This window comes from Methylobacterium sp. HJ2, assembly GCF_056431005.1.
The window spans coordinates 54,070-108,967 of the sequence record NZ_JBWJYM010000013.1 but is presented as its reverse complement, the minus strand read 5'-3'; the positions used below and the strand labels follow the sequence as shown (position 1 = coordinate 108,967).

Genomic DNA, 54,898 nt, shown 5'->3' with positions numbered 1-54,898 from the left:
AGGCGAACGTCGCTGCAGCGCTTGCAGCGGCCGGACTGCCGCTCTGCATCGTCAACCCGCGCCAGATCCGCGACTTCGCCAGAGCCATGGGCAGGCTGGCCAAGACCGACGCGCTCGACGCTGAGGTGATCGCTCTCTTCGCCGAACGCATGAGACCGCCGGCCAGACCTCTGCCCGAGCCGAAGAGAAGCCACTTCGCCGAGCTCGTGAGCCGGCGGCGGCAGATCATCGGGATGATCAAGATGGAGACCAACCGCCGCGACCAAGCCGTGGACAAGCAGCTGACCCGGCGGCTTAGCCGCCACATTGCCTTCCTGGAGGAGGAGCTCGCAGAGCTCGACGGGGTATCGGCCAAGCCATCAAGGCCTCTCCCGTCTGGTGCGAGACTGAGGCGTTGCTCAAGTCCGTTCCCGGGGTCGGCGACGTCACCGCGCGCACGCTTCTGGCTCAGCTGCCTGAACTCGGCACCATCGGGCGCCACCAGCTCGCGGCTCTCGTCGGCATCGCGCCGATCAACCGCGATTCCGGTCTGATGCGGGGCCGGCGATCCATCGCGGGTGGGCGAACATCTGTGCGGGGCGTGCTGTACATGGCTGCGCTGACCGCGATCCGGCGAGGTTCTCCCTTCCGGCCCTTCTACGAGCGGCTCACCCAGCGCGGCCGACCGAGAAAGGTTGCCCTTGTGGCGGTGATGCGAAAGCTCCTGGTGACGCTCAACGCTATGGTCCGCGACCGCACACCCTGGCGGCCCCTCACGGATTGACCTTCAACACAGCCGCTCAGTCGTCGTGGCGCTGCCGTGGAGAACCTGTCCCATAGCGCGTCCCTCTATGCGGCATCAGTCGTACCACCACACAGTGGGACCGAACATCAGATGGCCCTTGGGTGCGTCTCCGAAGCGGACATCGGTCAAGCCGGCGGCCACGACAGTGGGGTCAGCCGTCCGCCCGACCGAAAGCCCCGACGCCCTCCCGGACTAGGGTTGAGCGCCACCTCTGCGTCGCCGCGCCAGTGCACCCGGAAGTCCTTGCCGGCGAGCTGGTTGTCGTGGCCGAAGAACGCCTCGACCTCGTCGAGCAGGCCGGGTCGCAGGTCGGACAGGGTATGGACGTGCGCATGCGTGCGGGCTTTCACCGCTACACCGATCAAGCGGTCATTGCGCTCCCAGGCGCCGTCGCGCTCTCGCTGCGCGGCCTCGATGACGCCGACCAGCCGCGCCTCCAGCACGCAGCCCGGGAAGGCGGCCGCATCGAGCAACAGCAGGATGTCGAGCGGGTAGCCGTCGGCGCCCTTGGTCGAGGGGATCATGCCGGAGCCGTAAGGGAAGGTCGTGCCCTCCGGCTGGACCAACTTGAACAGGAAGGCACCGAGCGCTTCCGCGTAGGCGTACTTGCTCGGGCTGGCCTTGGGCGTCTCGACGACGATGTGGACGTGGCCTGCCTCGCCGAATGTCGGGAGGCGGCCAAGCGGCGGGGGGACGGGGACAAGACGGCGCTTCAGCGCCGCGCCCGGGATGGCGCCATAGGTTGGGGAACCCGGGAGGGGGCCCCGGGTCCTCGGGAGCGCCCGTGCGGGTAGCCGGGCGAGACCGTACGACCTGTAGTGATTGGGCTAGCCATTCCGGCGCCGGTACTTGCTCGCGTCGGTCGGTCCCGAGGTGGATTCGGACACAGTCGCGCGCTCCACGACGATGCGCTGTCGCTCGGGCGGAACCGGCTGGATCACCTCTGATGCCAGACATCGTGATCCCACAAGGGGCGGCGGCCGCCCATCATCCGCGCGGGCGGGGGCATGGGCGCTCCGAGCATCCGCACGCAACCGTACGATACTGCCGGGTTATCCTTGACCGCAGCGTCCTCAGGCTTAGAACCGCGGATTCTACTTCCGAACCCTCCTCACCCTTGCGTTCGGCAGGAAGGACGGTCGAACGCGAGTGAACTGTCCATGGCGCTGGTGAAGAGGACGCGGCTCGCGCCGCAGGAAAAATCCGCCGATGCCGGCGCGAGTGTTCCGAACCCTTCCCCGGTCACGCCTATTCCAGCCGGACGCTCGCGCGAGCGGTCCCGTGCGAGGCGGGAGAAGGCCGCCGAGCGGCTCGCCGCCGCGACGGAGGAACTCGCGGCGGGGATGACCGAGGCGTCGTCGGCCGCCGAGGAACTGCGCCGGTCGATGGAGCAGATCGCCTCCGGCGCCGAGGAAGCCGCCGGGGCTGCGCAGGAGTCCATCGGCGCCATCGAGGGCATCGCCGCCCGTCTGTCAGAGGCCCGGGAACGGGCGGACGCCTCGCGTCAGTCGACCACGGCGTTCCAGACGCAGCTGGCGGAGAACGGCGTTCAAATCACCACGTCGGTCGCAGCCGTGCAGGCCAATTCCCGCCGACAGTCCGCCACGGTCACTTTGATCGAGGAGCTCGACCGTGGGGCCGCCAGCATCGGTGAGATCACCGGTACGGTCGAGCACATCTCCGACCAGACTAACTTGCTCGCCCTGAACGCCGCCATCGAGGCGGCTCGTGCCGGCGAGCACGGGCGCGGCTTCGCGGTCGTCGCCGACGAGGTGCGGGCGCTCGCCGAGACGTCCGAAACGAGCGCCGGCGAGGTCCGAACGCTCGCCGAGGCGATCCGCACCATGGTCCGCGGTGTCGGCGACATCATACGCGCCGCGGCCCGGACTGCGACGGCTGAAGCGGAGGCCGGCAGCCGCGTAACCGAGAGATTGGAGGCGGTCCGGTCGGAACTCGGCACGTTGTCGGAGGGCGCGCAGGGCATCCTGGCCGCCGCGGTCGAGGCCGAGACGGCCATCCGAGAGGCGCAACGCGGCGCGGAGCAGATTGCCTCCGCGGCAGAGGAGCAGGCCGCCGCCGCAGGGCAGGCCCAGCAGGCCGTGGCGCAGCAGACGCAATCCCTCGACCAGGCTCAAACGACCGCGCAGGCGTTGGCGGGTCTCGCCGACGACCTGACCGGCAGCGGCTCGGTCCGGGATCGAGCCGAAGAGGTCGCCTCGGCGGCCGAGGAACTCTCGGCCACGGTCCAGGAATTGGCCGGGGCGGCCGGCGAGATCCTCGCCGCCATCGACCAGATCAGCCGCGGGACCGCCATCCAGAGCGCCGCCGCGCAGCAGTCCAGCGCCGCGATGGCCCAGGTCGAGCGTAGCGCCGCGGTATTCAGCTCGAATGCGACGGCCGCCCGAGAGAGCGTCGCCGGCATCGGGGCGACCATGCGGGACGTGCGCTCGGCGGTCGGCTTTCTCGCCGACGGCGTCGAGCGCTCCCTCGGCGAGACCCGCGCCTGCCTCGCCCGCATCGGCGAATTGGAAGGCAGCAATCGCCGCATCGAGAAGACCGTCGGCTCTATCGCCCTGGTCGCCGTGCAGGTGAACATGCTCGCGGTCAGCGGGGCCATCGAGGCGGCCCGCGCCGGCGAGGGGGGGCAGGGTTTCGCCGTGGTGTCGAACGACATCCGCGCGCTGGCCCGCGACGCGGCGGCGAACGCGGACCGCATCCTCGACACCGTGCGCGCCATACAAGATGGTGTCGCCGCCGTTCGACGCGCGCTTGAGATGGTCGTCGCTGCGTCCGAGACGGAGGCGCAGCGCAATCGGGCTCTGGTCGTAAACCTGGCCGGCGTCGAGGAAGACATCGCCCGACTGGAGGCTGGCAATGCCGACGTCCTGACCGGGGCGGGCGCCATCGTCGTCGCCGCCCGCGAGGGCCTGAAGGGCGCGCAGCAGATCGCGGCCGCGGCCGAGCAGGCTGACCGCGCCTCCAGTGAGGCCGCAACTGCGGCGCGCCAGCAGTCGAAGGGTGCCGAGGATCTCGCGGCGAGCGTCGAGGAAATCGCGTCGCTCGCCGACGAGTTGCAGGCCGCGGATGCCTGAGACCGACGGCACGGGCGACCGACGCTACCTCGTCTTCACGCTGGGCTCGGACGACTTCGCCCTCGATGCGGGCATCGTCCGCGAGCTTCTCCGGCCGCCCAGACTGACGCGGGTGCCCGGCGCACCGGCCGCGCTGGCCGGGCTCACCAACCTTCGCGGTACGGCCCTACCGGTGCTCGACTTGCGCCGCGTCGTGCGTCCGGGATTCGAGCCCGCCACGGAACCGACTCGTGTCGTCGTGGCAGAGGCGGCCGAGGCGGTCGGGCTGTTGGTCGACCGCGTCGTCGCGTTCTCGGCAGGTGCGGAATCGTTCGAGGAAGAAGGCCCATCGAAAGTCCGGCGTCTCACCACCACGGCGGGGTCGGGGCAGGTTCGCGTGCTCGATCTCCCGGCCTTGGTCGCGGAAGCGTTTCCCCGTGGGCGTGCCGGCGCGTCCGCGTCCGCAGGCGTCCGGCATGGACGGGATGAGGTTGCCGGCGCGGCGGATGCGGAGCGCGTCGCGCTGGTTTCCTTCACGGCCGCTGGGCGATCCTACGCCTTGCCGCTGGAGCGGGTCGCGGAAGTGCTCGCGCTGCCGCCGGACGTCGTGCCGGTGCCGCGGGCCGGGACCGCCGCCCTGGGCGTCGTCGCGCTGCGGGGCCGGGTGCTTCCGCTGCTGAACTTGCCGGCGCTGCTCGGCCTCGCCGCGCCACTGCCGGGGGCGGAAGCGCGCATCGTCGTCGCGCGCCTCGGAGGAACGGAGACCGGCCTCGTCGTCGATGCCCTGGGTCCGATCCTGCGGCTCGCCCCTGATGCCGTCGATCCGGTGCCGTCGGCGTTGAGCCGGGGCGGCGCGACCGCCGTCGACGCGATCTGCCGGGTCGATGCAGCCGGGACGCTCGTCTCCGTGCTGTCCCCCGACCGCCTGTTGGAAGGGACGTCCGTGACCACCTCGACCGTACGCTCCGATAACGCCAAGACCTTGGATGTCATGGCCAGAGATGCGACCGAGCAGGTCGTGGTCTTTGACGTCGGGGGCGAAAGCTACGGCGTAGCGGTCGGCGCGGTGCGGGAGGTTCTCCGCGTCCCGGAGACCATGGCGCGCCTGCCCCGGTCGCCGGACCTGATCGTCGGAGCCATAGACGTGCGGGGTACCGTGCTGGCCGTGGTGGACCAACGACGACGCTTCGGCCTGCCGCCCGGCCAGGCCGGCCCGCGCCGGCGCATCGTCGTGCTCGAAGCCGGTGGCAGCGTCGCCGGCCTGCTCGTCGACGGTGTCTCGCGCATGCTGCGCCTCGACGCGGCCGCGATCCGGCCGACGCCCGACTACTCCGGGGACGCGGAGAACGCCATCGACCGGGTCGCAACCCTCGACGATGGCAGCCTCCTGCCTATCGTCGACGCCTCGGTACTCCTCGCCGGCACGGACCGCAGCGTGCGCGCTTCGACGAAGCGGTTGCGGCGGCAGGACGCCGGCGCGGAACCCGCGGCATGATCCGCCTCCTGGTCGTCGATGACTCGGCGCTGATGCGCAAGCTCCTCGGCGGCGTGTTCGCGCAGGAACCGGACTTCGAGCTGGCCTTCGCGCGGGATGGCGATCAGGCGCTGGCCGAGCATGCCCGGTTCCGCCCGGACGTGATCACCCTCGACGTCAATATGCCGGGCCTCGACGGCCTCGCATGCCTCGACCGCATCATGCTGGATCGTCCGACGCCGGTGGTGATGGTGTCGTCCCTGACCGCGGATGGCGCGGAGGTCACGCTCGACGCGATGGAGCGCGGCGCCGTCGACTTCGTCGCCAAGCCCGGCGGCGCCGTCTCCCTGGAGATCGACCGCCTCGGTCCGCTGATCGTGCAGAAGGTCCGGGCGGCCGCCCGCGCCCGCCTGCGTCCGACCCTGCGCCTGGCAGAGCGCATCCGTGCCAGGAGCGCCTCCTCGGCCCGCGCCGCGGAGGGATGGCCACCGCGACGAGCGACCGTGCCTTCGACTGCGACACCGCCCACGTCGTCGCCAGCGCCCGGGCCGGTCGAGGGCGTTGTGCTGGTCGGGACATCCACGGGCGGACCGCCGGCGCTTGATGCCTTGCTGTCGCGATTGCCGGCGGATTTTCCGTGGCCGGTCGTAGTTGCACAGCACATGCCCGGCAGCTTCACCGGGCCCCTGGCACGCCGGCTCGACGGCCTGTGCGCCCTGCGGGTGCAGGAAGCCACGCGGCCGATGCCGCTGGCTTCGGGCAACGTCTACGTGGGGAGAGGGGACGCGGATGTGACTCTCGCGCGCCGCCCCTCCGGACTGGTCGTGCAACCGGTGCCGGTTCATGCCGAGTACCTTTGGCACCCGAGCGTCGACCGCCTCGTCGCGAGCGCCCTCGAACTGGTCCAACCCTCACGCCTGATCGGCGTGCTGATGACCGGCATGGGCCGCGACGGCGCCGCGACGATGGCAGAGTTGCAAGCGAAGGGCGGCCGCACCATCGCAGAGAGCGAGCAGACGGCTGTGGTGTGGGGCATGCCGGGAGAGCTGGTCCGGGCGGGAGGCGCCACCGTAGTCTCGCCACTCGACGACATCGCCGACGCGCTGCTGGACATGGTGCCCTGATGCCGCTCGTACGCCGCGATCCGCCCCGTCCGCCCGAAAGCACGGGCGTGTCTGCAGCCGTCGCCGCCCCACGCGACCTCACTTGCCGCACCGGGGCGGCGGACGATCTGGGGAATGCCCTTGAAGCGGAGACGGACCCGCGCGCTCGTGAAGCTGTTCTCGCGGCGCTGCTGGCCATAGCGGATCCATCCGCCGCCGCCGCGCTCGCCCGGCACCTGCGCTCGGAAGACGCGTCGCTGCGCAACGCCTGCATCGAGGCGCTCCAGGCGATGCCCGCCGCGGCTTCCTCGGTGCTGCCCAGCCTGCTCGCCGACGCCGACGCCGACGTCCGGCTGCTCGCCACCGAGATCGTGCGGACGCAGCCGACCGAGGCCGCAAATGGCATGCTCGCGCGCCTGCTTGAGCGCGAGACCCACCCGAACGTCTGCGGTGCAGCTGTGGAGGTGCTGGCGGAGGTCGGGACGTCCGATGCGGTGCCGTCGTTGCGTGCCGCCCGGAGCCGGTTTTCATCGGAGGCCTTCCTGCCCCAGGCCATCGACACCGTGCTCGCGCGCCTCGGATCGGGGCGTTGAGCGCGTGTCCGAACCCACATCGCCGGTTACCGATGCCGACTTCGCGCGCTTCTGCGAATTCCTGTACCGGCGCACCGGCATCCTGTTCACGCCGGCCAAGCGCTATTTCGTCGACCGGCGCCTCGCCGAACGCATGCAGGCCACCGCGTCTCGCTCGTTCGCGATCTACCTCGCCCGCCTGCGCGCCGACACGGACGGCGAGGTCGAGAAGCTCATCAACGCCTTCACCATCAACGAGACCTATTTTTACCGTGAGGACCACCAGCTCCGCTGCCTGACCTCCGCGCTTCTGCCTGAGCGCGTCACCGGCAAGCCGTCAGGGGCAACCGTGCGGATCTGGTCGATGCCCTGCTCGACCGGCGAAGAGCCTTATTCGGTGGCGATCTGGCTCCTGGAGAATTGGCCGGAGGTCGACCGCTACGATATCGAGATCGTCGGCTCGGACATCGACACCCGCGCGCTCGCCGCCGCGGAGGAAGGCCGGTATGGTGAGCGCGCGCTGATGCGGCTGAGCCCGGATCTCGTCGCCCGCTATTTCGTGCGCGAGGAGACGCGCCTCGGCCCGGCCTGGCGCATCCTTGCGGACCTGCGCGGCTCAGTGCGTTTCACCCCCTGCAACCTCACGGAGGCGGCAGCGATGGCCACGCAGGGTCGATTCGACGTCATACTCTGCCGCAACGTCCTGATCTACTTCGACGACGCCTCTCGACGCGTCGCGGCGGACAACATCTTCGATGCCCTCGTCCCAGGCGGGTTCGTCTGCCTCGGCCACACCGAGAGCATGAGCCGGATCTCCCCTTTGTTCAGGGTCTGCCGCTACGATGACGCCATCGTCTATAGGCGGCCGCGCGAGGGCGAGCATGGCTGAGACCGCGACCGCACCCGTCGAGCCCCCCCGCGTGCTCGTCGTCGACGACGCGAGCCTGGTGCGGATGTACTATCGGGGTGTCCTGGAGAAGGCGGGCTTCGTCGTCGACGAGGCGCTCAACGGCATAGAGGGGCTGGAACGGGTACTGGGCACGACCTACGACCTTCTCGTCGTGGACGTGAACATGCCGAAGATGGACGGCTTCAGCTTCCTCCGCGCCCTGCGGGGTCGCGAGTTCCCGATCCGGTCCATCCCCGCCCTTATGACCAGCACCGAGGCCGGCGACGGCGACCGGGAGGCGGCGCGAGCCGCGGGCGCGAACTTCTATCTGGTCAAGCCGCTCTCCGAGGACGCGCTTGCCGCGCATGCCCTGACGCTCGCGGGACGGCGCCCGTGAACGAGCTTCTCGAACAATTCCTCGCCGAGACGCGCGAGCTCGTCCAATCGGCCACGGAGGACCTGCTCGCGCTTGAGGCGGCACCGGGCGACGCAGAGGCGGTGAACCGGGTGTTCCGCGCCTTCCACACGCTCAAGGGCTCCGTCGGCCTGTTCGATTACCCGCCGTGGTTCGCGCTCCTGCACGCCGCCGAGGATGGCCTCTCCGCTGCGCGGGTTGGGACCCTCGCGGTGGATGCCAAGCTGATCGACCTCTCGCTGGAGACCCTCGATGCCACGGCGCGATGGGCCAATGCGGTGGAGGCGACGGAGCGGTTGCCGGCCACCGCCGCGACCGAGGCGGCCGATCTGGCCGAGCGGTACCGTTCGCTCATCGGGCGCAAAACGAAGGTCCTGGCGGCTGATGCGGCAGCGTTACCGGGATGGGCCATCCGTCTCGCCGACCCCGCCGACGTCAGCGGCAAAGCGCTGACCGCGGTGCGATACCTGCCCCGGAACGACTGCTTCTTCTCAGGGGACGACCCGCTCGCGCTGGTCCGGAAGGTACCCGGCCTGCGGGCTGTCTCGGTCGAACCGGCCACGCCGTGGGAACCGGGCGAGGAATTCGACGCCTATGCCTGCAACCTCGTCATCACCCTGCTGACCGAGGCCCCGCGCCCGGAGGTTGAAACGGCCTTCCGGCTCGTCGGCGACCAGATCACGGTCATTGATATGCCCGTGGCCGGCGCACGGACCGTGGTCCGCGAGGTTCAGACCGGGGTCGCGCCTACGTTGCCGCCGGTCGTCGCCGCAATCCTCACGGAACAGGTCCGCGTGCTGGCCGCCGAGGGCGATGGGGTCACCGACGCGGGCCGTTCGGAAGCCTGCGCGCGAGCGGCGGCGAACGCACTCCGGTCGGTTGGCCGTTCCGTCGACGCGGAGCAGTGCGCGCGGGCGCTCGAACGCGGGCTGGATGCCCTCCGGGCGGCCATCGATGCCGTCCTGACCGGCCGGCCGGACACCACTTCCCTGACCGGTGCCGAGGAGGATAGGGGCGCGACCGAGTTCCCCAGTGGAGACGCGGCCCGTACCCTGCGGGTCGACGCCTCCCGGGTCGACGGCCTCGTCGCGCTGGTCGGCGAGCTCGTCGTGGCCCGCAACACCCTTGGCCATCTCGCCGCCCGGGCCGAGGCCGGCGAGGATTCGGGCACGCTGGCCCGCGCGATCCGCGAGGCCGACGCGAATATCGGGCGCCTCGCGACGACGTTGCATCGGAGCGCCGTCTCGCTCCGGCTCACGCCGCTCTCAGGGGTGTTCCGCCGCTTCACGCGTCCGGTGCGCGAGGCCGCACGCGGCCTCGGCAAGGAGGTCGTCCTCGACGTCGAAGGCGAGGACACGGAGGCGGACAGGAGCATCGTCGAGAACCTGTTCGAGCCACTGCTGCACGTCGTGCGCAATGCGGTCGACCACGGCCTGGAGGATGCGGCAACGCGGCGACGAGACGGCAAGCCCGGAGCCGGGCGCATTCGCATGGCAGCCGGGCAGGACGACAACGGCATCGTCGTGTCGGTCTCCGACGACGGGCGCGGGATCGACCCGGCCTTCATCCGCCGCCGGGCATTCGAGCGCGGCTTATGCTCGGCCGAGGCGGCCGCGACACTCGATGACGAAGCTGTCATCGACCTGATCTTCGCGCCGGGTTTTTCGACGGCGGAGAGCGTCAGCGCCCTGTCGGGTCGGGGCGTCGGCATGGACGTGGTGCGTGCGGCGGCGGTGCGCATGGGCGGCCGCGTCTCGGTCGAGAGCCAAGTCGGCCTTGGCACCATGATCCACCTGCACCTGCCCCGGACCGTCGCCCTGGCTCGCATCATGGTGGTCGAAGCGGGCGGGGAATCGTACGGCATCGCGATGGACGCCGTCGTGGAGGTCGTTCGTAGGCCGCGGACGGCCATCCATGCCGTCGCCGGCGGGCGCGCGACGGTCCTGCGGGACCGAACCGTTCCGGTGTTTCGGCTCGTCGATCTGTCGGGGCATGGGCACGTTTCCATCGCGGCCCCGGAGGCCTTGCTCCTGGCCATCCGGGTGGGTCCGGAGACTGCCGCCCTGGAAGTCGACCGCGTCGAGGACCGCATCGAAGCGGTGGTCCGGCCGCCATCCGGCCTCGTGGCGGCCCTGCCGGGGGTGGCAGGCACGACCCTTCTCGGCGACGGCCGCGTGTTGCTCGTGCTCGACCCTGCCTCCCTGCTCGCGGCCGAGCCGACGGTGGACCAGATGGCTCGGGAGCAAAGGTGATGGCCGTTGTACGCCGGACTGACGCCGGGTCGGGAGCGCCCATACGCCTGGAAGGGGTCTGCCCGGTCGAGGACGCCGAGACGCTCGCCCTGCTCATCCTCGAAGACCGCGCCGCCTCGGTGGACTGGACCGCCTGCACCCGCATGCACACCGCGGTGTATCAAGTCCTGCTCCGGCTGCGGCCCAGCGTGCTAGGAACTTGCGGCGACCCGTTCGTCGACCGTTGGCTGACCCCGTTCCGGCCAGGATAAAGTGGCGTCGCTGACACTTACGGCTTTGCCCAGCGACGACCCAAGCGCATAAAGGATTTTCCCGCCACGCATCCGAGCGTATCGCGCGCAATCCAACCAGCATCGCTTTCCATGCCGACTATCGTCCTCATCGTCGACGACAGCAAGCTCGCGCGCCTCGTGGTCGCCAAGCTCCTGCGCCAGCTCAGGCCGGACTGGGAGGTGGTGGAGGCGGCCAACGCCGACCTGGCGATGTCCGTCATGGGGGACCGTCAGGTCGACGTGGCGCTGCTCGACTTCAACATGCCCGGAAAGGACGGCCTCGAACTCGCCGCGGACCTACGCGCAGCGAAACCCAACATGCCCATCGCCGTCGTTTCGGCCAACATCCAGGACGAGATCATCGCGCGCGCCCGCAGCGTCGACGCCACCTTCCTTGCGAAGCCGCTCACCGAGGAGGCGCTCGCCGGCTTCCTGTCGGGTGCCGCGCTCAGGCTGCGCAGGGCGGCCTCGTGACGTCAGCCACAGTCGATCTCACCGAACTGCAGCGCGACGCCTTCACCGAGCTCGTCAACATCGGCGTCAGCAAGGCCGCCGCCAGCCTACGCAAGATGATCGGCGTTCAGGTGCTGCTGTCGGTGCCGGCCGTGGAGATCGTGTCCCGGGCCGAGGCTGCGCGCATGATCGGGGAGCGGGAGGCGTCCGAGCTCGTCGTCATTCAGCAGGATTTCACCGGCGCCTTCGCCGGCCGCGCCCTCCTGATCTTCCCGCAGGAAAACGGGCGCGAGCTCGTCCGGGCAGTGGCCGGCGAGGAACTGTCCGCGGACGAGGTGGCGGAGCTGGAGGACGAGGCGCTCACCGAGACCGGAAACGTCATCCTGAACGGCTGCCTCGCGACGATGGCTAACCTGCTGCAGCGGACCCTGACGATGTCGCTGCCGGAGGTCATGAGGGGCGACGGTCCGCGGATCTTCCGGCCGACCGGCGAAGAGGAAGCCGATTCTCTGGTTTTGTTCCTGTACATCAACTTCGCGGTGCGCGAGCGCGACATCCGAGGGTACATCGCCATGCTGATGGACCTGCCGTCGCTGGAAAGCCTGAAGGTCCTGATCGATGAGTTCGTCGAGCGGGCCATCGGTGAGACCGAGTCGTGACCCATCCGACCGACGACGAGGTTCGCGGGCCGGGACGTACGTCCGCTTCCCTGAGCGGAGCGGCGGAGGAGATGCGCGGCACAGCGGGGCCATTCATCGCCGCGTTCGAACGCACCCCCCAGCCTATGGTCGTGACCGATCCGCGCCTCCCCGATAACCCCATCGTCTTCGCCAATCCAGCCTTCCTCGCCTTGACCGGCTACTCGGCCGGCGAGGTGCTCGGGCGCAACTGCCGGTTCCTCCAAGGCCCCGATACCGACCCTGCCGCCCTGGCCCAGGTCCGGGGCGCGATGGCCGGTCGGAAGGAGGTGAAGGTTCAACTCCTCAACTACCGCAAGGACGGCTCGACATTCTGGAACGAGCTCTACCTCAGCCCGGTCTTCGATGAGGCCGGCGAACTCTTGAACTTTTTCGCCTCTCAGGTCGACGTCACGCTCGCGCGTCAGGGACAGGTCGCGGCGGAACGTCAGGCCGGCATCGAGCGGCGTCTCGCCGACGCCCAGCGGCAATTAAAGATCACCCTCACGGCCGCGGGGGTCGCAGGGACCTGGGATTGGGACATCCCGGGCAAGCGGCTCCACGTCGACGACCGCTTCGCGCTCCTCAACGGCATCGAGCAGGACGTCGGCGCAGTCGGAGTGCCAACCGGCGCCTTCTTCAATCGCGTCCACCCACAGGACCGGACGCGTGTGCGACTGGCGGTTAGCGGCATCCTGAACGGCGCCGAGATATTCGACCGAGAATATCGTCTGCAGGCGTCGGATGGCGCGATCCGTTGGGTCCATGCCCGGGGCCGCTGCGCATACGGCGCGGACGGCAGCCCGTTGCGCTTCACCGGGGTCCTGGTCGAGATCACCGAGCAGAAGCGCGTCGAGGAGCGGCTGCGCATCGCTCAGACCGCCGGCCGGATCGGCACTTTCGAGTACGTACCGGGCTTTGCCACCGTCGCGGTGTCGCCCCAGTTCTGCAGCCTGCTCGGCATCGTACCGGCCGAGACCTTGGCGGTAAGCGCGGTGAACGCCCTCGTCTGCGAGGGCGGCCCCTTGCTCGACCCGAGCTTGGGGGGGTCCGGTGAGCTTCTCTATGCGGAAATGTACGTTCGGATGGCGGACACCGGTGAGATGCGCTGGCTCGCCAGGCGCGGCGAGGCTGTGCGCGACGACGCCTCGGCGGAGATGCGTCACGTCGGCGTGGTCTACGACATCACGGCCACCAAGGCGTCCGAGGTCGCCCTGCGCGAGATGAACGATACGCTGGAGGCCCGCGTCCGCGAGGCCATCGCGGAACGCGAGCAGGCCGAGGAGCAGCTGCGCCAATCCCAGAAGATGGAGGCCGTCGGGCAACTCACCGGCGGCATTGCGCACGATTTCAACAACCTGCTCACCGGCATCGTTGGATCGCTCGACCTGATGCAGACCCGCATCAACGAGGGGCGGACCGAGAACCTGACCCGATACGCCGGCCTCGCCATGGCCTCGGCACAGCGTGCGGCGGCGCTCACCCATCGCCTGCTGGCGTTCTCGCGCCAGCAGCCGCTGGAGGCGAAGGCCGTGGACGTGAACCGGCTGGTGGGCTCGATGGACGACCTGCTGCGCCGCACGCTGGGCGAGCGCGTCCGCTTGGAAGTGGTCGTGGCGGGTGGCCTTTGGCTGACGCTGTGCGACCCGAACCAGTTGGAGAACGCCATACTCAATCTCGCCATCAACGCGCGCGACGCGATGCCGGATGGAGGGCGGCTCATCATCGAGACGGCTAACTCATTCCTAGACGACGCCTACGTTGCTCGCGAGGTCGGGGTGCGGGCTGGGCAGTATGTCTGCGTCTGCGTCACCGACACCGGCAGCGGGATGCCGCCGGAGGTTATTGCGCGAGCGTTTGACCCGTTCTTCACGACGAAGCCGATTGGCCAGGGCACCGGGCTTGGCCTGAGCATGATCTACGGCTTCGCCAAGCAGTCCGAGGGCAACGTTAAGATCTATTCCGAGACCGGCAAGGGCACCTCGGTGAAGCTCTACCTCCCCCGCTATTACGGCGAGGTGGAGGAACCCGGCGCGACCGGGCGCGAGACGCCGCGTGCTGAACATGGCGAGACGGTCCTCGTGGTCGAGGACGACGATACCGTGCGCACCCTGGTCGTCGAGGTCCTGGCCGAACTCGGCTACGCCACGCGGGAGGCGCCCGACGGTCCGTCTGGCCTGCGCATCCTGCAGTCGGACGCACGGATCGACCTCCTCGTCACGGACGTCGGGCTGCCCGGCCTGAACGGGCGCCAGCTCGCCGATCAGGCCCGCATCGGCCGGCCCGGTCTCAAGGTGTTGTTCATGACCGGCTACGCGGAGAACGCCGCCTTCGGGGCCGGCCATCTCGAACCGGGTATGCAGATGATCACCAAGCCCTTTCCGGTGGAGGTATTGGCCAGCAAGATCCGCTCGATCATAGAAGCTTGATCGTCTGTCTGTGCACGGGCCGAGTAGCACAGAAGCCTAATGCTAACGGGCCATGACATGCTGATGTCATGGCGGCCGCTTTCAGGTCTGCTTCGCCTTCCAAGCGGACATCCGAATCCGCCGGGCGGAAGATCCGCAACGAGTCGCATTGAGACGAGGGCACGGGCGGCAACAATGGTCTGCTTCTTCGTCTTGAACGCCGGACGCGGACGGACCGGTTTCGGCCAGCATCTGCCGCAACGGATCCTTCGCCTGAACGTCTAAGATGGTTGATTCTCTGCCGGTCCGCCTCTAGGCGGTGATATGGAAAAGTAGACTCCCCAGCTGCGCTGTTCTCGGCAGCGGGCGATCGTCCACAAGGTCTGATGTTCTCGATGACGGACGACCCCGAAGCTTGGACCTGACCACAGGTAGGGCCAAACGGTGAGGGAGATGTGGCGTGGATCTTCTCACAAATGTCGGAGAAGTTGCTACTCTGAGAGCACGTCCTTGATGCGGACGGCCAGGGCGTCCATGGCGAAAGGCTTGGTGACGACGGCCATACCGGGATCGAGATGGCCATGCCCAATGGCGGCGTTCTCGGCGTAGCCGGTGATGAAGATGACCTTGAGCGCGGGCCGCAGCATCCGAGCGGCATCGGCGATCTGGCGGCCGTTCATACCATTCGGTAGGCCGACATCCGTCATCAACAGGTCGATGCTGATATCCGACTCCAGGATGCGCATAGCGGTCGGGCCGTCGACGGCTTCAAGCGCGTTGTAGCCGAGGTCGCCCAAGACTTCGATGATGAGCATGCGGACGGCCGCTTCGTCATCGACGATCAGGACGGTTTCACCCTTGTCGGCGCGCGGCGGTGGGATGCTGACAGCGTCCTCGTTTTCAGTGTTTTTCCCGTAATGACGGGGCAGGTAGAGGCATATCATGGCCCCCTGCCCAGCTTCGGAGTAGATGCGAACCTGCCCGCCCGACTGCCGCGCGAAGCCGTAGATCATCGACAGGCCGAGGCCGGTTCCTTGGCCAGTGGGTTTGGTCGTAAAGAAAGGCTCGAAGGCGCGAGCGATCACGTCGGGCGGCATGCCCGTGCCGGTGTCGCTGACGCACAGGGAAACATATTGGCCTTCCGGCAAATCGCGCTCGCGGGCGGCGCGCTTGTCGAGCCAGCGGTTGCCGGTCTCGATCGTGAGACTGCCGCCGTCCGGCATCGCGTCGCGGGCGTTGATGCAGAGGTTTAGCAGGGCGTTTTCGAGCTGGTGCGGATCGACGAGCGTGGTCCAGAGGCCGCCGGCCGCAACAACCTCGACTGTTATGGCCGGGCCGACTGTGCGCCGGATCAGCTCGTCCATGCCCTTCACGAGCTGGTTGACCTCGGTCGGCTTGGGGTCGAGCGTCTGGCGGCGGGAGAAGGCAAGCAGACGGTGTGTCAGGGACGAGGCTCGCTTGGCGGCTGTCTGCGCGGCGGAGGCGAACTTGGCGATGTCGTTGAGCCGTCCCTGCAAGATCCGCAGCTCCAGCAGTTCGAGGCTGCCGGAGATCACGGCCAGCAGGTTGTTGAAGTCGTGCGCAAGGCCCCCAGTCAATTGCCCGACCGCCTCCATCTTCTGCGCCTGCCGGAGAGCGTCCTGCGTGACGGCAAGCTCTGCTTCCGACCGCAGCCGGCTGGAAATATCCTTGGCGAAGTGGAACGCGCCGATGATTTCGCCTTCGGAGTTGCGCAGCGGCGAATAGGTGACCTCCCAAGCGGGTTTGGCTAGATCGGGATCGCCGAACTCTTCCGTGATCGTATAGCTCTCGCCCGTCAGCGCCCGCGCCATGAACCCCCGCATGATCGGTGCCTGGTCCGGGGGAAACAGGTCGGGAAACACCTCACCCAACTGAACGCGGTGGCCGAAAATCCGGTAAAATTCGTCGCTATGGGCCTGGTTGAAGGCGATCAGCCGGTAGCTCGTATCAAACGCACAGATGGGCGCGGCGCTCGACTGGACGATATCGCCATAGAGCCGCATTTCGGCGGTGCGCTTGGCGACTTCGCGTTCAAGCCCCGCATTCAACTCCTTCAGCTCGGCCTCGCTACGCAGCAGTCTTGACTCGGTCTCCTTACGCGCGGTGACGTCGATGGCGGTGCCGATGGCCCGGATGCAGCGGCCGGATCGGTCGAAGATGCCTTTGCCCTTGGCCGCGACCCAGCGGACGATACTGTCCTCCCGCCCGATGGTGCGGTATTCGACGTCGTAGGTGGACCGCTTGTCGGGGTCGAGCGCCGTCGCGAATGCCTCGGCGGTGGCGTCGTAGTCGTCCGGATGCAGGCCGTCATAGAAGTCCTGCATGCTGCACGGCACATCCGGCGAAATGCCGAACATGGCCTTGGTGCGCGGCGGCCAAGTGAGCACGCCGGTCGTGAGGTCGAGGTCCCAGGTTCCGATTTCGGCGGCCTCGGTCGCCAGGCGCAAGGCTTCCTCGCTCAAATTGAGCCGGAGCTGGTTGGCCTCGCGCTCGGCGGTCAAGAAGGCGTTTTCGCCTTCGAGGGCGGCGAGGCGTTCCCGCTCCAGGGTCACGTCGAGCTGGCTCGCGAAGAAATAGGCGAGGTCGCCTTTGGCGTCCCGGACCGGTGCCATCAGCAGCCGGTTCCAGAACGGCGTGCCGTCCTTCTTGTGATTGCGGATTTCGATTTCAATCGCGCGTGGCGCGGCGACGGCTTCGCGGATTAGCGTCACGGTCGCCGGATCGGTTTCCGGCCCTTGCAGGAAGCGGCAGTTGCGGCCGACGATTTCCTGGTGGTCGTAGCCGGTCAACCGACAGAACGAGTTGTTGGCGAAGACAATGGGATTGTCGGGCTGGTTCGGGTCCGTGACGATCATCGGCATGCGGGTCGCCCGCACGGCGGCGGCGAACGGATCGATGCCCCCGTCCGTGCCGGCTATCTCGGACTTGATGCGCGCGCGGTCACGCTCGACTTTGGTATGCGACGCGTCTTCGCCTTCCTGCTGATTTTGCTCGTCCATGCCCTCAACCTTAGAAAGAAGCCCCGGCCCCTCTCCTTGCAGTTATGTGGTGAGCGATCCGATGGTGCAGAGGCCAGAGTGCCTGTACCGGCCGCTCCTAACCGGAAAAGCGAACGCGCGCCACGCGACCAACTGAGCTTGGCCGGACTACTGACGAATGGCCGCTTTCGGGAAGCGGCAATGGCGACCTGAGCGGCCGGGTCGGGGGAAGGCCGTCCGCTTTTCGCTTTGTCGCACTCCAAAGCGGACGAGCCGTTTTCGGCCAGACTACGCCACGCCGGTTCGCCAGCGCGCATAGAACCGGACGTTCGGCTTGGCGCTCCATTTCGGCCGTTCAGCGACCTTCGGCGGTATCTCGGAAGCGGACGCCGGCTCGCCATGAGCGCCCGGCCGGAATGCGGCCATTTCGGCCGCTCAGCTACAGCTCGCGGCTTCTCAGAAGGGGACTTGCGTCAGCGCAGCTTCCTGCGCTTGCTCCTTCCACTTCTGGACCTTGGACACGCCACCGATGTGCCCTCATGCGATCGGTATGGGATCACCCTCGGTGAACTCGCGCCAGAGTAGGACCAAAGCCGCCATAACAGCAGGCCCGAGGAAGAGCCCAAGCAGGCCAAGCGTTTCGACGCCGCCCAAGATACCGAGGAGCACCAGCAGGAAGGGGAGGCGCGTCGTCCCGCCAATCAGCGCCGGGCGCACGAAATGGTCGGCCACGAAGGTCACGACGAAGCCTACAGCGATGACTATTGCGCCAGCCACCGCCGAGCCTTGCGCGAACAGGATCAGCCCAGCGGCTCCGAAGACCACGGGCGCGGCAAACGGGATCATTGCGGCAATGGCTGTGAGCGCCCCTAGCAGAATGGGGTGGGGCACACCAGCAAAGTAGTAAACCAACCCTAGAAGGAAGCCCTCCCCAATGCCCACCAGCACCAGACCGTCGACGGTCCCGTGCACGGAGGCGACCATCTGACGAGCCACACGCTCGCCGCGAGGCCCGAACAGCTTGTTGCAGGCTGTCAAGCTCTGCTCACGCACCGTGCGCCCGTCGCGGAACAGGAAGAACAACGTCACGAGCGTGAAGCCGAAGAGGATTAGCCGGTGGAGCACCTGCCCGGCAGCTGTGCGGCCCAGTTCGCGCACCGATGAGGTGTTGAACCGCTCCAGGAGCGCGTGAGACCAGCCCGCATGGGCAAGGTTGTCGTTCCACCAGTTCGTAACTGCTCCTGCTCCGTAGGGCAGGCGTGAGACGATCTCGGGCACGGGGATGCCAGACTGCTCGACGCTGCGGCTGTACTCCAGCAGCGCGTGCGCCTCGTGCGCGGCTTCGACTGCCAGCACGAGGAAGGGGATCAGGAACACCAGAGCCACCAGCACTGTGAAGAGGGCTGGCAGCAGCAAGTTGTGACGGCTGGGTGGGAAGCGCTGCTCGGCTCGGCGGTAAAGCGGCCAGAGCGCGATGACCAAGATGGCTCCCCAGATCAGTGCTGGCAGAAAGCGGTGGAGGACGTAGAGGCCCAGCGATGAAAGGGTAAGCACGAGCGCGATACGGGCCACGCGCTGCGATGTGGGGCTCGGCGGCTCGCGAGAGGGTCCTGGCAGCGGGCGGGCCGGTCCGGCCTCGAACCGCCAGACGTTGTTCTCTGGTCTATCCATGTTCGGACCACCTTCACCCTATCAATGCGCTGCGGGTGAACGTGCTGACGCCGCCTCCGGGTTCCCCGCCTCGGCTGGACGCGCCCACGGTGTTGGCCATCCGCGCCTGCCGTGCACCGCACGGCTTCTGGCTGCCGACCGCGGTGTCTCGTGCGGTCTGGTGCTCCATCAAGGCACAAGTTCGGACCCGAGCACCACAACCGTCTTGGACAGCCAGATCCTGGTCATGAAGCCGATGGGCGCTCCCAGCGTGCACTCGGACGCGCTGAAGCGCTGACTCAGTCGCATCGGAGAGATTCAGGCGGCTCACGGTTGCGGCCTCAGTTCGTCTTCGGTTAGTTCTCGCTCACGCTTAACAGCCCGATACAGATCGAACAGGGCGCCATACCGGGCCGGGTTCACCCAATTCAGGCAGTCGATGCCGGCTGTGGCTGCGCGAAGTCGATCTAGATTGATGCGCGGCCGGATGGCCCGGCCTTCAGCGGCCAACTGCCAGAGCGCCTCAACTCTGGCAGCGGCAAATAGGCGGCTCTCAGGCGAATGGCTGGCGTCCTCGGCATAGGCGGCCAAGTCCTCGGCAGCCGCCATCGCGTACACCTCATCGATCTCGGGCTTCACCACGGTCTCGATACGCTCTTGCGGTTGAAGGCCGTGGATCTTCACGCCGCGGTGGAAGCCAACAACTGGCATGGGGACATTGCTGTTCATTGAAAGCCTCCACGCGCCGCCATCAACGCCAGGGCTCGTCGTGTCAGCGGATCGTCCTCCAACACTGTGTCATCAGCCGGCTGAGGGGCTGGCACGGGAAGGAGCCGACCGGAGTTCTGCAGCAGCACCCGGCAGGCCGCGATACGAGCGGCGGCAGGCGCCGTTTGGTCGATCGCCAGTCCTGCCAGGATCCGTAGAGGATCGATCCAATCTGGATTCACACCGCAGATCATCGCTCTGCGCCGGAGGGTCTCGGCGCGCGTGGGGCGACCACCCTTGGATTTCGCGATTGGAGGGTTTTCAGGGGTTTTCTGACTTCGAGATTTGGACATTTTTACTGCTCCGAATATGCAACTGCGGAGTGAAACTGACGCTGATCGGCTATGTGAAGCCCTGGAGTTTTTCTTCTTGGCGCGCGCGCGAGTCCTATGAACGGGACCATGTGCGGTGGACGCCCGGCGAATGCCTGAAGTTTTGCCCGCCCCCTCCCTTCGTGAAATCCCAGCCTTAAGCAGGCATGCTCCGCTGCATCCTCTGAAGCACTCCGTTGCCGCCCTCTGCGAAAGGTTGGTAGGCTGATCGCACCTAGCGAGAGGGGCAGATTTGGATCCGCTTTTCACACCGGGATGCGACCACGTTGCCTGGATTGGAAAGGGCTTTGTGTGGAGCTTGGAAATGGTCCCTGTCGCCTTCATTGCGGGTGACCATGCTTGGTCTATGGAGGCGAGCAATTGGCTGGGCTGTGTCGACCTATTGACTTGCATGGACAGGAACGGCCGTCCGGTTGCCTGGAGCTCCTCAGCTCGGGTCACCGCTCGAGGAATCTCCAGTTGGCCGATGGCTCCGATGAGGCCGGTGACACCTGGCAGACCCATGCGGCCGCTGACACCACGGAGACCTTTGATGCCTATGACGCCAACTGGAGGCTGGTCGCATCTCAGCTTCGAAGAGTGGCTGAACTCGTAGCCTAACACTGAGAGGGGCTCTGCTTCGTAGACCTCAGTGGCGCCTCGGCGTTGCGACTCGCCAGCCAAAGGACGGCTGCTTCGATGTCGCCGAACGTTCCGGCCGGATCGCCATTTGGCAAGCGACGGAACACGACACCGGGACCAGATCGAATAAGTGACCCGAGGTGAATTCTGAGCGAATAGATTTCAAAGGGGCATGGCACACTAAAACTCCACACAGCGCACAGTCAGGATAGCACATAAATTGTGGTCCGTCCCATGGCTCTCCGATTGGACTCCATTGGCGCCTGAGACCTTCGACAAATCTAATTGGATGAGCTTCGATTAATTCAGGACGCTCGCTCGGATTGACGAGCGAGCGCTAATTCGAGGTGAGCCGTCAGTGCAGGGAAGCCACGTAAGGGGCGATCGCTTGGAACCCGTAGACGTAGGCCGTCGGATATGCGTCTCCGAAGCCCGCTCCCTCGCCGTAGAGGTGGCTCCAGTAATCAGCGAAGGTCATAGGCCTGGGCTGCTTAGGTGTGCCGAACTCAGTACGTCGCATTCGGCGGGCTAATTCAAGCGGTCCGCGGTACGCAGCGACCGACAGGGCTGAGAGTTCGGCTCGGCTGGTGATCTCGTGGAAAGCCCGGAGCGCCTCGATCTCGGCGACAGCCCATTCCTGTTCTGGGCTGCCGTCTGAGTTCCAAGGCCTTCGAGGATCATGAGCTGATCGGATCTTCATCATCGCTCAGGCTCCCTGGATCAGGCGACGCTTGGCGCGGCGCTCAACAACGACGGGTGGACGGCGCATGGGCTCTCGGACAGGCTCAGGCTCCGTAATGGGGGCAGTTGCCGGGACGGCAATGGATGCCGTGGCGACGTCATCGGTCTCCGGCGGCAGAGCCGATGCCACCTGTACGAAGACGCTGAATTCCTGCTTGTAGATCTCAGCCAGGACGCGGGCCTGAGCCTCCGCTTCTGCGAAGCTGCCGTGCTCGAAGGGCTTGCTTCCCACCTTGATCAGCATGCCGGTTTTCGGATCCCGACAGGCGATCATGAAGCCGCCCCGGATGGTCTGCGGCGGTCTCTCGGCCATGCCGGGGTATTCCCGCAGGCGCCGCTTCAATTTCGTCATGGTGCTACCTCGAATTGGAAATTGCGGTTCAGCGGAGCGCCAGGCGGCTGCCGAGCTGGTCGAGGCGATCAAGCCGCGTGAGATCGTCGGCGATCCGCTGCAGCAGCGAGGCGCGGAGCTCTTGGAATGCCGCTCTGTCCGGATCCGCGGCCCGCATGGCGGCGATCGTGAGAGTGACCGGTCCCGCTTGCGCATGAGCGTGCGGGGCTGCCTGAGCCGTGCTATTCGTGTCCATGCTGGATTTCCTCTGCGGGGGTTCGGTTAGGCCCGGGGGCGCTGGCCGGCGCTGACCCGGGCCGTTTTGCTTCAAGCGTGCTGGGCGCCGCCGAATTGATCCGCGACCTTGCTGAGCGCTATGGCGAGCGTGGAAATCCGCTGAGCGTGCGCCGAAGTCTGTGCCATTGCGGGGTCCGATGGCGAGCTTGCGGAAGCAAGAGCGGTCGCCTGACCGAGAGCCGACTGCAGGTGAAGCGCTGTCGCCACCATGAGCGCAGCGACTCGCAGGGTAATTCCGTGCTCGCGCCAATCCTCTTTGGCCGCGGTCGAGTTGAATTAATCCTAGAATTCTTCCGCAGTGATCGCGTCGACGCGGGCTGCATAGAGGCGATGGGCCATGTGTGCCGTAAGTGCGACGGCGGGATGCACCACGCCGCTCGCCACACGGTGCAGGCCGTCATTTTCATTTTCAGACATAGTTCGTCCTCCTCCGGATTGCGCCGGGCCGCACAGCCGCCACTTGGCGGTTGATCTCGGTATGTCGGAGAGGCCGCCTCCGTGTCCGTCGCGCTGTCCACGGCACGCAGGGGGGCCAAGATATTTAGAGTCCCCACAGTTTAGGGGTGGAGATTTGGCCTGTTTCCACCGCTAGATTAGGGGTGGTGGATGGCCTTTTCGCTTCGGATTTAGGGGTGGAAGCACTTCGGATTTAGGGGTGGGCAAAAATCCTGCAGCCTGCTCACCGAACAGCGATTTTCCGTCTGGCCTTTCCCGTTCCGGACACTTGCTCGCGGGTGAGTTCGCGGTTTTCCTCGACTGTCCGGCGCGCCGTAGCGGCCACCTTCCTCGCATCTGCAAGAGACGTGAATCGTCGCCAGCTTTCGACAGGCGGTTCGCCGTCATGCGTTGGAAGCCAACAGAGCCGGTATCGAGCTGGGCGTCCCTTGTGGCTGCCAAATGCCTTGTGGCCTGGATCTGTGCGCTGGATCAGGCCAACAGCGATGGCTTCCTCAAGCGCGGGCAAAACCGAAGCTGATCCGATCCCATAGGCTTCGAAGTCCGCCCATGTAACCGGAAGGTCGCCGTTCTGTGAGCCGCCATGTGCCATATGCTCGAGCGCGATCCGGCAAACTACCCTTTGCCCCGCTCCTGATAGGGCTCGCCAAGCGGGGCTTTCGAGGATGGCTTGAGTCAGCCAAATCCATGCTTCATTGGGAGGAGGAGAGTTCATCTTGCGGAATTTCGAGTCCGCAAGCTTTCCAGTCGATCTGCCAGTGGCATCGGCTCTTCGCCGCGTCAGGTGCTCGGTCACGCGGCACCGCCATCTGCCAGCAGCAGCGTCCAGCAAGCCGCCCTAATGTGACCCTCAACGGCCGTGAGTTCGGCCGAGATGAGCTCCGGCACCACTCCGCGGCGCTGGAGCGTTTCCCGCTGTATCTGAAGCTGACGCTGCAGGTGCGCCTCGGCCTTCGCTGCAGTGGAGGCAGTCGCCATATGGCTTGCATGCCGGCGGATGAACCGGCGATCCCGTGAGCGAGGGAATGGGAGGACAATGGCGCTCATGCCGCGCTCTCCTGCCGCTCGATCCAAGCCATGATTGTGCTGCGCCGAGCATGCACGCGACCGCCAAGCCGAAAGGTCGGGAGCTCCTTTTTCGAGATGGCGTGATAGATGCGTCGGATATTGCCCTCGCGGCGACCCTCAACATCGCCATAGATCGCCACCGCGATGTTCTCGGCGCCCACAATTACCGGGTCTTCAGGCAAGGCGGTATCGTTCGCGCCGGACAGGCGCGCTTCATCTTTGATCATTGGATGCTCCTTGCTACTTAGCTAAAACGTTTGCGACAGCCGTTATGGTATTGTCTGTAATAACCGTCCGAACTTTTCGGTCTATTACACCTTTAAGCGGTTTATTATCGCCGTAAAAAAACGCTACGGATGAAAACATATCTTCCGCTTCGCTTGCACCTTTGTCTGCGCCGACGAAAATCGAAGCAGAGATGATCGGTTTGTCAAACTGCACAAACACCCTGATTTTCTTTTTCTTATTCCCTACACGAAAATAGGAGATGCCCTTGTGATCAGGGATTGCAGCGTCGACCAATTTTGCTAGTGCATCTCCGAATTGTTTTTGGTCCTTCAGCTGACCTGCAACAAGTGCGACTTCCGCAGACGCGTTTTTAAAGTCCGTCACCACGGTCTGCCTCAAGCATCCGAAGTCCCTAATGCTTTTAACGGCATCTTTCGCAAGAGAGGCCCCGTTTACTGCTATCAGTAATGCAGATGCATCGTTCGAAGACATCTTGGCCGCACCTGCGCCAGTCGACTCCTGTGCAATGCGACCTTCTTCTCGCACATAGCGAGCGATAAGTTTTACGCTACTCTCATCGAGCCCGGATACTTCCGCAACAACTCTGACGAGCTGACCTATCGACGCCATGAACCTTGCCTCGTCGTGTGTTATAGACACGACGGGTTGCGCTGTAAATCCCGTCGTGCGAAAAAAACACGACGCTTGAGCGCGATCGTGCTCAGCGCATTCTAGCGCAGAGAGTGAAATGGCCACGATAAGAAAGAGAATGCTGCCAAGCGGCAAAGCCGTTTGGCTGGCGAGCTACACCGATGGCGGAGGCGCCAGACGGTTCAAGCAGTTCCCGACTAAGCGCGAAGCTGATGCGTTCATGGTTCGCGTGCGTAGTGAGGTAGCAGCGGGCAGTCACGTGCCAGACAGGGCTGCAAGCACAGTCGATCAAGCCTATGGTTTGCTGATCAGCGCGCTGGAGGCGGACCAAGCTGCTGGTGCTACGCTCCACAATTATCGGGTTTATTATCGAGGGCACGTGAAACCTTTTCTCGGCTCGCGTTTGTTGCCGAAGGTGCATCCGGCGGACGTGGGTGAGTGGCTGGAACGGCTCAAGGCTGAAGGCCGCACAGAGGATACCTGCCGCCGCGCGCGGATCGTCCTGGGCGTCATCTTCGATGAGGCGATTCGGCGCCGCCTCGCCTACAGCAATCCGGTCCGCTCGCTCCGCAACCGCCGGAAGACGCGGCGAGCGGACATCCGGCAAGCGGAAGAGATGGTCCGGATCCCAGAGCGTGAGGCCGTGCGCGCCATGCTCGGCACTGCCGCGGACACGGGGGCCTTGTTTCTGGTCGCGCGCGAGAAGACGCCGCTGGGCAGCCGCACGGTGGAGGTCCGCCGAGTCAGTGCGGAGCACCCCATCAGCGCGTTGAGGTCGTTCCGGGCTGAGCATGTAGGCAGGCAGGTCGAAGCGTACCGGCCCACCACGTGGCTGCGGCCCATGCTGGCTACGATGGCGCTCGCCGGCTTGCGAATTGGAGAGGCTCGTGGGCTGGATTGGCAGCGCGTGCGAGCTGATGCCTTGCACGTGCGCGAGGCCGTTGACCGCTACAACGTTCGGGACAGCGTGAAGACGGTTGCGGCTCTGCGGGTCGTGCCGATCGGCCCTCAGCTGGGCGCTATCCTGGCTAACTGGCGAGCCATAAGTGGGCGCACCACGGGCCTCGTCTTCCCTTCGGAGAGCGGTACGCCCCTCGGCTATCCCAACATCGTGAACCGCCAGCTTGGCCCGCTACAGATCGCCCTCGGCATTGTGGCCGAGGATGGCTCACCACGCTGGACGGCACACAGCTTCCGGCACTTTGCCGTCTCGCTGTGGATCGATGAGGGTGCCGCGCTCAAGCAGGTATCCGAATGGGCTGGGCACGAGGCTCCGGAGTTCACGCAACGGGTCTACGGGCACTTGTTCGATGCCGGCCGGACGGATCGGCGGGCCATTACCGCAGGTGAGCTTTCGGTGCTCGGCGCAGCCGACGCAGCAACGCCAGCGCAACACGGCAACGACAACTCGACAGAAAACGCAGTACCTGCAACGGCTTGAGAATCCCCATAGGCCGCCTTCTAAGCGGCAGGTCGTAGGTTCGAGCCCTACCGGGGTCGCCAGCCGCTCTCCCTTGGGAATGAGGCATTTGGGATGGGGCTCGATAGCCCCAGACTTGCCTCCCGAGGCCCGTGGTTGCAGCGTGGTCGCAAGCCGGGTTGGGAACGGGCAAGGGTCTTGGATCCTGCCACGCAGGAGGAGCCGGAACGCGCCATGAACGGACATTGACTGAATGCCCGGTCGCGGACATTCAGTTTCAGGTGACCGCATGTCCGGTGTCGACTCTTCTTGGGCTTTCGGAAGGTCTGCTTATCGGCAGTCTAAACGGACCCGAATGATCGAGCGTGGCCGAAAGTATCTTATCCGCTTCGGTACTTGGAACGGGAGCAAGCGGACTTCTGGCGCGCTATGGCGGGAAGGACGTGCGTCGGCATCGCACCAGCCCCTCGACGCCCTCCCAGGTGCGGTTGTGTATCCACATCTCGGTTGCCTGCCATTAAATCCGCATACAACATCCATCCGCATGGTGAGGGAACGATCGTACGCTAGGGTTCCCATCCATGCTCAACGTCATTGGTTGCCTCGTCGAGGTGCATGACTTTCGCCTCGTCGCGCTAGCCGCTGGCATCTGTGCTCTCTCCGCCCTGACGACGATCTGCCTCATCAGCCACGCGCGCCGAGCCAGCGGATGGGCCCAGGCGAGCTGGCTTACGGTCGCGGGCATCGCCGGTGGTTCCGGCATCTGGGCCACGCACTTCATCGCCATGCTCGCCTTCGCGCCCGGCGTTCCGAGCGGATACGACGTCGCGTTGACCGGTCTATCCCTCGCCATTGCCGTCTCCCTGGTCGGCTCTGGTCTCTCCGTCGCCGTCATGGTCGGCGGCCAAGCCGCGTCCTGGGCTGGCGGTGCCGTCCTCGGACTCGGCATTGCGGCGATGCACTACACCGGCATGGCAGCCTACGACGTTGCCGGCCACAAGGCATGGAATCCCGCGATCGTCGCCGTCTCACTCGCGCTCGGCAGCGCCCTGGGCGGCGCTGCGCTGGCTGCACAGGTCAACGCGCGTGGCATGGTCCATCAGTTGCCGGCAGCCCTCTTGCTCCTGCTCGCCATCTGCAGTCACCACTTTACCGCCATGGGTGCCGTCACCATCACCCCCGACCCGACGCTCGCCGTCTCGGAAACCGCACTCCCGAACGCTTGGCTCGCCGTCGCAGTGGCGCTCGCCAGCTTCGCCATCCTTCTCCTCGCCGGGGCCGCCCTGGCCCTCGACGTCCGCGACCGCCGGCATTCCAAGCTTGAGGCGGAGCGCCTGCACAGCCTCGCCAACGCCGCTGTCGAGGGCCTCGTTGTCTGCACCGGCAACACGGTCGTCAGCGCCAACCGCAGCTTCGCCAAGCTCGTCGGCCTGCCGCAGGACGCCCTCGTGGGAACGGCCCTCTCATCGTACCTGCCGGACGACGCGGTCCGGTTGACGCTCGCCAGCCAGCCCGAACGCCCGGTCGAGGCCGAGCTGCTCCAGGCCAACGGCTCGCTGGTGCCGGTCGAAGTCATCCTGCAGGCGGTCGAACATGCTGGCCGGCCGCACTACGCCGTTGCCGTGCGCGACTTGCGGGCCCGCCGCCAGGCCGAGAGCCAGATCCAATTCCTCGCCCACCACGACGCCCTCACCGGGCTCGCCAACCGCGCCAGCTTCGGCAAGCGCCTCGAACAGGAGATGCGGGCAGCGCATGGCGGCGGCCGCAAGCTCGCGGTGCTCTGCCTCGACCTGGATCGCTTCAAGGAGGTCAACGACCTGTTCGGCCACGCCGCTGGAGACGCCATGCTGGAGAGCGTCGCCGGCATCGTCTCGGCCGAGCTCGACGACACCCAGATGATGGCTCGTCTCGGCGGTGACGAGTTCGCAGTGCTGGTGCCGTGCGAGCACGCCTCCGCCGCCGGGCGGCTCGCCGAGCGCATCCTGGAGGCGTTGCGCTCCGGCAAAGGCGATGCCGGCGGACCGCAGATCGCCACCAGCATCGGCATCGCCCTCTTCCCCGACGATGCCGACGAGCGCGCGGCGCTTCTGAGCTACGCCGATACCGCCCTCTACCGCGCCAAGTCCGAAGGGCGCGGCACCTACCGCTTCTTCGAGGCCAAGATGGGGGCCGAAGTACGGGAGCGCCGCCTTCTGGAGCACGACCTGCGCCACGCGGTTGCGCGCGGCGAGATGCAGCTTGTCTACCAGCCACAGACCGACGTCGGCACGGGTGCCGTCATCGGCTTCGAGGCTCTGCTGCGTTGGAAGCACCCGGAGCGCGGGTTCGTCTCGCCCGCAATGTTCATCCCCATAGCCGAGGAGAGCGACGCCATCCTGCAGATCGGCGAATGGGTGCTGCGCGAGGCGTGCCGCGAGGCCGCGACATGGCCGCGGCCCCTGTCCATCGCGGTCAACGTCTCGGCGGTGCAGATCCACAGCCCCCACTTCGTCGGCCTCGTCCACGAGGTGCTGCTCAAGACCGGGCTGGCGCCACACCGGCTGGAGGTCGAGGTGACCGAGACCGCGCTCATCAGCGACCCGAACCGGGCCCTCCTGACGCTCAGACAGTTGAAAGCGCTTGGACTGAACATCGCCATGGACGACTTCGGCACGGGCTACTCGTCCTTATCGAACTTGCGCTCGTTCCCATTCGACAAGATCAAGATCGACGGCTCGTTCGTGCGCGCGGTCGATAGCAACGAGCAGACGGCGGCCATCGTGCGCTCCGTGCTCGGCCTGGGGCGCGGCCTCGGCCTACCGGTCCTGGCCGAAGGCGTCGAGACAAAAGCGGAATTGGGCTTCCTGGCCGCCGAGCAGTGCCACGCCGCCCAAGGCTACCTCATGGGCCGCCCGTCGCCCATCGCGCAGTTCACCCAACACACCCATGGCACGACGCCGTTCATCGTCGACGAACGACAACAAGCCTGAGCGCACCGGCGAGGGGCAAGCGTCAACCTCACCCGCTTGTCCGCCGTCAGACGACTTGAGACATTTCGGTCTGATCGGGAACGGATGGTTTGATCCATCGACGTGGAGCGGTCTCCGGTCGTTATGCGGGCGGCGACTGCGCGTGCACCGAGAACCGGTCTCGGCCGAGCCGCGCCCGCTTCGAAGGCGGGCCGGCCTGCCACGAGCGGCCGGCAATCCACCCCGAGGCCGCGGCGTATCCCTCGCTCACGCCGGTGAGCCTCGTCGGCGGTGAGATCGTCCGGAAGCGCCGACCGGTGGGGCTAGGCCAGTCGTTCCACGCTCGGCGCCGTCGGCCCGTCCGCGAACATCGCCGCGGCAAAGGCGGGTCTTCAGGTCGAGGGGTGTTGGCGCCTACTCCGGCGGCCGGATGTTCGGCGGCCCGAGATGCTGAAGGAAATCCGGCTTGCCGAGGTTCACCCCGGCACTGCGCAGGATCGCGTAGGCGGTGGTGACGTGGAAGAAGAAGTTCGGAAGCGCGAAGCCGGTGAGATAGGCCTGCCCCGTGAAGCGGTAGCCCATGCCGTTGGGGAACTTCAGCTCAACCTCGCGCTCCGCGCCCGAGGCCAGCGCGGCCGGATCGACGCTGTCGACGAAGGCGATCGTCTTGGCGCAGCGCTCCCTGAGCTCGGCGAAACTGGCCTCGACATCCGGCATCGCGGGCGCCTCGATCCCGGCGAGCCGCGCCACGGCGTTCTTCGCGCTGTCGGATGCCATCTGGTACTGGGCCGGCAAGGGGCGCATGTCCGGGGCGAGACGGCCGAGGAGCAACTCGGCCTCGGGCTTTTCCGATGCCGCCTTATCGAGCCAAGCGCTCATGTTGCGAAGAGCGTTTCCGAAGATGGGAACGCTCACGTCGTGGATGCCGATGCTCATGCCCACTGCCTAGGGCACCTCTGCCCCTCGAGGCAATGCCGATGCACGTCGAGACGGAATTGCCCCGGCACCAAAGTCCTGCTCGGGAACCTGTCATCCGGCCTGACGTAGTCTGGCCGCTTGCAGGCGGTCCGCTTCTGGCCAGGACACCAGAGAAGCGGACGTCGTTCCGGGGCCGCTCCCGCCCCTACGAAGCCATTCGATACGTCATCAGCGAAGGGCCGGTGACGAGCTTGGAGCGGGATTGTCCGAGAGCCCGCGGACAGCGGCGGCTGATCGGCTTGGCTATTCCGATGATGCCCGGAGCCTGAAGTCACTGGTGGAACACAAGGACGCTTCAGCAAATTCCCAACAACATACAATAATTTCGCACCATCGACGTGCATATATGCTGTAGAACGCCGCAGATGCGACGATGTCAATGCCGGAAAAGACTCGTCTTTATGCAGGTGCGGCCAGAATAGATCGTACGCTCGGCGATATCATCGGTCCCACATCTAGCGCATGGGCACGTTGGCCGCCGCTTCTCGAAGCAGCTTTCCACCTGAGCCTGGCCGACCATGAGCACGGCCAGGCCGAAGCCGACTGCATCCCGGTTCCAATGCGGCACTATCCGCACGCCGATTCCCTCAGTTGTGCCGACCGTGTCCGCTAGAATCACGGTCGCGAATTCGCCTCTTCCGCCAGGAACCAAGCAATAGGCTCCAGTTCGAGGACATAAGATCTTCTTGTTTGCGACGATTGCTGCATGCTCTGTGTTGATATACAAAGAATTATAATGATAAACTGCGGTTGTCGTCCCTAGAAAATTTCCTGCTGCCATCGATCGCACGATCTTGTGCGCGATCAGTGGTAGCAATTGACAATTGATCTGAAAATAGGGGTAGCATCTAAACCATGCGCCGGTTGGAGAAAACGGCTTGGAGACGCTCGATGGCATGGTCGCCGTTCCGAACCAGATTGTTTCCGTCGGCCAGCGATCGCGAGCAGAAGGAGATCGGTGAGACGCAGCCGGAGCCGCCGAGAGCTGTGTCTTTGGGCGTCACCGACAAGAGAGCTGCGAAGGTTGAGGCGACTGCGTCGCGTGATCCGCTCGATGCGATCGGGCAGCGTGACGAAGTGGTGCGCATGCGCGTCAGCGAGATGATCGGTCGACTCGAAGACTTGAAGACGCTTCGGGACGATTTCTCCGCTGTCCTGGAACCGCTCGTTGCGATCTCCGACGAGCTGCCGCGCGCCACGATGCGGCTGGCCGAGGTCGAGGCTCTGTTCGCCACGGAGCAGCAAACCGGTGCGTCCGCTCGGCGCGAGGTCGGCGAACTGACCGTCAAGACCGCCGCCTTGGCAAATGACCTCGCGGCCATGACCGCTGAGGTTGTCCGTCTGGAGAGCGACATCCACACGCGTGACATCGAGCTGGAGCACCTGCGCGTCACGGGGCGTGACAGGGCGCTGGCCGCCGACAATTTCGAGCGCCAACTCGCTGCCGAAGCGGATCAGAGGAAGGCGCTCGCAAGCGAGAACAAGGCGCTTCGCCTCGAAGCCCAGGCCGTCGATCAAGCGCTCTCGCGATCCGAGCATGACCTCGCGGAAGCGCGCGAGCGTTTCGCGATCGTCGATCAGGATAACCGCCGTCTTCAGCTGCTGTGCGAGGAACAGGAGGCGCGCCTGGCCGACACGGTGGCACGCTATGCCGCGCTGAGGGACGAAGCCGAGAACGAGCGGGAGCGGCTGCTTGCCTTGGAAGCCGAACTCGCCTCCGAGATTGCGGCCCGGCAGAAGTACGCTGCGCAGCACGAGGCCGAGATCGGTGCCTCGCGGACAGAGCGCGCCAGCTTGACGATGAAGCTCGAAGCCGCTGCGAACCGGGGATCAGCGACCGAGCAGCTTCTTGCGCAACTCCGTGGCCAGCTCCGGGAGAAGGACGAGGCCCTCCGGGTCGCGGAGCGGACGGCCAAAGAGGCGGCCATCGAGCGGTCGACGTCGGATCGTCGGGTCGACGCGATGCAGGCCGATTTGACGCGGCAGACCGAGCGACTCCTGGAAGCGCAGCGACTCCGGTCCGAATTGGACAATCGGTGCGACATGCTCACCAAAGCGTTGGCGGCCAAAGACGTCGCCATCGAACAGGCGACGTCTCGCGCGGCTATGCTGTCCGAGCGCATCGACCAACTCAGCCGACGCCGCGAGGCCGAGATCCACGAGTTTGAGACAGCCAATCGCCGCCTCGTCGAAGATCTGCAATCGGAGCGTTCCGAGCGGGCGTTGGCGCAAGGCGCGCTCGACATCGCTCGCGAAAGCCGCGTCACGCTGCAGAAGCAGTACGAGTCTCTGAAGCGGAATACCCGAGGCTTTCGTGGATTCGACGAGATGGAGCCGCTGCCCAATCCGGAACAGGCCTCGGTCAAGTCTGCGAGCGACCTGGACGTGGAAAGCAATGTGCGCCCCTTCATGCCTCCTGAACGAACAAGCTAGCATCTGAAGTCGGGAGGCTTTTCACGTGTTGCGTATGGAGAAACAAATGGCAGACCAGGCGCTCAGAGATTCGAATGCCTCCACGGCGGAACAGTGGTTCATGCGAGGGATCAAGGCCGAGGGACTGAAATCCGTGACACAGGACGCAGCTCCGGTCCCGCTACCGGCCACGCAGTCTCGCAGCGTGCCGGAGCCTCAAGCAAATCCGGTCCCTTCGCGGGACTGGTCCTCGGCGCTCGATCTGATCCAAGAGGCGACAGAGGCTATCAGCATAAGCGAAGAGCGTGCTGCCGATCTGGAGGCTCAGCTCCAGCAGGTCACGACGAACGCGAACGAGGAGATCCGTCAACTCAGCGCCAAGGTCGCAGCCTCGGAGCGGCGTGCGCAGAAAGCCGAGGAACGGGCCCGTTCAGCGGAAGCTCGAGCGAGCGAGGCCGAAACTTGGCTGGTGCGAATGCATGACGCGGTTCTGAACGGTTTCGGCCGCAAGTCTCGCGCCGCAACGCAGCGGATCGAGGACGGGGATCGAGTTGCGAGCGCGAGCGAAAGTGCGTCCGAAGCTTGATCTCCCCGATTCTGTAGGAGCATGCGCTTGCGTCCCCCGCAGCCGTCCATCGTGATCGAGGCACACCGGCTGGAATTGACCAGACCCGATCAGCATTGCGCTATCGGTCGTCGGCTCACCGATCCGGCCAGCACGCTGCAGATGATTGAGGAGGCCATCGAGCGACAGCGCTTCATCGAGGATAAGGCGGATCTGATTGCCGAGCGTGCGCAGAACTTGCTTGGTCACATAGAGGCTGAGAGAGCGCGTCTGCATGCCCAGATCGAGAGGCTGCAATCTGATCTGGCCGGCCAGCGGAGCGACTTACGACTGACCCGTGAAAGGCTCGCCGAGGCGGACGATCGGGCAACGCTTGCTGAGCGGCGAGCGGAAAAGGCGGAGACCCGCAACGGGGAACTGACGAGCTTCTGCGTTCAGATGATCGACGCGATGGCGCCTTTCCTTGGCGAGACGTCGGGTCTTGCGGACAGGGAGGCTCTCCTGGCGTTCCTCCATGTCGTGGACTCCGACGCGTAAGGGCTGACGCGTCCGCGATTGGTGCGATGGCGGGGCTGTAGAGATGTCCCGCGAGCCTTGTGTGATCATACCCACCCATCACTGAACGAAAGCAGAACACACCGGCGCTTGGTGGCGGGTCAGCTCAGCGGACAACGCCTGGGGATGCTTCAGACAGTGCGTGCACCACGGCTTGGTGCGAAAGGGGTCTGAGATGGCGCTCAACCAGGACTCGGCTGTCGAGACGGAAGCCGAGACTCTCGGCCTGGCCTTTGCCCGGATCGACGAGAACGAGGGCATGCCAACCGACATCCGCGTCGATCAGCTCAGGTAGGTCGGTCGGCGCCTGACTCTTCGCGCCGGTCAACAACCGGTCCAGAGCGGCGGTTTGGGCCCCCGTGGGCCGAAGGCCGGCTCCTGGCGCAACTGAGATTCACGATCGAACCTGATGGAGCTTCCGCTTTTGGAGAAGCCGGGAGCGTCGCCTGAGCGGCCGAGATGGGCGCAAAGCCGAAGGTCCGCTTGTAGGCGTCGACCCAATTTCCGCTGTCCACCCGTGACAGAGCTTCGCAAGGTCTGCAGTCGGGTGGGCACCAGTTCGGATCTGGACCATCCCTCCATCGACGAACAGTTCGACGCCGTTGACGAATCTGGACGCGTCCGAGGCCGGAAATAGGACGGCCGCGGCGACGCCCTCTGGTCGGCCGATTTGACCAGAGGGGATGCTCGCAAGCATTGCCGCCTCCACCGCCTCGGCTTGATCGCCGTTGCCGAACAGCTCGGTCAGCCCGGCCGTGTCGGTCACGCCGGCGCCCACGACGTTGACCCGGATCAGCCGTGCTCGATCTCGACTGCCTTGATCCGAAGACACGCAGTTCCAAAGAAGCCGAGCCGGACGTCTAGCCGAGATCAGGCTCTACGGTGATCGCAGCGAAATACGCCGCTAGACGCTTCGACGCCTCGAAATCCTTGCACTCGATGTGAACCTCGGCCGGGAAAACCTTCGTCCTCTGCCGGAGTTGGTGAAGGATGGTCTCGGCCACGTCTGCCGCCTCGCCCTCAGTCTTACCGAAGGCGCGACACTCGTAGTTCCGTCCGCGGATGACGATGCTGAAAGGTGCGTCCTGCATACCACTCAGATGGGTGCGGATAGGCTTCTTCGCGCTGTGACAGAAGGCCCGGGAGGGTGGTCCTTGAAGCTGAACGGGAGCTGTCGCCACGCTTCAGCCTCGATGCACCCTCGCCCTGCCAATCTCCTCTCCGACAGCCGCGAGACCACCGGCTGGGCCATCGAGACCGGGCACTGCGCAAGCTGCCGGCCTCCTCGAAATGTCAGGGGATGGGCGATGAAGAAGATTGCTGCTCTCACGGCCGCTGCGCTTGTCGCGGTGAGCGCTCTCGGGCCGACGGCTGCCGAAGCTCGGGGTGGCGGTGCCATTGCGGCCGGTGTCATCGGGGGGCTCGCTGCGGGCGCCCTGCTTGGCGCCGCTGTCTCCGAGGCCCATGCCGCCCCGGCCTACGGCTACGGCCGCCCCGCGCCGGTCTATGGCTACGAGTACGAGGCTCCTCCGCCGGTCAGCTACCGCGCGGTTCGCGTGGTCCGCGAATCCGACTACGACGATGCGCCGGTCTACCGGGGCCCGCGCGTTGTGCGCTCCTACGATGCGGGTCCGGTGGGCTACGGCTACCGCCCCGCTGGGTACGGCTACCGGCGGGACTGCGACCGCCCACACGGGTATGGCGGCTGGTAAGAACCGCAAGCGCTGGAGGGGCCGCCAGGACCAAGAGGGGCCTCAAAGCGCGGCAGTGCTCAGCGCCCGGTGCGCCGAGCCCTGACCGATCCCTGACCTGGTGGCGATAGCGCCCATGCTCAGGCCCTCCGCCGCCAGCGCCTTGATCTCCTCGGCCTTGGCCCGGGCGGTCGGCTTGCGGCCCTTGTAGGCGCCTTCAGCCTTGGCCTTCTTGATGCCCTCGCGATGCGTCACGCTACGGGCCAGCCTGTCGAGCTTCGTGACCACTAGCGTGTCCCCGGAACGCGCGAACTCCAGGGCCGCCTCAAGCTGCTTGCGCGTGGCCACCGATGACACCTGCTCCCGAAACAGCGTCTCACAGCCGAGGGCCGTAAAGTCGCGGACTTGGGCCTCCAGGCCGGCATCCTGCTCCAGGGTCGAGATGCGCGCGCAGCCGATGAGCCTGATGGGCGTTCCGGTTCAGCTCGTTCGACTCGGATCCAAGACATAGAACCCGATCCCGTCCCAGAACGCGATAGCATTTCTATCGAACAGGTCCGCAGGCGGTGTGGCACGGTCCGCTGGAGCCTGCCCAAATGGAACACGGATGCTGAACCTCACCATGTCCGCATGGGTTGGCTCTTACGGAACGGAGGGACAGCACGATGGCCGACAAGCCGAAGACCACCCCGCCTGAGACTGGTGAGGATGCTGGGATCGACCGTCCGAGGCTCACACCGCAGGGCCGTGCTGCGGATGGTGAGCAGGATGAGACAGACCCGCAGGGCGGCGTTAAGCAGGGTCAGGCCGACAAGGCCGAGGGCTGATGCCACGCTACTTCTTCCACACGCACATCGGTGACGACGTGGTGGTGGACCCTGAGGGTCGCGAACTGGTCGGCCTGGAGGCTGCGCGCGAAGCCGCCAAGGTGCTGGCCCTACAACTGCTTCAGGGCGCCGGCAGTGACCCTGAACTGCTGAAGGCGGTGCTATTCGTGGCCGATGAGGCTGAGGAGATCGTTCTGGAGCTGCCGCTGACGGACGCGCTGGTCGCCGAGGTTGTGGCGATGCCGAGGACGGACGGGACCCTGCATTGAGGCAGCCACCCGGCATGGGCATGGGGGAAACCGGAGCAGCTCGATCGGGTCGATGCCGTCTCGCATTGTATCGAACCACCTTCCGGGACTGCACAGGTACGAACAATGAAACGGAGGTCGAGGCTTACTCCGATCGTTCCGGTCCATGCACTTTCTACCGCGTCATCATGACTTTGCCGGAGAGGGGCAGGCCTTGAGGGTGCGCTCGACCAGCCCGGTCGCCTCCGCCTTCAGTTCCGCAGCCGAGTCGGGCTCGAGATGGCGCAGAGCGTAGAAGGGACGAGCCATCTCGAGGTCGATGCGGCGCGGGCCGGCATCCTCGCAGATCAGGATCGGCAGCGGCGTGTTGGCCTTCTCGCAGTCGAAGGACGGACCAAGATCGCGCGCCACGACCACCGGCTTCGGCGGCTGCACTGTGCGCGGTGGGTCGGATACGGCAGCGGCCTCCTTGCGCAGGTCGATCAGCCGCGTCTTCATATTGTCGGAGGTGTCGGCCTTGGTCCGCGCCTCGGCTTGCGCGCGCAGGCTCCCCATTCGATCGAGCGCAGCCAGGCGGACGCCTTCGTATTGCGAAAGGCCCCCGAGACTCCCGACCTCGCGGCTGATCGTATCCGTATCGGGCGTAGACGGACCGGTGCGCGCGATTGCGCCAGGGCTCTTTCCCGTCTCTCGCGATCGTAACAGCATTCAATCCGACGGAATCGCGCAGCGCGACGTGCACTGTGTAAACGCCTCGAATCGGCGGCTTCTAAGCGGCAGGTCGTAGGTTCGAGCCCTACCGGGGTCGCCAGCAGACGTCCCGTCGCGACACGGCCTCACGACGCCCGGCGACGGGCCGGAGAGCGGCTTGCCGATCGTCTCGACGGCGCCGCCCGTCGGAGCAGGCTGCGTTCCGCCGGCCGTCGCAGACGGGCTCGGGATCCGACCGCACGCGGTCCCGGGGGGCGACGCCCGACCTTGACGATCACCTGGGGACGATCCTGGTGCGCGCGGTGGACGCGACGCTGCGCAGGCGCACGATGGGGCAGACCACGCGGCGCTGGCGGATAGGCGCGCCGCGTCGGATTGGATCGCCGCGATCACCGGGGCGATCGCGCGCCGGATCAGGCCGGGGCGCCGCGCTGCCAGAGGCGGAGCTGGCGGCGGTAGGGCGCGGGCAGCTCGGCGGCCTCCGCGGCGGCCAGCACCGCCTCGAGATAGCCCGGCCGCGGCAGGCCCGGCGCGGTGCTGCAGCCGAGATAGATCAGGGCGCGCCGGATCCCCGTCGCGGTCGAGACCGGCTGGTAGGCCTTGATGTAGAGCCCGCCCGAGACGCCCTCGTAGCGGTCGAGCGCCGGCACGTCGGCGAGCGCCAGCTCCCACAGCACGCCCCAGACGGTCTGCGCGGAATCGCGCACCACCGAGGCGTAGCCCTCGCGCATGATGATGAAGCGGTGGCGCTGCAGCCGCCCCTGGCCCACGAGCCGGGAGGCCGGGCAGCGCGCCGCCATGGCGGCGGCGTCCATGTTGGCGCCGTAGGCGAAGTAGAGGGGCATCGCGGCCCCTCCCGCAGGCTCAGGCGAATTCCAGGATCACGGCGTCGACCGCGAGGCTGTCGCCGTCCTTGGCGTGGATCTTCGAGACCGTGGCGTCGCGCTCGGCGCGGAGCACGTTCTCCATCTTCATCGCCTCGACGACCGCGATGGCCTCGCCGTTCTTCACCTCCTGGCCCTCGCTGACCAGGATCTGCTTCACGAGGCCCGGCATCGGGCAGAGCACCTGCTTGCCCGAGCCCGCCTGCTCCTTCACCGGCATCAGGGCGGCGAGCTCCGCCTCGCGCCGGGTATAGACCCGGGCCTCGGCCGCCGCGCCCGCGTGCTGGAGCGCGACGCCGTTGAGGAGGCCCCGCACCTGGATCGCCGCGCGCTCCGCGCCGACCGTGCCGGTCCAGACCGGCTCGCCCGGGCGCCAGTCGCTGACGACGAGGTGGGCGGTGCCGTCCGCCTCCGTCACCACCACGCCGTCCTCGTGGGGATCGACCGTGACCGGGTAGGCCCGGCCCGCCAGGATCACCACGCGGTCGCGCTCGAACGAGAGCAGGCTCGGGTCGCGCATCTGGCCGGAGATGCCGCGCTTGCGCTGGTTCAGCTTGTGGTCGATCGCCGCCGCCGCCGCCATCAGGCGCCGGGCGACCGCGCCCGCCGGCTCGGGGGCACTGAAGCCCTCGGGGAATTCCTCGGCGATGAAGCCGGTGGAGAGGCGGCCCTCCTGCCAGCGCGGATGCGCCATCAGGGCCGCGAGGAACGGGATGTTGTGGCGGATGCCGTCGATGGCGAAGGCGTCGAGGGCCTCGCCCTGCGCGGCGATCGCCTCGGCCCGGGTCGGCGCCCAGGTGACGAGCTTGGCGATCATCGGATCGTAGTGGATCGCGATCTCGCCGCCCTCCTCCACGCCGGTGTCGTTGCGCACGATCGCCCCGCCGCGCCGGCCCTCGGCCGGGGGCAGGTAGGTGGTGAGCCGCCCGATCGAGGGCAGGAAGTTGCGGGTCGGATCCTCGGCATAGACCCGGCTCTCGACGGCCCAGCCGTCGAGCTTCACTTCCGCCTGCCCCAGCGGCAGCGGCTCGCCGGCCGCGACCCGGATCATCAGCTCGACGAGGTCGAGGCCGGTGATCATCTCGGTGACCGGGTGCTCCACCTGGAGCCGGGTGTTCATCTCGAGGAAGTAGAAGGACTTGTCCTGCCCGGCCACGAACTCGACGGTGCCGGCGGAATCGTAATTCACCGCCTTGGCGAGGGCCACCGCCTGCTCGCCCATCTTGCGGCGGGTCGCCTCGTCGAGGAGCGGGCTCGGCGCCTCCTCGATCACCTTCTGGTTGCGGCGCTGGATCGAGCACTCGCGCTCGCCCAGGTAGATCACGTTGCCGTGCTTGTCGCCGATCACCTGGATCTCGATGTGGCGCGGATCGGTGATGAACTTCTCGACGAAGACGCGGTCGTCGCCGAAGGAGGACGAGGCCTCGGATTTGGCGCGGGCGAAGCCCTCCGCCACCTCGCCGGAGGAATGGGCGATGCGCATGCCCTTGCCGCCGCCGCCGGCCGAGGCCTTGATCATCACCGGGTAGCCGATCTCGTCGGCGATCTGCACGGCGTGCTCGGGGCTCTCGATCACGCCGAGGAAGCCCGGCACGGTCGAGACCTGGGCGGCGGCCGCCGCCTTCTTCGATTCGATCTTGTCGCCCATCGCCGCGATGGCGCCGGGGTTCGGGCCGATGAAGACGATGCCGGCCGCAGCCAGCGCCTTCGGGAAGGCCTCGCGCTCGGAGAGGAAGCCGTAGCCCGGATGGACCGCCTGGGCGCCGGTCTTGCGGCAGGCCTCGACGATCTTCTCGATCACCAGATAGGACTGCGACGCGGCGGCCGGGCCGATATGCACGGCCTCGTCGGCCATGGCGACGTGCACGGCGTCGCGGTCGGCATCCGAGTACACGGCCACCGTCTTGATGCCCATCCGGCGCGCGGTCTTGATGACCCGGCAGGCGATCTCGCCCCGGTTGGCAATCAGGATCTTCTCGAACATCGCGCGGGGCACTCGGATCGAACACGGGTGGAGTCGGGCCCGCTGCGGGCCTGAACTGTCCTGCCCGGATAAAGCAGATGTGCCGCGGACGGAAGCTGTGCCTTGGACGGGGATGGCCGAAGCGGAACGATTTTGCCGGATCGCGGGCTCGCCGGCTCCGGAGCGCCCGCGGCGGGCGGATCAGGCCGCGAGCGGGAAGGCGGCGGGCGCCGTCCGCACCGGGGCCCGGCTCCAGCGGTTGGCCTCGAGGGCGAAGGCCATCAGGGACTCGGCGCTGCTCTGGGCCTCGCGCACGATCTCCACGGCGATCCGGGCGGCGACCGGGGTCGGGCCGGTGCGGCCGGAGAGGGAGGCGGCGAGCCAGGTCGCGGTGTCGCGGTCGATGCGGCCGGTGGGGCGCTCCCCCCACACCGCGAAATCGACGATCGCGGCAATCAGGTAATCGCCGAAGCTGCCGTCGGCCGCGGGCACCGCCCGCTCCAGCGCGATCAGCATGTCGGCCTCGTCGCGGCTGACGATCCCGTCGGGCAGGACCTCGCGCATCAGGCGGCGCACGTCGCCCTCGGTGAGGGTGCCGGCCGACTGGGCATGGTTGCAGAAATGCTGAAGAGAAACGTTGATCATCTGTTGCTGCCTCCCCGGCATCTTGGTGGCCGGTGCTTGTCCCTTGATGTATTCGACTATGCCTCCTCGTTGTTCCTCCAGAGGTTAACGGCAGAATCTGAACCCGTGTTCAGGTAAACGCCGGATCACGATTTGGGCTTTCGAAAGTCTTGTCGCGCCGGCGCCGATCGCCCTGCCCACGGCGGGTGTGAGAATAAACACCGGGGCGGCGGGCCTCCGGGCGGAACGGTCGCGCTTGCGCCGCATTGAACGGCAGTTTCCCTGATGCCGGCGCGAGGCCGGCCGGAGTGCCGCGCATGACCCTTCTGAAATGGGCCCTGATCTGCTTCGTCGTCTCGGTCATCGCGGGCGGCCTCGGCTTCACCGGCATCGCCTCGGGCGCGAGCTCGCTCGCCCGCATCCTGTTCGGCCTGTTCCTGCTGGTCGCCATCGTGATCGTGGTGGTGGCCTTCGCCATCGGGCAGGCGGTGTTCTGATCCGGTGAGCGCCCGCAGAACCGGCCTCGTCACCGGGGCGACCGGCGGCATCGGCTACGAGACGGCCCTCGGCCTCGCGCGGGCGGGCCTGGAGGTCATCCTGGTCGGGCGGGATCCCACCCGCCTGACGGGGGCGCAGGCCCGCATCCGTGCGGCCGTGCCCGATGCCGTCCTGCACACGCGCCGCGCGGATCTCGCCGCGCAGCCCGAGATCCGGCGCCTCGCCGCCGAGGTCGCGCGCGATCACCCGCGGCTCGACGTCCTCGTCAACAATGCGGGGGCGATCTTCGACCGGCGCGAGACCACGGTGGACGGTCTGGAGCGGACCTGGGCCCTCGACCATCTCGGCTACGTCCTGCTCACCCTCGAACTCCTCGACCTCCTGCGGGCGAGCGGCCGGCCGGGGGCGGCGGCGCGGATCGTCAACGTCGCCTCGGCGGCCCATACCCGCGGGCGCATCGCCTTCGACGACCTGCAGAGCGAGCGCCGCTACAGCGCCATCGGGGCCTATGCCCAGGCCAAGCTCGGCAACGTGCTGTTCACCGACGCCCTCGCCCGCCGGCTCGACCCGCGCGTCACCGTGAACGCCCTGCACCCGGGCGTGATCGCCTCGGACTTTGCGCGCAACACCGGCGGCCTGCTGGGCTTCGGCTGGGGCCTGATCCGCCCCTTCCTGTCCAGCCCGGAGCAGGGGGCCGCCACCTCCCTGCACCTCGCCCTGTCGCCCGCCGTGGAGGGCGTGAGCGGGCGCTACTTCGCCCGCTCGGCCGAGACCGCCCCCTCCCGCTACAGCCGCGATGCGGTGCTTCAGGAGCGCGTCTGGACGATCAGCCTCGCCCAAGTCGGACACAAGGATTTCGGACACGAGGATTCCGGGCGCTGAGGGCCGGGCGGCCGCTCGGCGCCAGCGCTGCCGGGCCGCCCGGTACCGTCAGGCCGCTCGGTAACGTCAGGCCGCTGCGGGCTTCGCCGCCGCCCGCGTCGCGCCCGTGGATCGTGCCGCCGAGGCGGCCTGACCCTGGATCTCGATGAAGACCCGCTTCACCTGCGGGTTGCGCGCCCGCAGGGCGCCGTCGAGGCGCGAGACGGTGCACTCGACCTCCCCGGCATTGAGGTCGTCCTCCATGTCGAGGCTGAGATTGACCAGGATGTCGGACGGCCCGAGATGCTGGGTCAGCACCTCGTTGACGTGGCGCACGCCCGGCTCCGTCCCCACCACCTCGCGGATCGCCGCCTCCACCTCCGGGTCGGCGGCCTCGCCGATCAGCAGCCCGTGGGTCTCGACCATCAGGAACACGGCCATCCCGACGAGGACGAGGCCGATGCCGATCGAGGACCAGCCGTCGAGGGCGGGCATGTCGAGGAGGTGGGCCAGCACCACGCCCGCGATCGCGATCACGAGGCCGATCAGCGCGGCGATGTCCTCGATCAGGATGGTGAAGAGCGCCGGGTCCTTGCTGCGCCGGATCGCGCTCAGCGGGGAATGGGCGCCCTTCTCGGCCCAGAAGCTGCGGAGGGCCACGAGGCAGGAATAGCCCTCGGCCAGGATCGCGAAGCCCAGGATCCCCGCGTTCACCCAGACGCCGGGCAAGCGGTAGCCGAGCAGCGTCGCATCGGCCACGGGCTCGGGATGCTGGATCTTCTCGACGCCCTCGTAGATCGCGAAGATGCCGCCGCCGAGGAAGATCATCAGCGCGACGATGAAGGCGTAGAAGTAGATCTCGCGCCCGTAGCCGAACGGGTGCTTGGCCGTCGCCGGCTTCCGGGCCCGCTTCAGGCCGACGAGGAGCAGGATCTGGTTGGCGGTGTCGACCACCGAATGCGCGCCCTCGGCGAGCATCGCGGTCGAGCCGGTCAGGAAGGCGCCGACGAACTTCGCCACGGCGATCGCGAGGTTGGCGCCGGCGGCGGTGTAGATGGCAGCCGTGCTCTCGGCCATGGACGGGATCCTCGCGGGTTGGAACGGGCGGGCGCGGGGCGCGCGGCTCGGGCGTTGGGGAGGCCGGGCGGCCCTGCGGGAATGAGCCGGCCCCGGCCGAGGTTCCCCGCCCGGGGCCCGTCGGCCGCATCCGGCCCGGCCGGCGGGGCCCGGGCGGGCGGCACGGTCCGCGGATGGGGGCGGCGGTGGACTCGCGCGCGGCCCTTGCGCCATCCTGCGCCGCAACCCTGCGCGCCGCCGCGGCGTCACCCGTCCGGCGCGCCCGCAACACCAGCCCGGAATCGCCATGACCGCCGACGAACCGACCGCCTACGATCCCGACAACGTCTTCGCCAAGATCCTGCGCGGCGAGATCCCGGCCCATCGCGTCTACGAGGACGCCCACACCCTGGCCTTCATGGACGTGTTCCCCCAGGGCGAGGGCCACACCCTGGTGATCCCCAAGGCCCCGGCCCGCGGCCTGCTCGATGCCGATCCGGACTCGCTCGCCGCCCTCGCCCGCAGCGTCCAGACCGTCGCCCGCGCGGTGAAGGCGGCCTTCGGTGCCGACGGCCTGACGATCTTCCAGTACAACGAGCCGGCTGGCGGCCAGACGGTGTTCCACCTGCACGTCCACATCCTGCCCCGCCGGGAGGGGGTCCCCCTCGGGCGCCACGGCGGCGGCATGGCCGACAACGCGGTGCTGGCCGAGCACGCGGCCCGGATCCGCGCGCAGCTGGAGGCCTGATCCGACGCCCCGCGAGGTCGGCCGACGCCCCGCGAGGTCGGCCGACGCCCCACGAGGGTGGCCGACGCCTCGCGGGGGCGCCCCCCTCCCCGGCGGCGGCGCCCCGCCATGTTGCGGTGCGGCGCGCGCCGCGCTAGGACGGACCCATCCAACAGGACCCGGTGAAATCCCGGGTGGCTCTTCCGGCCGCCGATCCGCCGGACCACGCAATGTCAGGGCTCGCGCGCCGCGGACCTCCCCGGGAGGCCGGCCCGCCCTGTTGCGCGCCCCGCGCGGCCGAACCGTCCGGCCCGCGGGATGAGGAAAGCCGATCCCCACGATGAACCGTGTCCGCCTGCGGAGCGAATGGGCTCCGAACGTCACGCGCGAGGTGCTGGCCGGCACCGTCGTCGCCCTCGCCCTCATCCCCGAGGCCATCGCCTTCTCGCTGATCGCGGGCGTCGACCCGAAGGTCGGGCTCTACGCCTCGTTCTGCATCGCCGTCGTCACCGCCTTCGCGGGCGGGCGGCCCGCGATGATCTCGGCGGCCACCGGCGCCACCGCGCTCCTGATGACCGGGCTCGTGAAGGAGCACGGCGTCGGCTACCTCTTCGCCGCCACCATCCTCACGGGCCTGTTCCAGATCCTGGCCAGCGTCCTGCGCCTCGGCGACCTGATGCGCTTCGTCTCGCGCTCGGTGGTGACGGGCTTCGTCAACGCCCTCGCCATCCTGATCTTCCTGGCGCAGATGCCCGAGCTGATCGGGCGGGGCACGACGGTCTACGCGATGACGGCCGCGGGCCTCGCGATCATCTACGGCCTGCCCCGGCTGACGCGGGCGGTGCCCTCGCCGCTCGTGGCCATCGTGCTGCTCACCGGCGTCTCGATGGCGCTCGGCCTGCCGATCCGCACGGTGGGCGACATGGGCGCCCTGCCCGACCAGCTGCCCTGGATCGCCCTGCCCCAGGTGCCCTTCACCCTCGAGACCCTGCGGATCATCGCGCCGACGGCGCTGACCATCGCCATGGTCGGCCTGCTGGAGAGCCTGATGACGGCGGCCATCGTCGACGAGATGACCGACACCGGCTCCGACAAGAACCGCGAATGCGCCGGCCAGGGCGTGGCCAACATCGCCTCCGGCCTGATCGGCGGCATGGCCGGCTGCGCCATGATCGGCCAGTCGGTGATCAACGTCTCCTCGGGCGGGCGCGGCCGGCTCTCGACGCTCTGGGCCGGCGGCTTCCTGCTGTTCCTGATCGTCGTGCTCGGGCGATGGGTGGCGCAGATCCCGATGGCGGCGCTGGTGGCGGTGATGATCATGGTCTCGATCAACACCTTCCAATGGCGCTCGCTGCGCAGCCTCGCCACGCATCCGCGCGCGTCGAGCGCCGTGATGCTCGGCACCGTCGTGACGGTGGTGGCGACGCACGACCTCGCCAAGGGCGTGCTGTTCGGAGTGGTGCTCAGCGGCCTGTTCTTCGCCCACAAGGTCGCGAAGGTCTTCGCCGTCGCATCCACGCGCGCGTCATCCCCGCAGGCCGGCGCGGTGCGGACCTACCGGGTCACCGGCCAGATCTTCTTCGCCACGGCCGAGGCCTTCCACGCCGCCTTCGACGTCCGCGAGGACGGCCTCTCGGGCGTCGTGATCGACCTCGCGGCGGCCCATTTCTGGGACCTCACCGGCGTCAACGCCCTCGACCGGGTCGTGCTCAAGTTCCGCCGCCACGGCGTCCCGGTCGAGGTGGTGGGCATGAACGCGGCCACGGCCAGCCTGGTCGAGCGGCTCGGCACGCACGACAAGCCCGGCGCGGCGCTGGCCGCCTCCGGGCACTGACGCGGGCGCCGAGGGCCGGACGCCGGATTCACGCCGCCCTCGGCCCGGTGCCGTCGCGAGACGCGAGGCCGGTCCACGCCGTCACGGATCCGGCTGGGCGCGCGGGCCCCGCTTCAAGGGGCCCGCGCGCGAAAATCCGCGGCGCGGGACCACCGGGCAAGGATACGGGACGCCCGGGCATCCCCCGCGCGGGGCATCGGGGCTAGCTTGGCCTTACGGGCGGCGCGCGGGCGTCCGCCCTGCCGCGGAGCGCGGGGCACCATGCCCGGCGCCCCGCTGCCAGATCTCTCTCGCCCACAGGCAACATTCCGTGAGCAAGTTCCTCTTCCTGGCCGCCGCCGGCCTGATCGCCTGCGCCGCCGGCCCGGCCTCGGCCGCCAACCGCCACGTCGACATCGTCAACAAGACCGGCATGACGATGAAGCACTTCTACGCCTCCACGACCGGCACCGACGATTGGGAGGAGGACATCCTCGGCCGCGACGTGATCGCCGACGGCGAGACCTTCGACATCGACGTCGACGACGGCACGGGCAAGTGCCGCTACGACTTCAAGGCGGTGTTCGAGAACGGCGCCTCGCTGGTGCGCAACAACATCAACGTCTGTCAGATCAGCAGCTTCACCTACAAGCCCTGATCCCGCGCCTCCTGCGGGGCGCGCTCCGCGCGCCCTATCTCCCGGGCCGAGCGCGTCCGTCCGACGCGAACGGCCCGAGGAATCCCCGATGAGCGAGCAGCGCCCCCTCTATGCCAGCCCGAACGGCGACCGCTGGTCGCTCTGCCGGGCGGAGGGCGAGGTCTTCGTCCTGCACGAGCCGAACGCGCCCTCGGGCGGCCGGCCCGCCCGCATCGGCCTCGCCCGCTTCCTCGGCGACCATCCGGCCGCCCCGGAGCAGCGGGCGCTGCTCGACCTCGTCGGCACGCTGGTGGCCGCCTCGCCGGGCGAGGCCGCGCCCGTGACCGGCGCGCCGCCCGAAGCCGGCGCGGCGGCCGCTGAGCCCTCGCCCGGCGAGGAGGCCGTCTAGGCCCCTGCCGCATCCCTCACGGTCGCGACCCCTCAGAGCACCGCCGCGATCAGCCCGAGGCGCCGGGCCTCCTCGGCCTCGATGTACCAGTTCTCGGGCGCGCGCCGCAGGACCTCCTCCAGGCTCACCTGCGAGCCGCGGACGAGGTTGGCGAAGCCCTCGTTCTGGATCGCGATCGAGGTCTCGATCTCGTGCAGCGTGGCCTTGAGCCCGGCGATGCAGGTGGTGAGCGGGCCGCTGACCTTGAGATCCTTGTTCATCTTGCGCTCGTGCACCATCAGGCGGGTGCCGCGGGTGAGATAGCGGTTCGGCGGGGCGAAGAAGCTCATCAGGGTGGTGCCGGCCGAGTAGATCGCCGCCTTGCCCAGGAAGACGAAGCGCCGCCTCGGGTCGAGCTCGCTGTGGAAGCGGATGTCCTCGCCCATCATCCGCGCCACCTCCGGATCGCCCCCGAGCGTCGTCAGCTCGACGACCACGAGGTCGCGCTCCCGCGCCGCGTCGAACTGGCGGCGGAAATCCCGGTACATGTCGTGATCGACCTGCCCCGAGAGCAGGACCGCCGGGGCGACGAAGGCGGCGGGTTCGAGCGTCGTGGTGTCCATCGTGTCCTCGCGGGGTGGCCGGGACGCGGGCAGCAGGATGCGTGCCGGCCGGGGATCTCTCCCGCGGGAAGCGAGCGGACCGGCCCGGGTTCCCGTCGGGCTCGGGCCCGGGCCCCGGCCGCGGGATGCGGGCGCGCGCCGAGGATGCCCTATATCGGCTCGCGCCGGCCCCAACCGAGGAGCGTGTCCCATGAGAGTGATCGCCGACCTGTGCATCGTGCCGATGGGCGTCGGCCCCTCGGTCTCGCCCTATGTCCGCGCCATCAAGGCGCTGATCGACGCGAGCGACCTCGACGCCGAGATGCACGCCAACGGCACCAACATCGAGGGCGAGCTCGCCGACGTCTGCCGCCTGATCGAGGCCTGCGAGGCGCGGCTGACCGAGCTCGGGGTGCAGCGGGTCTTCTACACGATGGCCTTCTCGTCGCGCCGCGACAAGCACCAGACCATGGCGGAGAAGATCGGCGCAGTGTCCTAGCGGTGTCCTAGCGCGCAGTCCGACGCCGGGTCGCCGGTTCGGCGAGAGACCGGGCGTCACCACGGAGACCCGGGCCCGCTCCGGGCCCGCCCGTCGCGACCGAGCGGATCGGGCACGAACGCGCCGGTCACCGGCTGACGGACGGGCCGGACCGCGGGAACGTCCCCGCCCCTCTCCGGTTCTGCCGCCTGTGGCCCCGCCGCTCCGGCGCCCCGGGGCGTGCTCGAACCGGAAGGCGAAGGGTCGACATGTGCGGGATCTGCGGTGAGATCAGCTTCGACGGGCCCGCCGACCCGTCGGCCGTGCGGGCGATGATGGACGTGCTGCGCCCGCGCGGGCCCGATGCCGGCGGCCTCCACGCGCAGGGCGCCGTGGCCTTCGGGCATTGCCGCCTCAAGATCATCGACCTGTCGGAGGCCGGCCAGCAGCCGATGGTCGGTCCGGCGCTGGGTCTCGCCCTCGTCTTCAACGGCTGCATCTACAACTACAGGGAACTGCGCCGGGAACTCGAGGGCCGGGGCTACCGCTTCTTCTCGACGAGCGACACCGAGGTCATCCTCAAGGCCTACCACGCCTGGGGGCCGGCCTGCGTCGAGCGCTTCCTCGGCATGTTCGCCTTCGCGATCCACGAGCGCGACAGCGGTCGCACCGTCTTCGCGCGCGACCGGCTCGGCATCAAGCCGCTCTACTTCGCCGAGGCGCGGTCCGGCCCCGCGGCGGGGCGCCTGCGCTTCGCCTCGTCGCTGCCCGCGCTGCTGGCCGCCGGCGGGGTCGACACCGCGATCGACCCCGCCGGCCTGCACAACTACATGAGCTTCCACGCGGTGGTGCCCGCGCCCGGGACGATCCTCAAGGGCGTCACCAAGCTGCCCCCCGCCACCCTGCTGACGCTGGAGCCGGACGGCTCGCGCCGGGAGACCGTCTACTGGACGCTGGAGGTCGGCCCGCGCGCCGAGGATCGCGGCGTCGGCGAGGCGGAGTGGCGCGAGCGCGTGCTCGACACGCTGGCGCTGGCGGTCGAGCGGCGCCGGATCGCCGACGTGCCGACCGGCGTCCTCCTCTCGGGCGGCCTCGACAGCTCGCTCCTCGTGGCGCTTCTGGCGCGCGCGGGACAGACGGGACTCAAGACCTTCGCGGTCGGCTTCGACGCGGTGAACGGCGTCGAGGGCGACGAATTCCAGTATTCGGACCTCGTGGCCGAGACCTTCGGCACCGATCACGTCAAGATCGCGATCGACGGCTCCCGCACCCTGGAGGCCCTTCCCGACACCATCCGGGCGATGTCCGAGCCGCAGATGAGCCACGACGCCGTGGCCTTCCGGCTGCTCTCCGGCGAGGTCGCCCGGCACGTCAAGGTGGTGCAGAGCGGCCAGGGCGCCGACGAGATCTTCGGCGGCTACCACTGGTATCCGAAGCTCGTGGGCTCCACCGACCCGACGCGCGACTACGCCGCGGTCTATTTCGACCGCGACCACACCGAGATGCGGGAGGCGCTCGCGCCGGACCACCTGAACGGCGATCACAGCCGCGACTTCGTGGCCGCCTTCTTCGCCCGCGCCGGAAACGGCAGCGCCATCGACCGGACGCTCCAGCTCGACACCCAGATCATGCTGGTGGACGATCCGGTCAAGCGCGTCGACAACATGACCATGGCCTGCGGGCTGGAGGCCCGCGTGCCCTTCCTCGACCACGAACTGGTGGAACTCGCCGCCCGGATCCCGGCGGAGCTGAAGGTGCGGGACGGCGGCAAATTCATCCTGAAGGAGGCGGCGCGCGCCGTGCTGCCCGCCGCGGTGATCGACCGGCCCAAGGGCTACTTCCCGGTCCCCGCCCTCAAGCATATCCGCGGGCCCTACATGGACTTCGTCCGCGGCATCCTCGACGCGCCGCAGGCCCGCGCCCGCGGGCTGTTCAACCGGGCCTATGTCGACCGCCTGCTCGCCGACCCGGACGGGACGCTCACGCCCAAGGGCCACTCGAAGCTCTGGCAGGTGGCGCTGCTCGAAGCCTGGCTGCAGACGCACGGGATCTGACGGCGGCCCGGGTCTGGCCTGAGGGGGGGCGAATCGGGCCTGCGCCCCGCCTTGCGGGGGCCGGGTCCGGCCTGGGGCTTCCGCCTCGCCTGCGGCCTGGGCACCGGCCTTGCGTCGGGCCTGCGCTCAAGGTGACGCGCTTTCTCCACGATCGTCGCCGATGGGCTCGGGCCGGGCCGCCGCGGCCGGGCCGCCGCGCCAGGATGCGGGGCCGGCCGCATCGACAGGGGAGCCGAGACGCATGTGCCGCTGGATCGCCTACCGGGGCCGCACGATACCCCTGGAGCACTACGTCACCGAGCCGGCGCACTCGCTGGTCTCGCAGAGCATCCAGGCGCTCGAATCGACGGCCAGCACCAACGGCGACGGCTTCGGCCTGGGCTGGTACGGCGACCATGCCGAGCCCGGGCGCTACCGCGAGGTCCAGCCGGCCTGGTCGGACGACAACCTGCGCCATCTCTGCCGGCACCTGCGCTCGCACCTGTTCTTCGCCCATGTGCGCGCGGCGACCGGCACGCCGATCACCCGGCCGAACTGCCACCCCTTCGCCTGCGGCCCGTGGCTGTTCATGCATAACGGCTATGTCGGCGACTGGGCCCGGCTGCGCCGTCCGGTCGAGGCGCTGATCCCGGACGCGCTCTATCCCGGGCGCAACGGCACCACCGATTCCGAGGCGCTGTTCCTGGCGATCGTCGGCGCCGGCCTCTCGGGCGCGGGCCCGCACCGCGACCCGGTCGCCGCCACCGTCGTCACCCTCGCGGCGCTCACCCGGATCGTCGGCGGCCGCGAGGGCGGCCACCCGTTCCGCTTCACCGCGGCGCTCGCCGACGGGCACGACCTCTACGCCTTCCGGTACGCCGTCAACGACGCGGCCAACAGCTTGTACTATCGCCAGTCGGACGACGGCGTGGTGGTGGTCTCCGAGCCGATCGACCGGGAGCACGCGACCTGGACGGCGGTGCCCGATAATTGCGTGGTGATCGCCCGCCGCGACGCGCCGGCGGCGGTGGTCTCGCTCGCCGAATACGGCCTCGCCAACCGGGCGGGCCTACCCCGGATGCAGGCCCGCCTGAGCGCCTGAACCCCCGGACCGGGCCGCCGATTCCGTGGGTTCCCGGCCCGTGCGACGGCCGTGAGGAGGATCTTCCACGGCCGTGCGCACGCGGAGCAGAGTCTTTTTCGCCGCGCGGAATCTTCGGAAGACGCGTCCATTGATCGGAGGCGCTCCGGAGGCGACATCTCACCCATGCGCACCTCCCTCGACACGCAGCTGTCCGGACCGGCCCCGACCACCTTCGACCCGTTCGGGGAGCCCCTTGACGCGGCCCGGTGCGAGGCCCCGCGCGACGGACGCGCGCACCGCGTGACCGCGGCGGTGTTCTGGACTTTGGCCCTCCTGCTCGTCGGCGGGCGCGTCTATCTCTCCGACGTCCCGGTCGCGCAGACCTTCGCCTCGCTCGCCGAGACGGTGCAGGCGCACGTCACCCTGCGCTGAGCGGCTGAGCCCTCCGCAGGATCCGTCCGCCCGGCATCGACGGCCCATCGAACCGGGGCCGTCGCGGGCGGTTTGTTTCTGGGACGCTGCGTTTCCCCGGAGGCACCCCATGATCCGTTCGACGCGCCCTCTCCAGACGGGCCGGGCGGCGCGCCCGTGAGTGCGGCGCCCCCGCGCAACCGCCTGCTCGCGGCCCTCTCGGAGGCCGACCGCGGCCGGTTGCTGCCCTATCTCGAGCCCGTCGCGATCGAGCGCGGCGCGGTGGTGATCCGCGCCGGCGAGGCGCCCGCCCACGCTTGGTTCCCGGAGAGCGGCCTGTCCTCGAACATCCTGCGCGGCCCGGACGAGCGGGCCATCGAGGTCGGCTGCTTCGGCTACGAGGGCATGGTCAGCAGCGCGAGCGTGCTCGGCTGCGACGCGGCGCCCCACGAGATCGTGGCCCAGGTCGGCGGGATCTGGCAGCGCCTGGAGGTCGGCCGCCTGAAGGCCGCCCTGCGGGAGAGCCCGACGCTGCAGGCGCTGATGCTGCGCTACGTCCACACCCAGATCATGACGCTGAGCCAGACCGCTCTCTCGAACGGGGCCTACTCGATCGAGGAGCGCCTCGCGCGCTGGCTGCTGATGGCGCATGACCGGCTCGGCGGCGACGGCGTCGCCCTCACCCACGATTTCCTCTCGGTGATGCTCGGCGTCCAGCGCTCCAGCGTGACCCTCGCCACCCAGGCCCTTGAGGGCTACGGCATGATCCGCGCGCGGCGCGGCCTGATCACGATCCTCGACCCCGCCGCGCTCGAGCGTCTGGCGGGCGACACCTACGGGCCCGCCGAGGCCGCCTACGAGCGCCTGATCGGCCCGTTCCGCCAGCGGACGAGGGCCGGTCGCGTCGACGCGGGCGCGCGCCTCTGACGCCCTCCGCCCGGCGGCGCCGGGTCCCGGGGCAGCCTCAGAGAAGCCGCAGCCCCTTGCGGGCCTCGCTCGCGGGCACCCCCTGGCGCACCAGCCGATCGGTGCGGGCCTGCTGGTCGCGCCGCTGCCCGACGGCCTCTCCGGCCCGGAGCGTCGGGCGCAGCCACATGTCGAACGCCGCCGCCTGGGCCGCGAGGCTGAGCAGGATCATCTGGTCCGCGAGAGTCAGCCAGGCTGCCTGGACCTGCAGGAACTGGCGGCCCAGCACCTCCACGGACGCGCTGCTGTCCTGAACCATCCGGATCATCCTCCTGCTCTGCCCGACCGCGATCCCCAAGGCCCACAACGGCTCGGGGGGCCGCCGGGTTCTCCGCGCGGGCCTCCGCCCCTCGCAGAGCCCATGCCGCCGCCGGGCCCGCGCAGCGGCGAGCCTGTGCCGCGACGAGACCGTGCAGCGACGCGGCCGCGTCGTCCGGACGACGATAGGAGGGCCGAGATGAACGGGACCGGACGGGCGCCCGCGCCTCAATCCTGCAGGATCGCGGAGAGCGGCGCCTCGGCGGTGAAGACGAGGCCGCGCGGGCGGTAGTCGATCTCGGCCGAGCCGTCGAGCTCCTTGGCCAGCGCCCACTCGATCATCCGGCTGCCGAAGCCCTTCCGGCTGGGCGGCGCGACGGCCGGACCGCCGACCTCCTGCCACTGGAACCAGAGATGGGCGGGCGCGGGCGACTCGACGATGTCCCAGCTCACCAGGACGCGGCCCGCGTCGCGCGAGAGGGCACCGTACTTGACGGAGTTGGTCGAGAGCTCGTGCAGCGCCAGCGAGAGGGCGAGCGCCACCCGCGGGGCGAGCTTCAGCGCCGGGCCGCCGACCCGGAACCGGTGGGCCTGCTCGACGCCGAAGGGTTTCAGGGCGGCGCTCACCACCTCGGCGAGCGTCGCCCAGTCGCCCCCCTCGCGGGTGAGCACGTCGTTGGCCGCGGCCAGCGACTGGATCCGGGCCTCCAGCACCGTGCCGGCCTCGGCGACCGAGCCGGCGTCGCGCAGCGTCTGGCGGGCGATCGACTGCACGGTGGCGAGGGTGTTCTTGACCCGGTGGCTCAATTCGCGCGCCAGCAGGTCGCGGTGCTCCTCGGCGCGCTTGCGGTCCGTGACGTCGAGGACGATCCCGGCCATGCTGAGCGGATGCCCGTCGGTGCGGTAGGCGGGCTGGCCGCGCAGCATCAGCCAGCGGGTCTCTCCCCGCCCCGTCACCACCCGGTACTCCACGTCGTAATCCGTGCGCTCGGCGATGCAGCGCTCCATCTCCGCCTGCATCCGCGCGCGGTCCTCCGGGTGGACCGCCTCGATCAGCCGCTCGTACGTGAAGGCGTCGGCCGAGCCGATGCCGAAGATCGCCCGGCATTCCTCCGAGGGGACGAGGCGCCGGGTCTCGAGGTCGAGGGTCCAGGCGCCGAGGCGGCCCGCCCGCAGGGTGAAGCGCAGGCGCTCCTCGCTGCGGCTGAGGTCGAGCGCGCGCCGGCCGACCTCGGCCTCCAGGGCGTCGCGGTCCTGCTGCAGGCGCACCAGGCGGTCGCGCTCCAGCGAGACGTCGAATTGCGAGGCGAAGAAGTAGGTCAGCTCGCCGTCCACGTCGAAGACCGGCGAGACCAGGAGCCGGTTCCAGAAGGTGGTGCCGTCCTTGCGGTGGTTCAGCAGGTCGATCTCGATCGGCACCCGGCGCTCGATCGCCTCGCGCAGCCGCGCCACCGCCGCCCGGTCGGTCTCGGGCCCCTGCAGGAAGCGGCAGTTCCGCCCGACGATCTCCGCATGCGCGTAGCCGGTGAGCCGGGAGAAGGCCCGGTTGACGAAGACGATCGGGTTGTCGGGCTGGCGCGGGTCGGTGATCAGCATCGGCATCCGCGTGGTCCGCACCGCCGCCGCGAAGGGGTCGGGACCGTTGCCGGGCCGCGCGAACTCCTCGTGGATCCGCGCCTCGTTGTCCTGGTCGCTCACGCTCTGTCCCCTCGCCGTCGGGCAACACCGTCCCGCTGGCCGGCCCCCGCATAGCCCAGGTTGAGGCGGAACCGCGATGGCCGGCCGGGCAGCGATGCCGTCACGGCCCTGTGACCGGGGGGCGCAGGCGCCCGCGTCTCAGCCGCGTCTCAGCCCGCGGCCTCAGCCCGCATCCTGGAAGCCGCTCAGCGGCGCCTCCACGGTGCAGGTCACGCCCTCGGGCGGGTAGTCCAGGGCGAGGCGGCCCCCGACCTGCCCGGTCAGGCCCCGCTCGATCAGCCGCGAGCCGAAGCCCTTGCGGCTCGGCGGCGCCACCGGCGGCCCACCGCGCTCCTCCCACCGGATGCGCAGCTGCGGCTCCGGGCCGTCCTCGACGATCCGCCAGCCCACCGCGACCCGGCCCCCGGGCACCGAGAGCGCGCCGTACTTGGTGGCGTTGGTGGTCAGCTCGTGGAGCGTCAGCGCCAGGGCGAGCGCCGCCTTGGGGCCGATCTCGACGGCCGGCCCCGCGAGGGTGACGCGGTCCGTGGTCTCCGCCCGCACGCTGACGCCCTGGCGCACCACCGCGTCCAGGGGCGCGCGCTCGGCCATGCCGCCGAGCAGGATGTCGTGCGCGCGGCCGAGGGCGATCAGGCGGCTGTCGAGGACCGCGCGCGCCGCGTCGAGGTCCTGGGCGCCCCGCAGGGTCTGCATCGCCACGGCCTGCACGATCGCCATCAGGTTCTTCATACGGTGGCTCAACTCGTCGTTGAGCAGGTGCTGGCGCTCCTCGGCCCGGCGGCGGGCATCGACGTCGGCGATCGCCGCGACGGAGCCGGTCAGGCGCCCGGCCCCGTCGCGCATGGGGACGGCCGTGATCGCGATCCAGGCGCGGGTGCCGTCCCCGCGCTGGTAGGAGCATTCGAGCTCGGCCTGGTCGATGCCTTCGCGCAGGATGCGGGCGAGGGGGTACTCGTGCGGCTCGACCCGGCGGCCGTCGGCGTGGAAGGCGATCCACTCGCCGTAGCTCTCCGTGTCCGGCGACGGCAGGACGGCGTGGCCCAGGATCGC

At 68.2% G+C, this 54,898-nt stretch carries 52 protein-coding genes, 4 pseudogenes and 1 other annotated feature (2 of these 57 running past the window's edge); of the genes and pseudogenes, 32 read left to right on the top strand and 24 right to left on the bottom strand.

The window, feature by feature from the left end:
• Positions 1-763: pseudogene (locus ACS5RC_RS24750) on the top strand (IS110 family RNA-guided transposase) (it extends 184 nt beyond the left edge of the window).
• Between the two features lie 146 nt (positions 764-909).
• On the opposite strand, the gene ACS5RC_RS24745 reads toward ACS5RC_RS24750, so the two are convergent.
• Positions 910-1,425 (bottom strand): inorganic diphosphatase, encoded by a 516-nt coding sequence (locus ACS5RC_RS24745; protein WP_478346591.1) that lies wholly within the window; start codon positions 1,423-1,425, stop codon positions 910-912.
• Between the two features lie 519 nt (positions 1,426-1,944).
• On the opposite strand from ACS5RC_RS24745, the gene ACS5RC_RS24740 reads away from it, so the two are divergent.
• The 11 genes and pseudogenes from ACS5RC_RS24740 to ACS5RC_RS24690 form a co-directional block, all read left to right on the top strand.
• Positions 1,945-3,876, top strand: a complete 1,932-nt coding sequence (locus ACS5RC_RS24740) for a methyl-accepting chemotaxis protein (RefSeq protein WP_478346581.1) — start codon at positions 1,945-1,947, stop codon at positions 3,874-3,876.
• Entirely contained in the window at positions 3,869-5,350 is a 1,482-nt protein-coding gene (locus tag ACS5RC_RS24735; RefSeq protein ID WP_478346580.1) for a chemotaxis protein CheW, read from the top strand. Before ACS5RC_RS24740 ends, ACS5RC_RS24735 begins: the two co-directional genes overlap by 8 nt.
• Positions 5,347-6,453: a chemotaxis-specific protein-glutamate methyltransferase CheB gene (gene cheB, locus ACS5RC_RS24730; RefSeq protein ID WP_478346579.1), complete on the top strand. Its 1,107-nt coding sequence runs from the start codon at positions 5,347-5,349 to the stop codon at positions 6,451-6,453. Before ACS5RC_RS24735 ends, cheB begins: the two co-directional genes overlap by 4 nt.
• Entirely contained in the window at positions 6,453-7,025 is a 573-nt protein-coding gene (locus ACS5RC_RS24725) for a HEAT repeat domain-containing protein (protein WP_478346578.1), read from the top strand. Before cheB ends, ACS5RC_RS24725 begins: the two co-directional genes overlap by 1 nt.
• Before the next feature lie 4 nt (positions 7,026-7,029).
• Positions 7,030-7,893 (top strand): CheR family methyltransferase, encoded by an 864-nt coding sequence (locus tag ACS5RC_RS24720; protein ID WP_478346577.1) that lies wholly within the window; start codon positions 7,030-7,032, stop codon positions 7,891-7,893.
• The gene (locus ACS5RC_RS24715) at positions 7,886-8,290 is read left to right on the top strand and encodes a response regulator (RefSeq protein WP_478346576.1); all 405 of its coding nucleotides are present in this window, start codon (positions 7,886-7,888) and stop codon (positions 8,288-8,290) included. Before ACS5RC_RS24720 ends, ACS5RC_RS24715 begins: the two co-directional genes overlap by 8 nt.
• Complete coding sequence (locus tag ACS5RC_RS24710; RefSeq protein WP_478346575.1) at positions 8,287-10,560, top strand: chemotaxis protein CheA; 2,274 nt, start codon at positions 8,287-8,289, stop codon at positions 10,558-10,560. The genes ACS5RC_RS24715 and ACS5RC_RS24710 overlap by 4 nt, the downstream gene beginning before the upstream one ends.
• Positions 10,561-10,922: 362 nt before the next feature.
• Complete coding sequence (locus ACS5RC_RS24705; protein ID WP_478346574.1) at positions 10,923-11,306, top strand: response regulator transcription factor; 384 nt, start codon at positions 10,923-10,925, stop codon at positions 11,304-11,306.
• Positions 11,307-11,401: 95 nt separating this feature from the next.
• Positions 11,402-11,944: a chemotaxis protein CheX gene (locus ACS5RC_RS24700; protein WP_478346573.1), complete on the top strand. Its 543-nt coding sequence runs from the start codon at positions 11,402-11,404 to the stop codon at positions 11,942-11,944.
• 71 nt (positions 11,945-12,015) lie between these two features.
• Positions 12,016-12,816 (top strand): annotated as a pseudogene (locus ACS5RC_RS24695) (PAS domain-containing protein); the annotation flags it as partial.
• A gap of 279 nt (positions 12,817-13,095) precedes the next feature.
• Positions 13,096-14,391: pseudogene (locus tag ACS5RC_RS24690) on the top strand (ATP-binding protein); the annotation flags it as partial.
• A 470-nt stretch (positions 14,392-14,861) separates the two neighbouring features.
• On the opposite strand, the gene ACS5RC_RS24685 reads toward ACS5RC_RS24690, so the two are convergent.
• The 4 genes and pseudogenes from ACS5RC_RS24685 to ACS5RC_RS24670 all read right to left on the bottom strand — a co-directional run bounded on the left by ACS5RC_RS24685 (position 14,862) and on the right by ACS5RC_RS24670 (position 19,748).
• Entirely contained in the window at positions 14,862-17,390 is a 2,529-nt protein-coding gene (locus ACS5RC_RS24685; RefSeq protein ID WP_478346572.1) for a PAS domain S-box protein, read from the bottom strand.
• A gap of 516 nt (positions 17,391-17,906) precedes the next feature.
• Positions 17,907-19,040 (bottom strand): AI-2E family transporter, encoded by a 1,134-nt coding sequence (locus ACS5RC_RS24680; protein WP_478346571.1) that lies wholly within the window; start codon positions 19,038-19,040, stop codon positions 17,907-17,909.
• Positions 19,041-19,053: 13 nt separating this feature from the next.
• Positions 19,054-19,292, bottom strand: a pseudogene (locus tag ACS5RC_RS24675) (hypothetical protein); the annotation flags it as partial.
• Between the two features lie 54 nt (positions 19,293-19,346).
• Entirely contained in the window at positions 19,347-19,748 is a 402-nt protein-coding gene (locus ACS5RC_RS24670; protein ID WP_478346570.1) for a hypothetical protein, read from the bottom strand.
• 603 nt (positions 19,749-20,351) lie between these two features.
• Here ACS5RC_RS24670 and ACS5RC_RS24665 point away from each other — a divergent pair.
• Positions 20,352-20,714, top strand: a complete 363-nt coding sequence (locus ACS5RC_RS24665) for a 4-fold beta flower protein (protein WP_478346569.1) — start codon at positions 20,352-20,354, stop codon at positions 20,712-20,714.
• A 381-nt stretch (positions 20,715-21,095) separates the two neighbouring features.
• Here the strand turns inward: ACS5RC_RS24665 and ACS5RC_RS24660 are convergent, their stop codons facing one another.
• The 7 genes from ACS5RC_RS24660 to ACS5RC_RS24630 form a co-directional block, all read right to left on the bottom strand.
• Positions 21,096-21,218, bottom strand: coding sequence for a hypothetical protein (locus ACS5RC_RS24660; protein WP_478346568.1), 123 nt, complete (start codon positions 21,216-21,218; stop codon positions 21,096-21,098).
• A gap of 228 nt (positions 21,219-21,446) precedes the next feature.
• Positions 21,447-21,833 (bottom strand): hypothetical protein, encoded by a 387-nt coding sequence (locus ACS5RC_RS24655; RefSeq protein WP_478346567.1) that lies wholly within the window; start codon positions 21,831-21,833, stop codon positions 21,447-21,449.
• A 28-nt stretch (positions 21,834-21,861) separates the two neighbouring features.
• On the bottom strand, positions 21,862-21,990 hold the full coding sequence (locus tag ACS5RC_RS24650; protein ID WP_478346566.1) for a hypothetical protein: 129 nt from the start codon (positions 21,988-21,990) through the stop codon (positions 21,862-21,864).
• A gap of 401 nt (positions 21,991-22,391) precedes the next feature.
• Positions 22,392-22,526, bottom strand: a complete 135-nt coding sequence (locus tag ACS5RC_RS24645) for a hypothetical protein (RefSeq protein ID WP_478346565.1) — start codon at positions 22,524-22,526, stop codon at positions 22,392-22,394.
• A gap of 831 nt (positions 22,527-23,357) precedes the next feature.
• Positions 23,358-23,612, bottom strand: coding sequence for a DUF6074 family protein (locus ACS5RC_RS24640; RefSeq protein ID WP_478346564.1), 255 nt, complete (start codon positions 23,610-23,612; stop codon positions 23,358-23,360).
• Complete coding sequence (locus tag ACS5RC_RS24635) at positions 23,609-23,860, bottom strand: DNA-binding protein (RefSeq protein ID WP_478346563.1); 252 nt, start codon at positions 23,858-23,860, stop codon at positions 23,609-23,611. Before ACS5RC_RS24635 ends, ACS5RC_RS24640 begins: the two co-directional genes overlap by 4 nt.
• Before the next feature lie 13 nt (positions 23,861-23,873).
• On the bottom strand, positions 23,874-24,491 hold the full coding sequence (locus tag ACS5RC_RS24630) for a hypothetical protein (protein ID WP_478346562.1): 618 nt from the start codon (positions 24,489-24,491) through the stop codon (positions 23,874-23,876).
• A 118-nt stretch (positions 24,492-24,609) separates the two neighbouring features.
• On the opposite strand from ACS5RC_RS24630, the gene ACS5RC_RS24625 reads away from it, so the two are divergent.
• Together ACS5RC_RS24625 and ACS5RC_RS24620 are read left to right on the top strand one after the other, a co-directional pair.
• A complete protein-coding gene (locus ACS5RC_RS24625) occupies positions 24,610-25,953 on the top strand; it encodes a tyrosine-type recombinase/integrase (protein WP_478346561.1) in 1,344 nt (447 codons plus the stop codon).
• Positions 25,954-26,513: 560 nt separating this feature from the next.
• Positions 26,514-28,901: a bifunctional diguanylate cyclase/phosphodiesterase gene (locus ACS5RC_RS24620; RefSeq protein WP_478346560.1), complete on the top strand. Its 2,388-nt coding sequence runs from the start codon at positions 26,514-26,516 to the stop codon at positions 28,899-28,901.
• Between the two features lie 393 nt (positions 28,902-29,294).
• Here ACS5RC_RS24620 and ACS5RC_RS24615 read toward each other — a convergent pair whose 3' ends face one another.
• Positions 29,295-29,816 (bottom strand): DUF1993 domain-containing protein, encoded by a 522-nt coding sequence (locus ACS5RC_RS24615; protein ID WP_478346559.1) that lies wholly within the window; start codon positions 29,814-29,816, stop codon positions 29,295-29,297.
• A gap of 933 nt (positions 29,817-30,749) precedes the next feature.
• Between ACS5RC_RS24615 and ACS5RC_RS24610 the strand changes: the two genes are divergently transcribed.
• From ACS5RC_RS24610 to ACS5RC_RS24600, 3 genes are read left to right on the top strand one after another with little or no spacing between them, the layout of a single operon-like run.
• Positions 30,750-32,291 (top strand): chromosome partitioning protein ParA, encoded by a 1,542-nt coding sequence (locus tag ACS5RC_RS24610; protein ID WP_478346558.1) that lies wholly within the window; start codon positions 30,750-30,752, stop codon positions 32,289-32,291.
• A 46-nt stretch (positions 32,292-32,337) separates the two neighbouring features.
• Positions 32,338-32,856, top strand: a complete 519-nt coding sequence (locus ACS5RC_RS24605) for a hypothetical protein (RefSeq protein ID WP_478346557.1) — start codon at positions 32,338-32,340, stop codon at positions 32,854-32,856.
• A 27-nt stretch (positions 32,857-32,883) separates the two neighbouring features.
• Entirely contained in the window at positions 32,884-33,372 is a 489-nt protein-coding gene (locus ACS5RC_RS24600; RefSeq protein WP_478346556.1) for a hypothetical protein, read from the top strand.
• A 412-nt stretch (positions 33,373-33,784) separates the two neighbouring features.
• Here ACS5RC_RS24600 and ACS5RC_RS24595 read toward each other — a convergent pair whose 3' ends face one another.
• The gene (locus ACS5RC_RS24595) at positions 33,785-34,222 is read right to left on the bottom strand and encodes an SDR family oxidoreductase (protein WP_478346555.1); all 438 of its coding nucleotides are present in this window, start codon (positions 34,220-34,222) and stop codon (positions 33,785-33,787) included.
• Between the two features lie 475 nt (positions 34,223-34,697).
• Here ACS5RC_RS24595 and ACS5RC_RS24590 point away from each other — a divergent pair, with 475 nt between their 5' ends.
• Positions 34,698-35,102, top strand: a complete 405-nt coding sequence (locus ACS5RC_RS24590) for a hypothetical protein (protein WP_478346554.1) — start codon at positions 34,698-34,700, stop codon at positions 35,100-35,102.
• Positions 35,103-35,144: 42 nt separating this feature from the next.
• On the opposite strand, the gene ACS5RC_RS24585 is transcribed toward ACS5RC_RS24590, so the two are convergent.
• Positions 35,145-35,498: a recombinase family protein gene (locus tag ACS5RC_RS24585; RefSeq protein WP_478346590.1), complete on the bottom strand. Its 354-nt coding sequence runs from the start codon at positions 35,496-35,498 to the stop codon at positions 35,145-35,147.
• Positions 35,499-35,746: 248 nt separating this feature from the next.
• Here ACS5RC_RS24585 and ACS5RC_RS24580 point away from each other — a divergent pair, with 248 nt between their 5' ends.
• Entirely contained in the window at positions 35,747-35,908 is a 162-nt protein-coding gene (locus ACS5RC_RS24580) for a hypothetical protein (protein ID WP_478346553.1), read from the top strand.
• Positions 35,908-36,177 (top strand): DUF6894 family protein, encoded by a 270-nt coding sequence (locus ACS5RC_RS24575; protein WP_478346552.1) that lies wholly within the window; start codon positions 35,908-35,910, stop codon positions 36,175-36,177. The genes ACS5RC_RS24580 and ACS5RC_RS24575 overlap by 1 nt, the downstream gene beginning before the upstream one ends.
• Before the next feature lie 165 nt (positions 36,178-36,342).
• Here the strand turns inward: ACS5RC_RS24575 and ACS5RC_RS24570 are convergent, their stop codons facing one another.
• The 4 genes from ACS5RC_RS24570 to ACS5RC_RS24555 form a co-directional block, all read right to left on the bottom strand.
• The gene (locus tag ACS5RC_RS24570; RefSeq protein WP_478346551.1) at positions 36,343-36,864 is read right to left on the bottom strand and encodes a lysozyme inhibitor LprI family protein; all 522 of its coding nucleotides are present in this window, start codon (positions 36,862-36,864) and stop codon (positions 36,343-36,345) included.
• Between the two features lie 416 nt (positions 36,865-37,280).
• On the bottom strand, positions 37,281-37,712 hold the full coding sequence (locus tag ACS5RC_RS24565) for a gamma-glutamylcyclotransferase family protein (RefSeq protein ID WP_478346550.1): 432 nt from the start codon (positions 37,710-37,712) through the stop codon (positions 37,281-37,283).
• Between the two features lie 19 nt (positions 37,713-37,731).
• A complete protein-coding gene (locus tag ACS5RC_RS24560) occupies positions 37,732-39,735 on the bottom strand; it encodes an acetyl-CoA carboxylase biotin carboxylase subunit (protein ID WP_478346549.1) in 2,004 nt (667 codons plus the stop codon).
• A gap of 180 nt (positions 39,736-39,915) precedes the next feature.
• The gene (locus ACS5RC_RS24555; protein ID WP_478346548.1) at positions 39,916-40,359 is read right to left on the bottom strand and encodes a hypothetical protein; all 444 of its coding nucleotides are present in this window, start codon (positions 40,357-40,359) and stop codon (positions 39,916-39,918) included.
• Positions 40,360-40,655: 296 nt separating this feature from the next.
• On the opposite strand from ACS5RC_RS24555, the gene ACS5RC_RS24550 reads away from it, so the two are divergent.
• Together ACS5RC_RS24550 and ACS5RC_RS24545 are read left to right on the top strand one after the other, a co-directional pair.
• Positions 40,656-40,835: a DUF1328 domain-containing protein gene (locus ACS5RC_RS24550; protein ID WP_478346547.1), complete on the top strand. Its 180-nt coding sequence runs from the start codon at positions 40,656-40,658 to the stop codon at positions 40,833-40,835.
• 4 nt (positions 40,836-40,839) lie between these two features.
• Positions 40,840-41,718 carry an SDR family NAD(P)-dependent oxidoreductase gene (locus tag ACS5RC_RS24545; RefSeq protein WP_478346546.1) on the top strand — a complete coding sequence of 293 codons (879 nt, stop codon included), beginning with the start codon at positions 40,840-40,842 and terminating at the stop codon, positions 41,716-41,718.
• Between the two features lie 66 nt (positions 41,719-41,784).
• Here the strand turns inward: ACS5RC_RS24545 and ACS5RC_RS24540 are convergent, their stop codons facing one another.
• Positions 41,785-42,774: a cation diffusion facilitator family transporter gene (locus tag ACS5RC_RS24540; protein ID WP_478346545.1), complete on the bottom strand. Its 990-nt coding sequence runs from the start codon at positions 42,772-42,774 to the stop codon at positions 41,785-41,787.
• Positions 42,775-43,060: 286 nt separating this feature from the next.
• On the opposite strand from ACS5RC_RS24540, the gene ACS5RC_RS24535 reads away from it, so the two are divergent.
• From ACS5RC_RS24535 to ACS5RC_RS24520, 4 genes are all read left to right on the top strand, one after another.
• The gene (locus tag ACS5RC_RS24535) at positions 43,061-43,501 is read left to right on the top strand and encodes an HIT family protein (RefSeq protein ID WP_478346544.1); all 441 of its coding nucleotides are present in this window, start codon (positions 43,061-43,063) and stop codon (positions 43,499-43,501) included.
• A gap of 151 nt (positions 43,502-43,652) precedes the next feature.
• Positions 43,653-43,708: a sequence feature (sul1 is cis-regulatory element that is thought to sense ions involved in sulfur or methionine metabolism; They are found in Alphaproteobacteria), on the top strand.
• Between the two features lie 112 nt (positions 43,709-43,820).
• Positions 43,821-45,314: a SulP family inorganic anion transporter gene (locus tag ACS5RC_RS24530; RefSeq protein WP_478346543.1), complete on the top strand. Its 1,494-nt coding sequence runs from the start codon at positions 43,821-43,823 to the stop codon at positions 45,312-45,314.
• 310 nt (positions 45,315-45,624) lie between these two features.
• Positions 45,625-45,951, top strand: coding sequence for a hypothetical protein (locus ACS5RC_RS24525; protein WP_478346542.1), 327 nt, complete (start codon positions 45,625-45,627; stop codon positions 45,949-45,951).
• 88 nt (positions 45,952-46,039) lie between these two features.
• Positions 46,040-46,339: a hypothetical protein gene (locus ACS5RC_RS24520; protein ID WP_478346541.1), complete on the top strand. Its 300-nt coding sequence runs from the start codon at positions 46,040-46,042 to the stop codon at positions 46,337-46,339.
• Positions 46,340-46,371: 32 nt separating this feature from the next.
• On the opposite strand, the gene ACS5RC_RS24515 is transcribed toward ACS5RC_RS24520, so the two are convergent.
• Positions 46,372-46,941 carry a ClpP family protease gene (locus ACS5RC_RS24515; RefSeq protein ID WP_478346540.1) on the bottom strand — a complete coding sequence of 190 codons (570 nt, stop codon included), beginning with the start codon at positions 46,939-46,941 and terminating at the stop codon, positions 46,372-46,374.
• A 190-nt stretch (positions 46,942-47,131) separates the two neighbouring features.
• Here ACS5RC_RS24515 and ACS5RC_RS24510 point away from each other — a divergent pair, with 190 nt between their 5' ends.
• The 5 genes from ACS5RC_RS24510 (at position 47,132) to ACS5RC_RS24490 (ending at position 51,853) form a co-directional block, all read left to right on the top strand.
• Entirely contained in the window at positions 47,132-47,419 is a 288-nt protein-coding gene (locus ACS5RC_RS24510) for an MTH1187 family thiamine-binding protein (RefSeq protein WP_478346539.1), read from the top strand.
• Positions 47,420-47,667: 248 nt separating this feature from the next.
• Positions 47,668-49,452, top strand: coding sequence for an N-acetylglutaminylglutamine amidotransferase (locus tag ACS5RC_RS24505; RefSeq protein ID WP_478346538.1), 1,785 nt, complete (start codon positions 47,668-47,670; stop codon positions 49,450-49,452).
• Positions 49,453-49,693: 241 nt separating this feature from the next.
• Positions 49,694-50,533, top strand: a complete 840-nt coding sequence (locus ACS5RC_RS24500; RefSeq protein ID WP_478346537.1) for a class II glutamine amidotransferase — start codon at positions 49,694-49,696, stop codon at positions 50,531-50,533.
• 165 nt (positions 50,534-50,698) lie between these two features.
• A complete protein-coding gene (locus ACS5RC_RS24495; RefSeq protein WP_478346536.1) occupies positions 50,699-50,947 on the top strand; it encodes a hypothetical protein in 249 nt (82 codons plus the stop codon).
• A 156-nt stretch (positions 50,948-51,103) separates the two neighbouring features.
• The gene (locus ACS5RC_RS24490) at positions 51,104-51,853 is read left to right on the top strand and encodes a Crp/Fnr family transcriptional regulator (RefSeq protein WP_478346535.1); all 750 of its coding nucleotides are present in this window, start codon (positions 51,104-51,106) and stop codon (positions 51,851-51,853) included.
• Between the two features lie 37 nt (positions 51,854-51,890).
• Here the strand turns inward: ACS5RC_RS24490 and ACS5RC_RS24485 are convergent, their stop codons facing one another.
• The 3 genes from ACS5RC_RS24485 to ACS5RC_RS24475 form a co-directional block, all read right to left on the bottom strand.
• Complete coding sequence (locus ACS5RC_RS24485; RefSeq protein ID WP_478346534.1) at positions 51,891-52,151, bottom strand: hypothetical protein; 261 nt, start codon at positions 52,149-52,151, stop codon at positions 51,891-51,893.
• Between the two features lie 227 nt (positions 52,152-52,378).
• Positions 52,379-53,848, bottom strand: a complete 1,470-nt coding sequence (locus tag ACS5RC_RS24480) for a PAS domain S-box protein (RefSeq protein WP_478346533.1) — start codon at positions 53,846-53,848, stop codon at positions 52,379-52,381.
• Positions 53,849-54,010: 162 nt separating this feature from the next.
• Positions 54,011-54,898 carry the 3' portion of a PAS domain-containing protein gene (locus ACS5RC_RS24475; RefSeq protein WP_478346589.1) on the bottom strand. Its footprint extends 1,422 nt past the window's final position, so only the last 888 of its 2,310 coding nucleotides appear in the window; its start codon lies off the right edge, out of view — the gene reads right to left on this strand; its stop codon occupies positions 54,011-54,013.

What these genes read in the sequence shown, in the direction of transcription:
- ACS5RC_RS24740 (WP_478346581.1), top strand. Translation starts at nt 1,945, where the DNA reads ATGGCGCTGGTGAAGAGGACGCGGCTCGCGCCGCAGGAAAAATCCGCC.
- ACS5RC_RS24735 (WP_478346580.1), top strand. Translation starts at nt 3,869, where the DNA reads ATGCCTGAGACCGACGGCACGGGCGACCGACGCTACCTCGTCTTCACG.
- cheB (WP_478346579.1), top strand. Translation starts at nt 5,347, where the DNA reads ATGATCCGCCTCCTGGTCGTCGATGACTCGGCGCTGATGCGCAAGCTC.
- ACS5RC_RS24725 (WP_478346578.1), top strand. Translation starts at nt 6,453, where the DNA reads ATGCCGCTCGTACGCCGCGATCCGCCCCGTCCGCCCGAAAGCACGGGC.
- ACS5RC_RS24715 (WP_478346576.1), top strand. Translation starts at nt 7,886, where the DNA reads ATGGCTGAGACCGCGACCGCACCCGTCGAGCCCCCCCGCGTGCTCGTC.
- ACS5RC_RS24705 (WP_478346574.1), top strand. Translation starts at nt 10,923, where the DNA reads ATGCCGACTATCGTCCTCATCGTCGACGACAGCAAGCTCGCGCGCCTC.
- ACS5RC_RS24700 (WP_478346573.1), top strand. Translation starts at nt 11,402, where the DNA reads ATGATCGGCGTTCAGGTGCTGCTGTCGGTGCCGGCCGTGGAGATCGTG.
- ACS5RC_RS24685 (WP_478346572.1), bottom strand. Translation starts at nt 17,390, where the DNA reads ATGGACGAGCAAAATCAGCAGGAAGGCGAAGACGCGTCGCATACCAAA.
- ACS5RC_RS24680 (WP_478346571.1), bottom strand. Translation starts at nt 19,040, where the DNA reads ATGGATAGACCAGAGAACAACGTCTGGCGGTTCGAGGCCGGACCGGCC.
- ACS5RC_RS24670 (WP_478346570.1), bottom strand. Translation starts at nt 19,748, where the DNA reads ATGAACAGCAATGTCCCCATGCCAGTTGTTGGCTTCCACCGCGGCGTG.
- ACS5RC_RS24660 (WP_478346568.1), bottom strand. Translation starts at nt 21,218, where the DNA reads ATGACCTTCGCTGATTACTGGAGCCACCTCTACGGCGAGGGAGCGGGC.
- ACS5RC_RS24655 (WP_478346567.1), bottom strand. Translation starts at nt 21,833, where the DNA reads ATGACGAAATTGAAGCGGCGCCTGCGGGAATACCCCGGCATGGCCGAG.
- ACS5RC_RS24650 (WP_478346566.1), bottom strand. Translation starts at nt 21,990, where the DNA reads ATGCGGGCCGCGGATCCGGACAGAGCGGCATTCCAAGAGCTCCGCGCC.
- ACS5RC_RS24645 (WP_478346565.1), bottom strand. Translation starts at nt 22,526, where the DNA reads ATGTCTGAAAATGAAAATGACGGCCTGCACCGTGTGGCGAGCGGCGTG.
- ACS5RC_RS24640 (WP_478346564.1), bottom strand. Translation starts at nt 23,612, where the DNA reads ATGAGCGCCATTGTCCTCCCATTCCCTCGCTCACGGGATCGCCGGTTC.
- ACS5RC_RS24635 (WP_478346563.1), bottom strand. Translation starts at nt 23,860, where the DNA reads ATGATCAAAGATGAAGCGCGCCTGTCCGGCGCGAACGATACCGCCTTG.
- ACS5RC_RS24630 (WP_478346562.1), bottom strand. Translation starts at nt 24,491, where the DNA reads ATGGCGTCGATAGGTCAGCTCGTCAGAGTTGTTGCGGAAGTATCCGGG.
- ACS5RC_RS24625 (WP_478346561.1), top strand. Translation starts at nt 24,610, where the DNA reads ATGGCCACGATAAGAAAGAGAATGCTGCCAAGCGGCAAAGCCGTTTGG.
- ACS5RC_RS24620 (WP_478346560.1), top strand. Translation starts at nt 26,514, where the DNA reads ATGCTCAACGTCATTGGTTGCCTCGTCGAGGTGCATGACTTTCGCCTC.
- ACS5RC_RS24615 (WP_478346559.1), bottom strand. Translation starts at nt 29,816, where the DNA reads ATGAGCATCGGCATCCACGACGTGAGCGTTCCCATCTTCGGAAACGCT.
- ACS5RC_RS24610 (WP_478346558.1), top strand. Translation starts at nt 30,750, where the DNA reads ATGGCATGGTCGCCGTTCCGAACCAGATTGTTTCCGTCGGCCAGCGAT.
- ACS5RC_RS24605 (WP_478346557.1), top strand. Translation starts at nt 32,338, where the DNA reads ATGGCAGACCAGGCGCTCAGAGATTCGAATGCCTCCACGGCGGAACAG.
- ACS5RC_RS24590 (WP_478346554.1), top strand. Translation starts at nt 34,698, where the DNA reads ATGAAGAAGATTGCTGCTCTCACGGCCGCTGCGCTTGTCGCGGTGAGC.
- ACS5RC_RS24580 (WP_478346553.1), top strand. Translation starts at nt 35,747, where the DNA reads ATGGCCGACAAGCCGAAGACCACCCCGCCTGAGACTGGTGAGGATGCT.
- ACS5RC_RS24575 (WP_478346552.1), top strand. Translation starts at nt 35,908, where the DNA reads ATGCCACGCTACTTCTTCCACACGCACATCGGTGACGACGTGGTGGTG.
- ACS5RC_RS24570 (WP_478346551.1), bottom strand. Translation starts at nt 36,864, where the DNA reads ATGCTGTTACGATCGCGAGAGACGGGAAAGAGCCCTGGCGCAATCGCG.
- ACS5RC_RS24565 (WP_478346550.1), bottom strand. Translation starts at nt 37,712, where the DNA reads ATGCCCCTCTACTTCGCCTACGGCGCCAACATGGACGCCGCCGCCATG.
- ACS5RC_RS24560 (WP_478346549.1), bottom strand. Translation starts at nt 39,735, where the DNA reads ATGTTCGAGAAGATCCTGATTGCCAACCGGGGCGAGATCGCCTGCCGG.
- ACS5RC_RS24555 (WP_478346548.1), bottom strand. Translation starts at nt 40,359, where the DNA reads ATGATCAACGTTTCTCTTCAGCATTTCTGCAACCATGCCCAGTCGGCC.
- ACS5RC_RS24550 (WP_478346547.1), top strand. Translation starts at nt 40,656, where the DNA reads ATGACCCTTCTGAAATGGGCCCTGATCTGCTTCGTCGTCTCGGTCATC.
- ACS5RC_RS24540 (WP_478346545.1), bottom strand. Translation starts at nt 42,774, where the DNA reads ATGGCCGAGAGCACGGCTGCCATCTACACCGCCGCCGGCGCCAACCTC.
- ACS5RC_RS24535 (WP_478346544.1), top strand. Translation starts at nt 43,061, where the DNA reads ATGACCGCCGACGAACCGACCGCCTACGATCCCGACAACGTCTTCGCC.
- ACS5RC_RS24530 (WP_478346543.1), top strand. Translation starts at nt 43,821, where the DNA reads ATGAACCGTGTCCGCCTGCGGAGCGAATGGGCTCCGAACGTCACGCGC.
- ACS5RC_RS24520 (WP_478346541.1), top strand. Translation starts at nt 46,040, where the DNA reads ATGAGCGAGCAGCGCCCCCTCTATGCCAGCCCGAACGGCGACCGCTGG.
- ACS5RC_RS24515 (WP_478346540.1), bottom strand. Translation starts at nt 46,941, where the DNA reads ATGGACACCACGACGCTCGAACCCGCCGCCTTCGTCGCCCCGGCGGTC.
- ACS5RC_RS24510 (WP_478346539.1), top strand. Translation starts at nt 47,132, where the DNA reads ATGAGAGTGATCGCCGACCTGTGCATCGTGCCGATGGGCGTCGGCCCC.
- ACS5RC_RS24505 (WP_478346538.1), top strand. Translation starts at nt 47,668, where the DNA reads ATGTGCGGGATCTGCGGTGAGATCAGCTTCGACGGGCCCGCCGACCCG.
- ACS5RC_RS24500 (WP_478346537.1), top strand. Translation starts at nt 49,694, where the DNA reads ATGTGCCGCTGGATCGCCTACCGGGGCCGCACGATACCCCTGGAGCAC.
- ACS5RC_RS24495 (WP_478346536.1), top strand. Translation starts at nt 50,699, where the DNA reads ATGCGCACCTCCCTCGACACGCAGCTGTCCGGACCGGCCCCGACCACC.
- ACS5RC_RS24485 (WP_478346534.1), bottom strand. Translation starts at nt 52,151, where the DNA reads ATGGTTCAGGACAGCAGCGCGTCCGTGGAGGTGCTGGGCCGCCAGTTC.